53 protein-coding genes and 1 tRNA gene (1 of these 54 running past the window's edge) are annotated in these 57,671 nt (G+C 67.0%); 27 read left to right on the top strand and 27 right to left on the bottom strand.

The window, feature by feature from the left end; all coding sequences use genetic code 11:
• Positions 1–532 carry the 5' portion of a class I SAM-dependent methyltransferase gene (locus tag BHE97_RS04865; protein WP_087622901.1) on the bottom strand. The gene continues 566 nt to the left of window position 1, outside the view, so 532 of the gene's 1,098 nt are visible here — the first part of the coding sequence; the start codon lies at positions 530–532; the stop codon falls past the left edge of the window.
• Between the two features lie 49 nt (positions 533–581).
• Here BHE97_RS04865 and BHE97_RS04860 point away from each other — a divergent pair, with 49 nt between their 5' ends.
• The 8 genes from BHE97_RS04860 (at position 582) to BHE97_RS04825 (ending at position 8,221) form a co-directional block, all read left to right on the top strand.
• Positions 582–1,244 carry a 4'-phosphopantetheinyl transferase superfamily protein gene (locus BHE97_RS04860; RefSeq protein WP_170931276.1) on the top strand — a complete coding sequence of 221 codons (663 nt, stop codon included), beginning with the start codon at positions 582–584 and terminating at the stop codon, positions 1,242–1,244.
• Between the two features lie 56 nt (positions 1,245–1,300).
• A complete protein-coding gene (locus BHE97_RS04855; protein ID WP_170931275.1) occupies positions 1,301–2,005 on the top strand; it encodes a TetR family transcriptional regulator in 705 nt (234 codons plus the stop codon).
• Complete coding sequence (locus BHE97_RS04850) at positions 2,002–3,273, top strand: MFS transporter (RefSeq protein ID WP_087622899.1); 1,272 nt, start codon at positions 2,002–2,004, stop codon at positions 3,271–3,273. The genes BHE97_RS04855 and BHE97_RS04850 overlap by 4 nt, the downstream gene beginning before the upstream one ends.
• Before the next feature lie 318 nt (positions 3,274–3,591).
• Positions 3,592–4,494: a phosphate/phosphite/phosphonate ABC transporter substrate-binding protein gene (locus BHE97_RS04845; RefSeq protein WP_170931274.1), complete on the top strand. Its 903-nt coding sequence runs from the start codon at positions 3,592–3,594 to the stop codon at positions 4,492–4,494.
• On the top strand, positions 4,491–5,255 hold the full coding sequence (gene phnC, locus BHE97_RS04840) for a phosphonate ABC transporter ATP-binding protein (RefSeq protein ID WP_170931273.1): 765 nt from the start codon (positions 4,491–4,493) through the stop codon (positions 5,253–5,255). The genes BHE97_RS04845 and phnC overlap by 4 nt, the downstream gene beginning before the upstream one ends.
• 2 nt (positions 5,256–5,257) lie before the next feature.
• Entirely contained in the window at positions 5,258–6,085 is an 828-nt protein-coding gene (gene phnE / locus BHE97_RS04835; protein WP_087622896.1) for a phosphonate ABC transporter, permease protein PhnE, read from the top strand.
• A 4-nt stretch (positions 6,086–6,089) separates the two neighbouring features.
• On the top strand, positions 6,090–6,989 hold the full coding sequence (locus tag BHE97_RS04830) for a LysR family transcriptional regulator (protein ID WP_087622895.1): 900 nt from the start codon (positions 6,090–6,092) through the stop codon (positions 6,987–6,989).
• Entirely contained in the window at positions 6,986–8,221 is a 1,236-nt protein-coding gene (locus BHE97_RS04825) for an alkaline phosphatase family protein (protein WP_170931272.1), read from the top strand. Before BHE97_RS04830 ends, BHE97_RS04825 begins: the two co-directional genes overlap by 4 nt.
• Before the next feature lie 78 nt (positions 8,222–8,299).
• On the opposite strand, the gene BHE97_RS04820 is transcribed toward BHE97_RS04825, so the two are convergent.
• The 9 genes from BHE97_RS04820 to BHE97_RS04780 all read right to left on the bottom strand — a co-directional run bounded on the left by BHE97_RS04820 (position 8,300) and on the right by BHE97_RS04780 (position 19,458).
• Positions 8,300–10,630 carry a molybdopterin-dependent oxidoreductase gene (locus BHE97_RS04820; protein WP_087622893.1) on the bottom strand — a complete coding sequence of 777 codons (2,331 nt, stop codon included), beginning with the start codon at positions 10,628–10,630 and terminating at the stop codon, positions 8,300–8,302.
• A gap of 34 nt (positions 10,631–10,664) precedes the next feature.
• Positions 10,665–11,480, bottom strand: coding sequence for an SDR family oxidoreductase (locus tag BHE97_RS04815; protein WP_236757524.1), 816 nt, complete (start codon positions 11,478–11,480; stop codon positions 10,665–10,667).
• Position 11,481: 1 nt separating this feature from the next.
• Positions 11,482–12,528 carry an extracellular solute-binding protein gene (locus BHE97_RS04810; protein WP_170931271.1) on the bottom strand — a complete coding sequence of 349 codons (1,047 nt, stop codon included), beginning with the start codon at positions 12,526–12,528 and terminating at the stop codon, positions 11,482–11,484.
• Between the two features lie 91 nt (positions 12,529–12,619).
• Positions 12,620–13,507, bottom strand: coding sequence for an NAD(P)-binding domain-containing protein (locus BHE97_RS04805; RefSeq protein ID WP_170931270.1), 888 nt, complete (start codon positions 13,505–13,507; stop codon positions 12,620–12,622).
• Between the two features lie 155 nt (positions 13,508–13,662).
• Complete coding sequence (locus BHE97_RS04800) at positions 13,663–15,240, bottom strand: AMP-binding protein (RefSeq protein ID WP_087622890.1); 1,578 nt, start codon at positions 15,238–15,240, stop codon at positions 13,663–13,665.
• Between the two features lie 138 nt (positions 15,241–15,378).
• Positions 15,379–16,458, bottom strand: a complete 1,080-nt coding sequence (locus BHE97_RS04795) for an extracellular solute-binding protein (protein ID WP_087622889.1) — start codon at positions 16,456–16,458, stop codon at positions 15,379–15,381.
• A 188-nt stretch (positions 16,459–16,646) separates the two neighbouring features.
• On the bottom strand, positions 16,647–17,735 hold the full coding sequence (locus tag BHE97_RS04790; protein ID WP_087622888.1) for an ABC transporter ATP-binding protein: 1,089 nt from the start codon (positions 17,733–17,735) through the stop codon (positions 16,647–16,649).
• Between the two features lie 5 nt (positions 17,736–17,740).
• Positions 17,741–18,538: an ABC transporter permease gene (locus BHE97_RS04785; RefSeq protein ID WP_201791313.1), complete on the bottom strand. Its 798-nt coding sequence runs from the start codon at positions 18,536–18,538 to the stop codon at positions 17,741–17,743.
• Positions 18,535–19,458: an ABC transporter permease gene (locus BHE97_RS04780; protein ID WP_087622887.1), complete on the bottom strand. Its 924-nt coding sequence runs from the start codon at positions 19,456–19,458 to the stop codon at positions 18,535–18,537. Before BHE97_RS04780 ends, BHE97_RS04785 begins: the two co-directional genes overlap by 4 nt.
• Before the next feature lie 223 nt (positions 19,459–19,681).
• On the opposite strand from BHE97_RS04780, the gene BHE97_RS04775 reads away from it, so the two are divergent.
• Positions 19,682–20,302 (top strand): TetR/AcrR family transcriptional regulator, encoded by a 621-nt coding sequence (locus tag BHE97_RS04775; RefSeq protein ID WP_087622886.1) that lies wholly within the window; start codon positions 19,682–19,684, stop codon positions 20,300–20,302.
• Positions 20,303–20,471: 169 nt separating this feature from the next.
• The gene (locus tag BHE97_RS04770; protein WP_087622885.1) at positions 20,472–21,623 is read left to right on the top strand and encodes a saccharopine dehydrogenase NADP-binding domain-containing protein; all 1,152 of its coding nucleotides are present in this window, start codon (positions 20,472–20,474) and stop codon (positions 21,621–21,623) included.
• A gap of 86 nt (positions 21,624–21,709) precedes the next feature.
• On the opposite strand, the gene BHE97_RS04765 is transcribed toward BHE97_RS04770, so the two are convergent.
• The 3 genes from BHE97_RS04765 to BHE97_RS04755 form a co-directional block, all read right to left on the bottom strand.
• Positions 21,710–22,642, bottom strand: a complete 933-nt coding sequence (locus BHE97_RS04765) for a DMT family transporter (protein ID WP_087622884.1) — start codon at positions 22,640–22,642, stop codon at positions 21,710–21,712.
• Between the two features lie 132 nt (positions 22,643–22,774).
• The gene (locus tag BHE97_RS04760; protein ID WP_087622883.1) at positions 22,775–24,064 is read right to left on the bottom strand and encodes an NAD(P)/FAD-dependent oxidoreductase; all 1,290 of its coding nucleotides are present in this window, start codon (positions 24,062–24,064) and stop codon (positions 22,775–22,777) included.
• A complete protein-coding gene (locus tag BHE97_RS04755) occupies positions 24,061–25,437 on the bottom strand; it encodes an NAD(P)/FAD-dependent oxidoreductase (RefSeq protein ID WP_087622882.1) in 1,377 nt (458 codons plus the stop codon). The genes BHE97_RS04760 and BHE97_RS04755 overlap by 4 nt, the downstream gene beginning before the upstream one ends.
• 225 nt (positions 25,438–25,662) lie before the next feature.
• Between BHE97_RS04755 and BHE97_RS04750 the strand changes: the two genes are divergently transcribed.
• The 5 genes from BHE97_RS04750 (at position 25,663) to BHE97_RS04730 (ending at position 29,286) form a co-directional block, all read left to right on the top strand.
• The gene (locus BHE97_RS04750) at positions 25,663–26,445 is read left to right on the top strand and encodes an SDR family oxidoreductase (protein ID WP_087622881.1); all 783 of its coding nucleotides are present in this window, start codon (positions 25,663–25,665) and stop codon (positions 26,443–26,445) included.
• Between the two features lie 26 nt (positions 26,446–26,471).
• A complete protein-coding gene (locus BHE97_RS04745) occupies positions 26,472–26,876 on the top strand; it encodes a RidA family protein (RefSeq protein WP_087622880.1) in 405 nt (134 codons plus the stop codon).
• Between the two features lie 102 nt (positions 26,877–26,978).
• Positions 26,979–27,473 (top strand): pyridoxamine 5'-phosphate oxidase family protein, encoded by a 495-nt coding sequence (locus BHE97_RS04740; protein WP_170931268.1) that lies wholly within the window; start codon positions 26,979–26,981, stop codon positions 27,471–27,473.
• 53 nt (positions 27,474–27,526) lie between these two features.
• Positions 27,527–27,976: an acyl-CoA thioesterase gene (locus tag BHE97_RS04735; protein ID WP_087622878.1), complete on the top strand. Its 450-nt coding sequence runs from the start codon at positions 27,527–27,529 to the stop codon at positions 27,974–27,976.
• A 149-nt stretch (positions 27,977–28,125) separates the two neighbouring features.
• A complete protein-coding gene (locus tag BHE97_RS04730; protein ID WP_087622877.1) occupies positions 28,126–29,286 on the top strand; it encodes a saccharopine dehydrogenase NADP-binding domain-containing protein in 1,161 nt (386 codons plus the stop codon).
• Positions 29,287–29,356: 70 nt separating this feature from the next.
• Here BHE97_RS04730 and BHE97_RS04725 read toward each other — a convergent pair whose 3' ends face one another.
• A complete protein-coding gene (locus tag BHE97_RS04725) occupies positions 29,357–29,791 on the bottom strand; it encodes a VOC family protein (protein WP_087622876.1) in 435 nt (144 codons plus the stop codon).
• Positions 29,792–29,983: 192 nt separating this feature from the next.
• Between BHE97_RS04725 and BHE97_RS20015 the strand changes: the two genes are divergently transcribed.
• On the top strand, positions 29,984–30,424 hold the full coding sequence (locus BHE97_RS20015; protein ID WP_170931267.1) for a thioesterase family protein: 441 nt from the start codon (positions 29,984–29,986) through the stop codon (positions 30,422–30,424).
• A gap of 118 nt (positions 30,425–30,542) precedes the next feature.
• Positions 30,543–31,145, top strand: coding sequence for a TetR/AcrR family transcriptional regulator (locus tag BHE97_RS04715; RefSeq protein ID WP_087622875.1), 603 nt, complete (start codon positions 30,543–30,545; stop codon positions 31,143–31,145).
• Between the two features lie 12 nt (positions 31,146–31,157).
• On the opposite strand, the gene BHE97_RS04710 is transcribed toward BHE97_RS04715, so the two are convergent.
• The 5 genes from BHE97_RS04710 to BHE97_RS04690 form a co-directional block, all read right to left on the bottom strand.
• A complete protein-coding gene (locus tag BHE97_RS04710; protein ID WP_170931266.1) occupies positions 31,158–31,850 on the bottom strand; it encodes a response regulator transcription factor in 693 nt (230 codons plus the stop codon).
• Between the two features lie 219 nt (positions 31,851–32,069).
• The gene (locus BHE97_RS04705) at positions 32,070–33,044 is read right to left on the bottom strand and encodes a hypothetical protein (RefSeq protein WP_087622873.1); all 975 of its coding nucleotides are present in this window, start codon (positions 33,042–33,044) and stop codon (positions 32,070–32,072) included.
• A complete protein-coding gene (locus BHE97_RS04700) occupies positions 33,041–34,321 on the bottom strand; it encodes an NAD(P)/FAD-dependent oxidoreductase (protein ID WP_087622872.1) in 1,281 nt (426 codons plus the stop codon). The genes BHE97_RS04705 and BHE97_RS04700 overlap by 4 nt, the downstream gene beginning before the upstream one ends.
• Positions 34,318–35,643 (bottom strand): NAD(P)/FAD-dependent oxidoreductase, encoded by a 1,326-nt coding sequence (locus BHE97_RS04695; protein ID WP_087622871.1) that lies wholly within the window; start codon positions 35,641–35,643, stop codon positions 34,318–34,320. Before BHE97_RS04695 ends, BHE97_RS04700 begins: the two co-directional genes overlap by 4 nt.
• Positions 35,644–35,835: 192 nt before the next feature.
• On the bottom strand, positions 35,836–36,450 hold the full coding sequence (locus BHE97_RS04690; RefSeq protein WP_170931265.1) for a hypothetical protein: 615 nt from the start codon (positions 36,448–36,450) through the stop codon (positions 35,836–35,838).
• Positions 36,451–36,756: 306 nt separating this feature from the next.
• Here BHE97_RS04690 and BHE97_RS04685 point away from each other — a divergent pair, with 306 nt between their 5' ends.
• Positions 36,757–38,421 (top strand): class I adenylate-forming enzyme family protein, encoded by a 1,665-nt coding sequence (locus BHE97_RS04685; RefSeq protein WP_140399964.1) that lies wholly within the window; start codon positions 36,757–36,759, stop codon positions 38,419–38,421.
• A gap of 141 nt (positions 38,422–38,562) precedes the next feature.
• Positions 38,563–39,654 carry an extracellular solute-binding protein gene (locus BHE97_RS04680; RefSeq protein WP_087622868.1) on the top strand — a complete coding sequence of 364 codons (1,092 nt, stop codon included), beginning with the start codon at positions 38,563–38,565 and terminating at the stop codon, positions 39,652–39,654.
• Between the two features lie 89 nt (positions 39,655–39,743).
• Here the strand turns inward: BHE97_RS04680 and BHE97_RS04675 are convergent, their stop codons facing one another.
• Positions 39,744–41,303, bottom strand: a complete 1,560-nt coding sequence (locus BHE97_RS04675; protein ID WP_170931264.1) for an AMP-binding protein — start codon at positions 41,301–41,303, stop codon at positions 39,744–39,746.
• A 249-nt stretch (positions 41,304–41,552) separates the two neighbouring features.
• Between BHE97_RS04675 and BHE97_RS04670 the strand changes: the two genes are divergently transcribed.
• Positions 41,553–42,179, top strand: a complete 627-nt coding sequence (locus BHE97_RS04670) for a TetR/AcrR family transcriptional regulator (protein ID WP_170931263.1) — start codon at positions 41,553–41,555, stop codon at positions 42,177–42,179.
• A gap of 418 nt (positions 42,180–42,597) precedes the next feature.
• On the opposite strand, the gene BHE97_RS19705 is transcribed toward BHE97_RS04670, so the two are convergent.
• Complete coding sequence (locus tag BHE97_RS19705; RefSeq protein WP_170931262.1) at positions 42,598–44,142, bottom strand: helix-turn-helix domain-containing protein; 1,545 nt, start codon at positions 44,140–44,142, stop codon at positions 42,598–42,600.
• 213 nt (positions 44,143–44,355) lie between these two features.
• Here BHE97_RS19705 and BHE97_RS04655 point away from each other — a divergent pair, with 213 nt between their 5' ends.
• The 5 genes from BHE97_RS04655 (at position 44,356) to BHE97_RS04635 (ending at position 50,242) form a co-directional block, all read left to right on the top strand.
• The gene (locus BHE97_RS04655; RefSeq protein WP_236757523.1) at positions 44,356–46,227 is read left to right on the top strand and encodes a siderophore-interacting protein; all 1,872 of its coding nucleotides are present in this window, start codon (positions 44,356–44,358) and stop codon (positions 46,225–46,227) included.
• Between the two features lie 52 nt (positions 46,228–46,279).
• Positions 46,280–47,260 carry an ABC transporter substrate-binding protein gene (locus BHE97_RS04650; RefSeq protein ID WP_170931261.1) on the top strand — a complete coding sequence of 327 codons (981 nt, stop codon included), beginning with the start codon at positions 46,280–46,282 and terminating at the stop codon, positions 47,258–47,260.
• Positions 47,261–47,328: 68 nt separating this feature from the next.
• Positions 47,329–48,321 carry an iron chelate uptake ABC transporter family permease subunit gene (locus BHE97_RS04645; RefSeq protein ID WP_236757522.1) on the top strand — a complete coding sequence of 331 codons (993 nt, stop codon included), beginning with the start codon at positions 47,329–47,331 and terminating at the stop codon, positions 48,319–48,321.
• Positions 48,318–49,376 carry an iron chelate uptake ABC transporter family permease subunit gene (locus BHE97_RS04640; protein WP_236757521.1) on the top strand — a complete coding sequence of 353 codons (1,059 nt, stop codon included), beginning with the start codon at positions 48,318–48,320 and terminating at the stop codon, positions 49,374–49,376. Before BHE97_RS04645 ends, BHE97_RS04640 begins: the two co-directional genes overlap by 4 nt.
• A gap of 14 nt (positions 49,377–49,390) precedes the next feature.
• Entirely contained in the window at positions 49,391–50,242 is an 852-nt protein-coding gene (locus tag BHE97_RS04635) for an ABC transporter ATP-binding protein (protein WP_087622862.1), read from the top strand.
• A gap of 892 nt (positions 50,243–51,134) precedes the next feature.
• Here BHE97_RS04635 and BHE97_RS04630 read toward each other — a convergent pair.
• The 5 genes from BHE97_RS04630 to BHE97_RS04610 all read right to left on the bottom strand — a co-directional run bounded on the left by BHE97_RS04630 (position 51,135) and on the right by BHE97_RS04610 (position 53,628).
• Complete coding sequence (locus BHE97_RS04630; RefSeq protein ID WP_201791312.1) at positions 51,135–51,890, bottom strand: plasmid pRiA4b ORF-3 family protein; 756 nt, start codon at positions 51,888–51,890, stop codon at positions 51,135–51,137.
• Positions 51,891–51,946: 56 nt separating this feature from the next.
• A complete protein-coding gene (locus tag BHE97_RS04625; protein WP_087622860.1) occupies positions 51,947–52,810 on the bottom strand; it encodes a zeta toxin family protein in 864 nt (287 codons plus the stop codon).
• Positions 52,807–53,088, bottom strand: a complete 282-nt coding sequence (locus BHE97_RS04620; protein ID WP_087622859.1) for a hypothetical protein — start codon at positions 53,086–53,088, stop codon at positions 52,807–52,809. Before BHE97_RS04620 ends, BHE97_RS04625 begins: the two co-directional genes overlap by 4 nt.
• A gap of 87 nt (positions 53,089–53,175) precedes the next feature.
• On the bottom strand, positions 53,176–53,379 hold the full coding sequence (locus tag BHE97_RS04615; protein WP_087622858.1) for a helix-turn-helix domain-containing protein: 204 nt from the start codon (positions 53,377–53,379) through the stop codon (positions 53,176–53,178).
• A 175-nt stretch (positions 53,380–53,554) separates the two neighbouring features.
• Positions 53,555–53,628, bottom strand: a tRNA-Met gene (locus BHE97_RS04610).
• A gap of 86 nt (positions 53,629–53,714) precedes the next feature.
• On the opposite strand from BHE97_RS04610, the gene BHE97_RS04605 reads away from it, so the two are divergent.
• Entirely contained in the window at positions 53,715–54,176 is a 462-nt protein-coding gene (locus tag BHE97_RS04605; protein WP_087622857.1) for a YbaK/EbsC family protein, read from the top strand.
• Here BHE97_RS04605 and BHE97_RS04600 read toward each other — a convergent pair.
• Complete coding sequence (locus tag BHE97_RS04600; protein WP_087622856.1) at positions 54,146–57,196, bottom strand: efflux RND transporter permease subunit; 3,051 nt, start codon at positions 57,194–57,196, stop codon at positions 54,146–54,148. The genes BHE97_RS04605 and BHE97_RS04600 overlap by 31 nt on opposite strands.
• Before the next feature lie 49 nt (positions 57,197–57,245).
• On the opposite strand from BHE97_RS04600, the gene BHE97_RS04595 reads away from it, so the two are divergent.
• Positions 57,246–57,671, top strand: a 426-nt coding sequence (locus BHE97_RS04595) for a MarR family transcriptional regulator (RefSeq protein WP_087622855.1), incomplete at its 3' end; no start/stop codon positions are given.

Genomic DNA, 57,671 nt, shown 5'->3' with positions numbered 1-57,671 from the left:
CCAGAACCCGTCCCCGCTCGGGCGCGAGCTCCGCGACCCGGTCGGCGGTGAGGGCGTTGACGAGGGCGCTGGCCGCATTGCCCGCGTAGATCTCGTCCGTCGTCCGGGGATCGGCGAAGAGCAGACTCTGCACGGTCAGCTCGTCGCGCAACAGCGCCGGCAACTGGTCGGCGCACGCACGGTAGAAGTCGCGCAGGGCGGGACCGCAGCAGTGGCGCACCGCGGCGGTGTCCTCGAAGGCCCGCCCCACCTCGGAGGCCTCCGGCACCCGCACGGCGTGGAGACGGTGGGCATGCGGGTCGAATGCGCTCAGTCCGGAACCAGCGAGCACCCGTGCCCACCGGTCAATGATCCGGCGGTGCCGATCGGCCACGCCGAGCGCATCGCCGATCTCCCTTGTGGTGAGCGAACGTCCCGCGGTCAGGCCGGCCTCAACCGCGAGGAACCGGGCCAGCGTCAGTTCCGCCCAGCGGTCCAGCCGGTCCATCTCATCGAGCACGACCGGCGCCTCTGGGGATGCGGTGACGTTCATCGGGGCTCCTCCCAACGGGATCTACATAGATATGAATATCATTCCCATTATGAGTCTCACCCACCTCCCCCTTCCCGAAGGAGTCAGCTGGGAGGAGACAGCGCCGATACGGGCGGCAGTGCATCCCACCGAGGCACCAGCCGTGGCCCGCGCCGTGCCGTCGCGGCGCGCCGAATTCGCCTCCGCCCGCGCGTGCGCACGGAAGGCTCTCCGGCGGTTGCGGACCGAGTGGGGGTCGATCGAGATCCCCCGTCGGGATGACGGCGCGCCAGACTGGCCCGACGGGGTCGTCGGCGCCATCTCGCACTGCGACGGATTGCATGCCGCAGCGGTCGCCTTCACGGAGACGACCGTGGCCCTCGGCCTCGACGTGGAGCCGGCGCTGGCGCTCCCCACATCGGTGACCGGGCTGGTACTGAACGATGCCGAACGGCGCTCACTGCTCGCGGCCGGTGCGATCGACACCGTCGGGTTCAGCTTGAAGGAGGCGCTGTTCAAGGCATGGTGGCCGCGCACCGGCGTCTGGCTGGACTTCACCGATGCCGAGGTGGAGGCGTTCCCCGATGGAACGGCGCACATGCGAGTCCGGCGTTCCCACCCGCACTGGCCTCACGATGGGGCGCGACTGCGCTGGCATGTCGACCACCGGCACATCCGCACCATCGCCTGGCTGCCGGGGACGATGACATCTCACTGGACATCCGGACCATGACCCATTTATGTTATGCGCATAACAGAATCTGTCGACATGTCGGGAGAGGGCCGGCCGTGACACCACCGCGGAAGGGGCGACCGCCCAAGGTGACCGAGACCCGGATCGTGGAGGCGGTGCTGGCCGAGGGTTTCGCGGGACTCACCGTCCCGGCGGTGGCCGCGCGCCTCGATGTGAGCACCATGACGCTGTACCGCCACGTGCCCACGCGCGCCCGGCTGCTGGCGATGGCCTGGGATCACGTCCTGGACGCCCACACCTGGCCAGACCGGGATCTGCCGTGGCGCGGACTCCTGCGGACCTACGCCGTCACACTCTGGGACCTGCTCGCCCGACACCCCGGCGTGGTCACCGAGATGTCGACGGCGATCCTCCCGGCGCGCATGGCGGACCTCTTCGACGATCTCGCCGTCGCCCTCGTCCACCAAGGCTTCACGGCCGACAAAGCCCTGCTTGCGGTCGACACCGTCATCGACCTGACCCTGGATCACCGCCGCGGCGTCGAAACCCTCGCCCAGCCTGTCGAGGGCACCACGGGAAGCCTGCGCGACCAGGTCAGCACGCTCTGGCAGCCGGGCGATCAGACCGCCGGGTCCCAGGTGCCCGCCCGGCAAGCGGTGCGACGGGCGATGAGCGAGGCGATCGCCGCCGATCCGAGGATCTGGTTCGGCCACAAACTCGATCTCGTCCTCGACGGCATCGCCGCCGGCCGACCGGCCGACGAGGACACCACTGACACCGGAGAGAGACCTGCACCATGACCACTACCCCCACACCGGCTCCCGCTCCGCAGATCAGGCTCGTGCTGATGGCGACGTTCCTGGCCTTCCTGGCGCAGATGACGCTGAACCCGATCATCGCGCCTCTCTCACGCGAGATCGATATGCCAGAGTGGCAGGTCGGGGTCACCATCAGCACGGCTGCCGTGATGGTCGTGCTCACTGCCCAACAGTGGGGGCGTCGCTCTCAGTCGCTGGGCCGCAAGCGGGTGCTGGTGGCGGCATTGGCCCTCGGAACGCTCACGACGACGGCCTTCGCCCTCGTCTCCCGGCTCGGCATGACCGGCGCGGTGAGCGGCGCGACGCTGTTCATCCTGTTCATCCTCCTGCGCGGGATCGGCTTCGGCACCGCGATCGCCGCCGTCCAGCCGACGGCCCAGGCCTATATCGCCGACGTGACCGATGACGAGAGGACGCGCGTCAAGGGCATGGCGGGGGTCGGAGCGGTTCAGGGCATCGCCATGGTCGCCGGCTCCGTCGTCGGCGGCCTGCTCGCCGCCTTCGGCCTGCTGACCCCGCTCATCGCGGTCCCGGTCCTCCTCGGCCTCGGCCTGGTCCTGATCGCTTCTCGCCTGGAGCCCGAGCCCCGCACCACGCTGATCGAGAGACCGGCGCTCGTGCGGCCGACCGACCCACGGGTATGGCCCTTCCTGATCGCCGGATTCGGCATGTTCACCGCGCTGGGGTTCATCCAGATCATCACCGGGTTCATCGTCCAGGACCGTCTCGACCTCGACGCCCAGACCGCGGGAGTCCTCACCGGAGCCGCGCTGCTCGCGGCCGGGGTGGGCATGATCCTCGCCCAGGCGGTCGTCGTGCCGAGATCCGGCTGGGGACCGGCGACGCTCCTGCGCGTCGGCGGGGCCGTCGCACTGCTCGGCTTCGTCGTCCTGATCCCCGATGCCGGCCCGGTGGCCCTGTTCGGATCGCTCGCGCTCATCGGGCTGGGGCTGGGCACCGCGATGCCCGGCTACACCGCCGGCCCCACCCTGCTGGTCTCCCGTGAGGAGCAGGGTGGTCTGGCCGGCCTGATCGCGGCGAACATGGGTCTGACCTTCGTCATCGCGCCCACCGCGGGCACGGTCCTCTACGGCGTCTGGGCACCCCTTCCGGTCATCGTCGGGGCCGCCGTCATGGCCGTCGTCACGGGCTTCGTCCTGTCCCATCCCCGATTCCGGCGCATCCCTGCTGCCCCGGCAGAGCGACCATCGGCGGGTGGCTCTCCCGCCGATCAGGAGTCACCATCATGAAGACCCTCCTCCTCGGCGCGCAAGGTGCTGTCGGCACCGTGATCGCCCGTCCGGCGGGAGGGAGCTCAGCGAACCCGATCTCGGCTTGACGAGCACGGACGGCGACCTCACCATCTGGCCGAGGCCCTCTCCGCCTGGCCCCCCGCCGTCGTCCATCGGGAGATCCGATGGGGCTCATAGCCCGTACTCCCGGCGTTCATGTCGGCTTCACCCGCGGAGACGTCACGGGTCATCCTCCCGTGTTCGCTGCTTCCTACCGTGTCGGACGTACACGGTTCATGACGTGCGTGGCGCATGCACGAGAAGGAGAGCATCTCCATGATGAAGTCGAAGCGCGGTCTGATCACTGCCGCAGCCGGTGTCCTGTTGACGTTGTCGGCCGCGGGCTGCGGCGCTCAGGCATCCGACGACGACACCGGGGACTCGACGGACACGATCCGGCTGGGTCTGGCCCCCGCGGAGGACTCCGCGACGGTGCTCACGAAGTTCACCCCCTTCATCGACTACCTGAGCGAGACGACGGGGCTGGAGATCGAACCCTACGTGGGCGCCGACTACACGGCGGTGATCGAGGCCCTCAACTCCGGGCACCTGGACGTCGCCTGGTTCGGTCCCTCGGAGTACACGCTGGCGACCGATACGGTCGACGGGGGTGTCGAGGCCTTCGCCTCGGCGGTCCAGGCCGAGGGCACCGAGACCTACCGGACCAGCTTCCTGGTGCGGGCCGACTCGGGCATCGAGGACGTGGAGGACTTCGAGGGACGGACGGTGGCGTTCACCGATCCCGCGTCGACCTCCGGACATATCTTCGGGCGCTACGCACTGGAGGAGGAGGGTCACGACCCCGAGGAGCTGTTCTCCCAGATCATCTACTCCGGCAGCCACGACGCCTCACTGCTCTCCTTGGTCAACGGCCAGGTCGATGTCGCCGCGATCTCCAGCCGGCTGCTGCCCGAGTTCATCGAGAGCGGCATGGCCGAGGAGGACGATATCGAGATCGTCTTCGAATCCGAGGAGATCCCGGCCGACCCCATCACCTACCGCGAGGATCTGCCACAGGACGTGAAGGACGCGCTGTCCTCGGCATTGCTGAGCGGCGACCCCGAGATCGCCGATAGCCTCGACGGCACCGGCTTCGGAGGATTCGCCGAGGCGGACGACAGCGCCTACGACATCGTCCGACGGGCCTACGAGGCCGCCGGCATGGAGCCCGAGCTGTGACCGCCGCGATCACCTTCGAGGATGTGCACCAGAGCTATCGCGGGCCCGACCAGGCCGTGCTGCGCGGCGTGGATCTGACCATCGAGGAAGGCGACTTCTGCATCATCCTCGGTCGCAGCGGCATGGGGAAGTCGACGCTGCTGCGCTGCGTCAACGGACTGGTCCAGCCCTATCAGGGCACGGTCACGGTGGCCGGACGGCAGGTGTCGCGACACAAGTCGACGTTGCGCGGGATCCGTCGTCGGACCGGGGTCATCTTCCAGGGCTATAACCTGGTGAATCGGCTCACGGCCCTGCAGAACGTGCTGTGCGGCATGCTCCCCGATCTTCCCGGCTATCGGGCGCTGCTGGGCGCCTTCACCGCCGCGGAGATCGAGCGTGGACTGGCACTGCTCCGCGATGTCGGTCTCGAGAACCGAGCCGATCAGCGCGTCGACCAGCTCAGCGGCGGACAGAAGCAGCGTGTCGGGATCGCCCGGGTGCTGGCCCAGGAGCCCACCATCATCCTGGCCGACGAACCGGTCGCGAGCCTCGACCCGGTGACCTCCGAGGACATCCTCTCGCGGCTCAGGTCGATCAGCCGGGAGAAGGGCATCACGGTCGTCATCAGCCTGCACCAGATCGAGTACGCCCGTTCCTACGGCGAGCGGATCATCGCCCTCCTCGACGGGAGGCTCGCCATCGACACCCGCGGGAGCGAGCTCTCGCCCGAGCACATCGACCGCATCTACGGCCTCAGCCCGGAGAGAGCACGAGGATGACCATGACACATGAGCCGACCACGGCGGAGCGACCCGGCGGGGTCCGCGGCATCGACCGGGGCCGCCGCAGGGCGACCTGGACGCGGGACATCACCATCGCGATCGCCGTGCTGGCGATCCTCGGCTGGGCCGCGAACGATCTCTCCCTGAGCCCGGACAGGTTCGTCCAGGGCATTCCGAGCCTGATCGACTTCCTGGCCAAGATGTTCCCGCCGGACTTCTCGGTGATCCCCGGTCTGCTGAGCGCCATCGTGACCACCCTCTCGGTTGCGCTGTGGGGAACCACCCTCGCCGTGGTCATCAGCCTGTTCCTGGCCCTCGGCGCGGCCCGGAACCTGTTCGGCAGCAACCGGCTGATCTACGGCTTCTCCCGGTTCATCCTCAGCGTGCTCCGATCGCTGCCGGACCTGGTGTGGGCGCTGATCTTCGTGGCCGCGGTCGGCCTGGGCCCGTTCCCTGGCGTGCTGGCGCTGACGGTCTACTCCTGCGGCGAGCTCGGCAAGCTCCATGCCGAGGCCATCGAGAATATCGACCCCGGTCCGACGGAGGCGCTGGAGTCGACCGGCGCGGGAGCCTTCACGACGATCCGCTGGGCAATCGTGCCGCAGGTGATGCCCGAGGTCGTCACGTACAGCCTCTATCGGCTCGAGTCGAATGTCCGGCACGCCTTCATCCTCGGCATGGTCGGGGCAGGCGGGCTGGGCTTCGAACTGCAGGTCGCGATGAAGCTGTTCAAGTATCAGGAGGTCTCGGCGATCATCATCCTGATCATCCTCACGGTGGCGACGATCGACTTCATCTCATCGCGGATCCGCGCCCGCATCATCTGACCCCATGGCCGGCGTATTCAGTCTGAACCGGGTGCGGGCATTCCTCGCGATCGTCGATCACGGCAGCCTGTCGGCGGCCGCGCGTGCACTCGGGGTCTCCCAGTCCACCGTGTCGTCCCATCTGCAGCGGCTGGAGGGCGAGGTCGGAGCAGTGCTCGTCGACCGAAGCGCCCGGACCTCGCAGCTGACCGAGGCCGGTGAGACCTTCCGCGGCTATGCGCGTCGACTGCTGGACCTGGCCGACGAGGCGATCGACCAGGTCGCCCGGGTGCGCCTGGCACCCGTCGCCGGAACGCTCTGCGTCGGCGGCACGACCACGGTCACCGAGCGTCTGCTCCCGGCCCTGCTCGCCTCCTTCGTCGACCGGTACCCCGGTGTCGACGTCGACCTCCAGGTGGACAACTCGGCGGCCGTCATCCAACGGGTGTCCGAGGGATCGCTGCCCCTCGCGGTGGTCGCCGCCGAGTGCACCCGACCGCATCTGTCGGTGACGCGGATCGGCTGCGAGCCGCAGGTGGTCATCGTCGCCGGCAACCATCCGCTCGCCGGCCAGCAGGTGGAGCCGCGGCTATTGCGCGGCAGCCGGTTCCTGGTCCGCGAGGAAGGATCGACGACCCGGGGGTACCAACTCGAGCTGGTACGCCACTGGCGGGTCCCGGACGCACAGCAGAGCACGGTCGCGAGCACCGTGGCCATCATCGGCGCCGTCGCCCAGGGCATGGGCATCTCCTGTCTGCCGCGGGCCGCGGCGGAGGATGCGCTGGCGCTGGGGCGGGTGGCGGAGATCCGCTTCGATCCCCCTCCGCCGGAACGACCGATCCATCTCATCCGCTTGGCGGACCGGCCGCTGACATTGCTGGAAGAACTGTTCATCGAACGTCTGAAAGAGGAAGGAACCCCGTGAACGCCATCATCGTGAACGATCGCTCCTATGCCGTCCCCGACCACCCGGTCGTCGTGATCACGGTCGACGGAGGAGACCCGCGCTACTTCCGCGACGCCCTCGAACGCGGGATCATGCCGCGTCTGCGGAAACTGCTGGACGACGAGGGGAGCTTCGGGGTCGGCATGTCGGAGATCCCGAGCCTCACGAATCCCAACAATCTCTCCATCGTCACCGGTGTGGCCCCGGCGCTGCATGGCATCCCAGGGAACTACTGCCGGCTGCCCGACGGATCCCTCGAACTGCTCAACGATCCGAAGTACCTGCGGGCACCGAGCATCCACGCCGCCTTCCAGAGCGCGGGCATCCCGACGCTGACCGTCACGGCCAAGGACAAGCTCCGGCTGCTGCTCGCCCACGGCGGTGTCCCGAGTGTCAGCGTCGAGCGGGCCGCCGGGGCAGGTATCCCCCAGTACGGCATCGACGATGTCGAGACACTCATCGGCAGCCCGGCGCCCGGCGTCTACGACCCGCTGGCCAGCCACTACGCGATGCGGATCGGCCTGGCGGCGCTGCGGGCGCACCCCGAGCTGCGACTGATCTACGTGTCGCTCACCGATCGCGTCCAGCACGCCGCCGCGCCCGGCGACGAGCTCTCCGATCTGTTCTTCAGCGAGTTCGACGCCCTCCTCGGGGAGTACCTGGAGGAGGGCTGCACCGTGGCGATCACCGCCGACCACGGCATGAACGCCAAGCACGATGACCGGGGAGAGCCGCGGGTCCACTATCTGCTGGACATCCTCGCCGAGCGCGGAGTGCCGGTGCACGAGGTCGTCCTCCCGATCACCGACCCTTATGTCAAGCATCACGGAGCGCTGGGCGGTTTCGCCTGGCTCCACCTGGACCCGGAGCAGGCCGTCAGGGCCAAGGAGGTGCTCGGCGGGCTGTCCGGGATCGAGGAGATCTGGGACCGGGAGGAGGCGGCGACCGTCTACGAGCTGCCGGTCGACCGCATCGGCGATCTGGCGGTGACGGCTGCTGCCGATACCGCTCTCGGACGTAGCCGCGAGGACCACGACCTGAGTCAGCTCCACGGAAATCTGCGCTCACACGGTGGTCGCCACGAGCAGCTGGTCCCGTTGATCCTGAGCCACCCGGTCGTCGGCCCGCTGGCCACCCGCTTCGAGGCCGGAACGCTGCGCAATCGCGACATCCACGATCTGGCCCTCAACCGTGCGTCCGGAGAAGGCTGAGACCCGAGGACTACTGTGCCGGGACGGCAGGACTCCCGAGCCCACATGCGTCGCCTCGGGAGTCCTGCTCGATCGTCGTCATGGTCCCTGGTCGAACTCGTCTCTGCGGATGGTCGCGGGAGGCAGGTGCGCCCGGGTCGGCGCCGGGTCCGCCTCCCGGCGGACGCTCACCATGCAGGTCTGCGCCGAGGACCCCTGAGCCAATCGCGACGTCCCGATATCGGAGGTGAGCACATTGGGATTGCCCTGGAGGCAGGTCGACCCCGGCTCCCCCGGACGCTCGGGATCCCACCATCCTCCCGTGGCCATCAACGCGACCCGTCGGTGCAGGCCGTCGACGAGTCGCGCGACGGCCAGACAGGAACCGCGCACATTCGAGATCCGAACGGTGTCCCCGTCGGCGATGCCGAGCCCAGCGGCGGTCTGCGGATGCAGTCGGATGATCTCTCGCCCATCGGCCTTGTGGCGCATGCTGGCCGCGGCGAAATCCAGTTGGCTGTGGATCTTGCCCTTCGGCTGATGTGAGAGCAGGTGCAGCATCGAGTCATCGAGATCCGCCCTTCCGATCCACTCCTGCGGCTCCTGCCAGGAGGCGTAGCCGGGACACTCCTCGTATCCGAACGACGCCACCGTCTCGGAGTAGATCTCGATCCGGCCCGAAGGCGTGCTCAGCGGGTGCCGAGCCGGGTCGGCGCGCAGGTCGGCGATGGCATCGGCCTCGGGCGGGACGGACAGCGGAACCTGCACGCCCTCGGACTCCCAGAACTCTTCGAAAGGCGGCAGCTCCACGCCCCGCCTCGCCACTCGGCGTGTGGTCTCGTCGTAGAGACGCTCGATCCACTGCCTCTCGGTGAGTCCCTCGTCGAAGTCCTGCCGGCGGCCGCGACGCTCCGCCACTTGGGAGAAGGCCTCGAAGTCGGTCGGCAGCCCGTCCGGCGGATCGACCACGCGGTGGAGCGGCAGAAGCATCGTGTCCCGGCCCCCGGCGATGATGTCGTCTCTCTCCAGGGTCGTCGCCACCGGTATGACGATGTCGGCGTGCCGGGCGACCGGCGTCCACCAGGAGTCATGGACGACGACGGTCTCGGGGACATTCCATGCCCTCAGGAGCTTGTTCAGGTCCTGGTGGTGGTGGAACGGGTTGCCTCCCGCCCAGTACACCAGCCGCACATCCGGATAGGTCAGGCGCTGCCCGTTGAACTCCAGCGTCCCCCCGGGCGACAGCAGCATGTCCGAGATCCGGGCGACGGGGATGAAGCTGTCCACGCGATTGCGGACCTGCGGGAAGCTGGCGGCCCCCATCGATCCGCGATGGAGCCCGATCCCGTGCGTGGCGCTGAGACCGGCGGCGAAACCACCACCGGGGCGGCCCATCGACCCCGTCATCGCCGCCAGGGTCACCGCCGCCCAATAGACCTGCTCGCCGTGCTGGGCCCGCTGCATCGACCACGTCACCGAGACGACCGAGCGGACCGCCGACGCGTCATCGGCCAGCCCGGTGATCACCCCGCTCGGTACCCCGCAGATCTCCTCAGCCCATCCCGGTGTCTTCTCGACTCCGTCCAGCTCGCCGAGCACATAGTCGCGGAAGTTCTCGTAGCCCACGCAGCACCTGGCCAAAAAGTCGGCGTCCTCACGCCCGCTGGTCATCAGCCGATGCGCCATGCCCAGCATCAAGGCGGTGTCGGTTCCGGGCCTGATGGGGATCCACTCCGCCCGCAGCGACTCGTCGAGGTCGTCCTCGACCGGGCTGATGCAGACGAAGCGCACACCGGCCTCCGCGCAGGCTCGCTGCGCGTCCCTCGCCCGATGGTGCTTCAATCCCCCTTGGTTCACCAAGGTGTTCTTCAACGGCGATCCCCCGAAGGCGATGACAAGCTCGGCGTGCTCGGCGATCGCGGACCACTGCGGATTCCCGTCGAACATCGCCATACCTGAACCGCCGATGACATGCGGGAGCACGACCTCCTGGGCGCCGACGCTGTAGCTGTGGCGAGAAGCCGTGTACCCGCCGTCGACGGCCAGGAAGCGATGGATCTGGCTCTGCGCGTGGTGGAACCGTCCAGCACTGGACCAGCCATAGGAGCCGCCGAAGACCGCAGCATCCCCGTGCTGCTCGCGGACGCGCGTCAGCTCGGCGGCGATCGCGTCATAGGCCTCCTCCCAGGAGACTTCGACGAAGGCTTCGCCGCCGCGCCTCGGCGTGCTTCCCGTCGGGCCGTGCCGGAGCCACCCCTCACGGATATGCGGACGCGTGATCCGCAGCTCATGGTCGATCACCTCGTGCAGGCCGGCGGACGCCGCTGCACCGTCGGGATCATCGGGCAGGTTCCGCGTCTCCACCGGGCGGCCGTCCTCGAGCACCACCTCGAAGGTCCCCAGGTGGGTACTCGTTCGTCTCGTTTCCATGGGTCTCACCCGATCCCGGTTGCAGGAACCTGGCTCACAATTCGCTCGTCAGCAGGATGCCGCCGTCGACCGCCACGGACTGGCCGGTGACCCAGTCGGCATCGCGGGACAGCAGATGGACGACGGAGGCCGCGATATCCCGCGGATCTCCGATACGGCCCATCGGGTAGGTGGCGACGATCTCGGACTCTCGCCCCTTGAAACGTGGCGAGGCCATCTGAGTGCGGACCAATGCCGGCGCGACCGCGTTGACCCGGATCCGGGGAGCGAGCTCGATCGCCAGCTGACGCGTGAGGTGTTCGAGCATCGCCTTAGTGGCCGAGTAGGCCCCGATGCGCTGGGATGATGTCGTCCGTCCCAGACCCGAGGTGATGTTGACGACCGCCCCGCCCTCGGACATGGCCCTCGTGGCGACCTCGGCGATCCACCCGAGCGGTCCGAAGCAGTTCGTCCGGACGATGGCCTGGAACTCATCCTCGGCGATCTCTGTCAGCGGTCCCCGGGACCCGATCGCACCGACATTGTTCACCAGCAGATCGATGCGCCCGAAGCGATCCAGCGCCAGGCTCACGGTCTGAGCGCGAGCGACGGGGTCCTCGGTGTTTCCGCCGACCGCCAGGACCCGCTCCACGCCGAGCTGAACCTCGGCCTCCTCCAGCGCTTGAGGATCGCGGCCGGTGATCACCACGCGGCTGCCCTCATCTACGAGCCGCCGCGCGATGGCGAGCCCGATGCCGCGGGAACCACCGGTGACGATGGCGACCAGGCCGTCGAAGCGACCGAGCCGTCCAGCGACCGGTCCGGAAGGCGCGGTCACCGGACGGCCGGCCTTGAGATCGACGTGGCTCACGTCAGCCCGCCGTCATGTCGTTCCAGCGTTGCACGACGAGGTCCTGGTTCTCCTTCATGTAGTCCACATCGGTCACCGCCTCGTTACCCTTCACCGCCTCCTCATTAGCCGACGAGACGAATCGACGGTACTTCTCGGGAACCTCCGGTCCAGAGTCCTTCGCCGCGGACCGGTAGGCCATGTGCTGATAGAAGGGCGCCTGCGTCTCGGGATCGGCCAACCATGCCAAGAACTCCTGCTGCGACTCCGGGCTCTGGCTGTGCTTCACCGCGACCACATTCGTCCAGGTCTGATAGATCCCGTCCCAGACGATCTCGAGATTCGGATTCTGCCGCGCACCGGTCTCCACGCGTCCGGTGAAGCACAGGCACATCGCGAAGTCGCCATTGGCCAGCCGCTCCGTCTCCTGGGCGAGATCGGAGTGGAGCTCGAGATCAGCCCCCAGCCGATCAATGGCGCTCTCGGCGCGATCGAAGTCGAGTGGGAAGATCTCGTCCTTGTCGACTCCGTCGGCGAGCAGCAGTGCCGGGAGGGTAGTGATGTAGTCATAGGCGATCCGCTTGCCGGGGAACCGCTCGGTATCCATGAAATCGGCGATCGAGGTCGGGACGTCATCGCCGGTGAACATTTCGGAGTTGTACGTCAACACCACCGACTGGGGGTACACCGGAACGCCGCACTCGTCATTCACGAACTTCGGGTCCATGCCCGCCATGTCGATATCGGGATCGCGCTCCTCGAACAACGTGCCGCACTCCTTGGCGCTGGTCCCCGGATCCACGGTCACGAGATCCCAGGTCGTCTTGCCCGCATCGACCATCGCCTTGACCTTGGCCGCCTCGAAGGGCGAGTCCACCCGGTACTCCACCCCCGTGGCCTCCGAGAAGGGTTTCAACCAGCCCTCCTCGGCGGCGTTCACCGCCTCGCCCCCGTAGTTGACGAAGACCAGGCTCTGAGCATCCTCGGACGTATCTGAGGACGCGCCGCTGCCGCATGCCGTCGCCAGGGTGACGGAGGCCAGCGCGAGGACGATCCCGATTCGTTTCATCAGATTCTCCTTGTGTTCGGGTGCGCTCATTCTGGTGAGAGTGGCCGCCCTCCGACGGGCCAGCGCCAAGCTGATAGACGCGTGGGGGATGTCACACGCCGGTGCCCGGTGTCGGTCCGCCGGTTGCGTCGAGCACCAGGGAAGCCGTGCCGACCGCCGCCGAACCATGTCCGCGGCTCACCGCCAACTCCAGCACTCGCTCGGCCTCAGCCAGCATCGACGGGTCGAGGCCGCACTGGCGAGTCAGCGCCACGAGATCGGCGACACCGTCCGCGAGTCTCTCAAGGGTCAGTCGCTCACTGGAGGACTCGGTCGGCCCGGCATCCGTCAGCGACTCCCTGACTCCCTCCTGCACGATGGGATGCAGCAGATCGATCTCGGCGAAGGCCGTGGCCAGCGGGACTCCATGTCGTCTCGCGACCTCCATCGCCAGAACCGTCGTCACCGATGTGGCAACATAGTAGGTCCGGATCGCCGCGGCCAGCCCGCTTACCGAGCCGATATCGCTGCCGAGCGGCGCCGCACCGCCGAGTGCCTCGGTCGCGGCCCGGGCGTCGCACATCGCCTGCTCGCTCCCCGCGTAGAAGATCCGACTGTGTGGAGTCCCGACCGCATCGGGATAGGTGCCGATCTGCCCCTCGACGAACTGCGCGCCCCGATCGCGCAGGTGATCGGCCAGCCGACGCGACTCGTCGGCAGAGCCGGCGGTCAGCATGACGACCGTACGACCCTGAAGGTCCGCTCCGTCGAGCAGTTCGTAGACGAGCACATGATCGGCGACGCACACGACGACGATCTCGGACTCCTCCACGGCACTCGCTGGCGATACGGCGCACCACGCACCCTCAGCCTCAAGCACGCGGCTCTTGGCCTCGCTCCTGTTCCACACCGTCACCCGCAGGTCAGCGGCAAGAAGCGCTCGCGCAAGCGCGGTGCCCATGTTCCCCAGGCCGATGACCGCGACATTCCTCTTCGACATTCCTTTACCGCCTTCCGTCGTGACCGACATAATCCTTCGCCGCCCGGTTCCGGGCGGGGCCGGACCGATCTCGATGCGTAGCGGTTGCTAGGGCAACCGCAGTGCATCGTTAACCGTCTCGGAAGCGGGACTCTCACGGGCGCGAGGGAGCTTCGCTACGCCGACCGGCTCGCCGCCTCGAGGTCGATCGCCGCCGAGGTCAGTCCACGTTCGCGCACGGCGCCCTTGGCGATGCGCTCCGACGGCGTCTTCGGGAGCTCGTCCACGATCTCCACATAGCGCGGCAGCGCGAACCGCGGCAGGTCTGCCGCCATGTACTCCCGCAATCGTGCGGGATCGAGTGGCTCAGCGCCGGACGGGACGACCAGCAGCGCCACATCCTCCTCCCCGAGGTCAGAGGGCACTCCGATCGCCGCGGCCTCGAGCACCGCAGCATGTCGCGCCGCGGTCTCCTCGACCTCCCAGGCGGAGACGTTCTCGCCTCGACGGCGGATCGAGTCCTTGTTCCTCCCCACGTACTCCAACGCCCCCGTCGGCAACTCGCGGATGAGGTCACCGGTGTGGAACCACAGACCCCTCCAGGCACGGACGGTCTCCTGATCCTTGCGCCAGTAACCGAGCATGTGCAGATTCGGGCCGTCGGGGCGGACGATGAGCTCCCCCACGGCACCCGGCTCGACCGGCACATCCTGGTCGTCGACGATCCTGACGTCGACCCAGGGAAGCGGTCTGCCCACGGTCCCCGGTTCCCTCGATGCCGGCGATTGCCCGGCGATCAGTGCGAACTCGGTCAACCCATATCCCTCGAGGGCGACGACATTGAAACGATCCTCGAACTCGTGGTGAAGCGTGGGCGGGGTAGCCGATCCGACCCCGATACGCCGCTTCGGCGGCCGATCGGCCCGCTCGGGCTGTTTCATCAGCAGATGGACCATGGTCCCGACGTAGAAGAACACATCGGCATCGTGTCGGAGGACCTCGTCCCAGAACCGGCTCGCGCTGAACCGTTCGCCCATCACGCTCTCACCGCGTAGCCGCAGGGCATCGACCAGAGAGGACCGGGCGTCGATATGGCAGAGGGGCTGTGCGCAATAGAAGCGTTGCCCCGTGCTCAACTCGAAACCCTCGATATGGGCTTCGGCCAGCGACGAGCAATAGCCCTGCGCCAGCATGACCCCCTTCGACGGACCCGTGGTCCCTGAGGAGTACATGATCGTGCCCAGAACCCCGGCATCCGGCAGGACGATGTCGTCAGAATCATCTGCCGCCTGCTCGGCCAGCTCGTCGAAGCGCACCGAGCTCTTCCCCACCCCGGAATCGTCTCCCTCGCCGATGATCACGGCGAGAGGGACCGGTGCGGCGATGGCCGCGCCGACGATCGCCAACGTCTCCCCCGTCCCGACGACGACCGTCGGCTCCAGGTCCTCGACTAGATACCGCAGGAAGGCCCCGGCCGCCTCAACCGACACGGGGGCGTCGACGGCGCCCAACGCGTGGACGGCGAACCACATGACCACAGACTCGATGCGATTGGGGGCGATGATCACGACCCGATCCCCCGCGGCGACACCGTGGGAGCGCAAACCCCTCGCGGTCATCTCGACGTGCTCGTAGACCTCGGCATAGGTGTAGGTCCTCGAACCGACGGTCAAGAACCGCCGGTCAGGCATCTCTCGGCTCGCATCGCGCAGATCGCGCACCGGCGTCAGGCTCGGATCAAACTGCATCACCATGGGTCACACCATCCTCGGTGAGCCCGGCCTGCCGGGACCGATTCGGCCGCTTCACGCCCGATCAGGGGATTACCCGCCCCGCCAGGAAACAGATGTGCGCCCCGAGACGATGTCTCGGGGCGCACATGGATGGCGACCTCAGCCGGAGGTGATGCGGTTCCACTCCTCGAGCATCGCGTCCATATTGTCCGACCAGTAGGCGAAGTCATAGGGATAACGGACATTGATCTTGTCCTCGTTGAAGTCCGGCAGCCACCGCTCGAACTCCTCGGAGACGTCGACTCCGCCGCCTTCCAGGCTGTCCTTCGTAGTGGGGCTGTACGCCAGGTGCTTCGAGAATCCGGCTTGCCCCTTCTTTGTAGCCAGGAACTGAAGGAACTCGAAGGCAGCATCCTTGTTTTTCGACCCCTTGACCACATAGGCGCCGTCCCAGGCGAGATAGGTCTTGTCCCAGACAATACCCAGCTTCTCCTGCACCTCCTCCGGAGCCGAGGCGAAGCGGCCCAGATAGCACAAGCACATGGAGAAGTCGCCCGACTCGACAGTGTCGGAGACCTGTGCCAGCGTCTCCTTGAGATCGAGATCACCGCCGAGGCCGTTGAGAATCCCCTCGACCCGCGCCCAGTCCACCGGGAAGATCTCCTCCGGACCCGCACCGTCGGCGGCGAGCAGCGGCTCGACCGTTCCCGTCGGATAGTTCCAGAGGACCCGCTTGCCCGGGTAGTTCTTAGTGTCGAGGAAGTCCGCCGTCTCGGTCGGGGGATTGTCGCCGTACGTGTCCTTGTTGTAGATCAGCCCGACGGCCTGCACGATGATCGGCACCGAACAGTCGTCGGTGATGTACTGCGGATCGATCTCCCCCATGTCGAAGTCCTCGGGCAGCTCCTCGAACAACGTGCCGCAGTTGCTCATGCCGACGCCGATGTCGTTGTCCACCACATCCCAGGTGACCTGACCGCTCTCGACCATCGCCCTGATCTTCGCGTTGTCGGTCGGACTGTCGGTCACGAAGGAAGCGCCGGTCTCCTCGGCGAATGGTTCCAGCCAGCCCTTGGTCGCGGCCTCCGTCGCCTGCCCACCCCAGTTGACGAAGACGAACTTGTCACCGTCGAGCTGCTGATCATCCGATCCACCCCCCGCCCCGCCGCCGCAGGCGGCCGTCGCCAGTCCGAGACAGGTCGCGGCGATCACTACGCGGATCGCGCTCTTTCGTTTCATAGGGGCTCCAATCGAGAGGGCGCGTGTCGTGCGGGTGGGGATCGCGCCGGTGAGGTGCTACGAAACTACGGCGATCGACATCGTCCATCCGCCTCTCGAAGCTGTTGCCACCCGCCTGGGGGAGGTCCCACCGAAACGCAGCCGGCCTCCGCGTCATCGCGGAGGCCGGCTGCCGGTGAGTTCGGCCGTCAATCCGTCGACACCAGCCGAGCCTGTCCCATCGACCAGGTGACGACGACGGAGTCGCCGGGCTTGTGATCGTGCACACTGGACATCTCATCGGCGATGAACTCCTGGCCGAGAGCCGAGAGCACGATCCGGCGACGCCCGCCGAGGTAGATGACCTCGGTGACCTCGGCGGGGGTCGTCTTGCCGTCGTGGTCCACGGGAGACTCGCGATCGACGGGACGGACGACCAGATCCTCGGGGCGGATCATGATCGCCGCCTCGGATCCCGGCGCGGCACCGCGAGGATCCATCACCTCGAAGGCCCGGTCGCCGACCCGCAGGGCGTGACGATCCCCGCGGCTCTCGAGTGTTCCGTGGATGACATTGGAGTCCCCCAGGAACTGTGCGGCGAAGAGCGTCTCCGGATGCTCGTAGAGCTCCTGCGAGGTGGCCACCTGTTCGAGATGCCCCTCGTTGAAGACCGCGATCCGGTCCGACATCACCAATGCCTCGTCCTGGTCGTGGGTGACGAACACGAAGGTCACGCCGACCTCGCGGTGGATGCGCTTGATCTCGAGCTGCAATCCCTCCCGCAGCCTCTTGTCGAGCGCACCGAGGGGCTCATCGAGCAGCAGCAGCTTAGGCCCGAAGACCAGCGCCCGCGCCAGGGCCACACGCTGCTGCTGACCCCCGGAGAGCTGCCTCGGATAGCGATCGGCCAGGTGAGACAGGCCGACGATCTCGAGCACCTCGTCCACCTTCTTGGCCATCTCCCGCTTCGGCACGCGACGCTGCCTGAGCGGGAAGGCCACATTCGAGGAGACCTTCATGTGCGGGAAGAGGGAGTAGTTCTGGAAGACCACCCCGATATCCCGCTTCCACGGTGGTACCCCGGTGATCGATCGGCCATCGAGATCGATCGTGCCCTCATCGGGCTCGATGAAGCCGGCGATCGCATTGAGGGTCGTGGTCTTCCCAGAGCCGCTGGGACCGAGGAAGGTGATGAACTCGCCCGGAGCGACCGAGAGGTCGACACCGGCCAATGCCGTGACATCGCCATAGCGCTTGGTCAGACCCGAGATCTCGAGCGCGACACCGTGTTGGGACATGTCGACTACCGCCTGTTCCTTGAAACCGTGATGACACCGAGCACCACCATGAAGAACCCGGTCGTGGCCAGAAGCATCGTCGATGCGGCCGCGATCGTCGGGTCGATATCGGCAGTGACGCTCTGGAAGATCTGAATGGGAAGAGTGCGCGCGAAGGGTCCCGATAGGAAGAGCGACACGATCGCCTCGTCGAAGGACGTCAAGAAGGCGAACAGTGCTCCTGTGAGAATGCCTGGCGCGATGAGGGGCAGCGTGATCTGCCGGAAGGCGGCCCACCGATTCGCGCCCAGACTCCACGCCGCGGTCACCAGTGCCTTGTCGAGGCCGTTGAGCGAAGCCGATACGGCCACCACCACGAAGGGCAATGCGAGCACGGTGTGGGCGAGCACGAAGCCCCAGAACCCCTGGGTCAGGCCGAAGTTCAAGAACACATAGTAGATACCGACCGCGGTGATCACGCCAGGCACGATCATCGGCGCGAGCATGAAGCCGTTCGCGGGTCCGCGCCACGCGCCACGACCAGTCGACAGTGCCACCGCCGCCGCGGTCCCCAGCACCGTCGCCAGGACGGCCACGGCGAGCCCCACGCGGACGGAGAGCAGTGCCGACTCGTACCAATTGGGGTCAGTGAAGAAGTTCTCGTACCACTGGGTCGACCATCCCTCCGGAGGGAACCGGAAGCTCTTCTCGGAGGTGAAACTCAGCGGCACGACAATGAGGGTCGGGCCCATCAACAGCACGCCGACGAGTCCGCAGAAGCCGACCAGGAGGACGCGCGACGAGCTCCATTTGAAGGTGTTCACAGATCCAACCCCGTCTCGAAGGAACGCCGATACCGTCGGGTCACCAGCCCCACCAGTCCGAGGACGACGAAGGTGATGATCAAGACGACGAAGGCGATGGCGCTCCCCCGTCCGAAGGCGAGCAGTTCGCTGACCTGGGTCACGATCTGCTGGGCCACCAGGCTGTTGCGCGGGCTGCCGAGCAGCGCCGGGGTGAAGTAGAACCCGAGGGTCAGGATGAACACGATCGAGGTGCCGGCGAGGATCCCTGGCACCGCGAGCGGCAGATACACCTTGACGAACGCGACAGCTGGCCGGGCACCGAGACTGTGAGCGGCGGTGAGAAGACTCCGGTCGATCCCCGAGAGAGCTGCATACAACGGCAGGATCAGAAAGGGCAGGAGGACCTGCGTGGCTCCGATGGTGACGCCCACCGTATTGCCCAGGAGACGCAGATCGTCGATACCGATGGCGTGGAGCAGGCTCTGAACCGGTCCGGAGTCGCGGAGCAGGATCACCCAGGCGAAGGTCCGGACCACCAGATTCGACCAGAAGGGCAGAAGCACCACCCCGACCATCAGCAGACGCATACGCGGACCGACGATGGTCATGAGATAGGCATAGGGGAATCCGAGGATCAAGCACATCAGCGTGACCCATCCCGCGACCGCGAAGGTCCGCCTCAGGATCGTCATCTGGGTGTCGGTGCCAAGGAACCACAGATAGTTACCGAAGACTCCCGAGGTCGATCCCACGAAATCGGTGAAGCTCAGCCGGAACATCTGCAGCAGCGGATACGCGAAGCAGACCGCCAGCAGCAGCAGCGGCAACCAGATCAGCAGTGTCGTCGGGCGGCGTGACAGCCGTCGGACGATGGAGGGCCGACCGCGCGCGGTCTGTGCATCTGGCGACTCATCCGTCGCGGTCACTGAGACTGACATAGCACGCTCCTCGACTCCCTCCGCTGCAACCATTCGGACCGAGCGGCACACCTCGTCGGCGGTCCTGCCGGTGCACGTCAATCTAGGGAGAAGGCGAGGGAGCTCATAGCCCGATCCGAGGACAGGACCCACCTGGGGGATGGCCCGGACCGGCGCCCTCAGGTCCTGAACTATACCCGGGTGGGGGACGCTGCCGACTACGTTTTTTCACTAGGCTCGCCGAATGGTCAGCACTCCCCGAGCCGTCGGATCGGCCGCTCTCATCGATGAGGAAAGCCCCGCGCGGGAACGGATCCTGGCCGCGGCCACACGTTTCTTCCGGCAGTTCGGTTATGAGGGCACATCGATCACGAAGATCGCCAAGGAAGCGGGCATGACGCCAGCCAATATCTACTGGCACTTCCCCTCGAAGCTCGACCTCCTCCGCGAGGTCCTCCACGCGGTCTATCTGAACTCCTATGCCGACCTCGCCGCCGCGGTCGGCGACGGCACCGCCGAGGAACGTCTGGCCGACTATGTACAGGCCTATGCGGCCATGCAGCTGACCTCGCCCGACGCCCGGAGCAATTTCGGTTACGCGAGCCTCGCCTCCTCGCTGAGCCTTGAGGACCAGCGAGAGCTGATCCAGACCGGCAAGCCTTATGTCAATCTGCTGAGAGAGATCCTTCAGCAGGGAGTCGACGAGGGTTCCTTCGTGATCGAGAATCTGGCGGTCACCTCCTTCGCCATTTCGAATATGTGCGAATACGTTTTCACCTGGTTCCGCGACCACGGGCGCCTCGACGCGGAACAGGTGGGCGCGTACTACGCCGAGCTCGCGCTGCGCATGACCACCGAGAGATGACTCTGCCGGGCTCGGCTCGCGGGGGAGCCGAACGCACTCCCCCGATCGGGCTCGATCCCCGCCGGAATCCCTGATCTCGCCTCTCTCTGCGATGTGCTGACGTCATCCCCGACCGGCGGCCGATGGTCGCATCACTGCGCGGGGCACCGCACACCGAAGGAGAGCACCCATGAAGATCATCGTCGTCGGCGGCGCCGGGGACATGGGACAGGTGGCCTGCGAGACCGTGGCCATCGACCCCGTCGTCACCCAGCTCATCATCGCCGATCGAGATATCGATCGCGCCCAGACACTGGCCGACAAGATCGGCTCGAAGGCCTCCGCCGTCTCGCTCGACATCACCGACAAGGACTCTCTGCTGGACGCGGTCTCGAAGGCCGATATCGTCCTCAACACCGTGGGCCCGTTCTATCTCTACGGCCCCCCGGTACTCGAGGCCGCGATCGCGGCCGGGAAGCACTATGCCGATATCGCCGATGATTGGGAGCCCACCCTGGCGATGCTCGACCTCGACGAGGCCGCACGTGATGCTGGCATCACGGCGGTCATCGGCATCGGCGCTTCCCCGGGTATCTCGAATCTGCTCGCCTCGGCTGCCCATGCCGAGCTGGACGCGGTCGAGAGCCTCCATACCGTCTGGCGAGGCGGCTCCGGCGTTCCCCCGGTGCCGGCGACTCCGGAGGAGGCGCAGCCGAGTGCCGCGATCGACCACTGGATCCACAACCTCGCCGAGCCGATCCGTCTGTGGCGCGATGGCCGCTATGAGATGGCGGAGGCCTTGGAGACCTTCGAGATCGTCTATCCCGGGATCGGACCGGGCCAGGTGTGGACGTGCGGGCACCCCGAGCCGATCACGCTCCCCCGTGCCTTCCCCGACATCACCAACTCCTACAACATCATGTTCGCCCGGCCCGGTCTGATCGAGGCGGCTCGGGCCGTGCGCGATCGCGTACGCGATGGCGAGATCGATGTCGCACAGGGCAGCAAGGAGTTCCTCCTGTCCCCAGGTCGCCGCTGGCCGGAGGCCGGTGAGATCCCGGCGTTCCCCGGTGTCTTCGCCTATGCCGAGGGCACCAAGGACGGCGCTGCGACGCGAGTCGCGGTGACGACCAATGTCCTTCCCGAGGGAGAAATGGGCGAGATCACCTGCGTTCCTCTCGCAATCGCGGCCGGCATGCTCGCGCGCGGCGAGGCTCTGAACACGGGCGTGCATGCTCCCGAAGGGGCACTCGATCCGAACATCTTCTTCGAGCGGCTGGAGCCCTTCGCGGCCGACCTGGACGGCAAGCCCCGGCTCGAGGTGTCCATCGAGGCGATGTGAGGCGGGACGTCGCCTGCTGATGCCGCGACGCCGATGCCCCGTGCAGGCCGGTCCCTTCGTGGACTCCTGCACGGGGCACTGTCGTGTCAGGGCGGGTCGGCGAAGGGCATGGCCAGACGACGATGGGCGAGCGCCGTGGTAAGCGCCACCGACAGCGTGACCAGGGCCAGACCGATGAACTGCAGCGCCACCAGCTGCTCGGCCAGGAGCCACGATCCGACCACCACGGCGAAGAGCGGTTGAGCGCAGTCGATGAGCGAGGTCGTGCTGGCGCCGAGGCGGACCAAGCCGAGGTAGTAGGTCGCCACGGCCGCTGTGAGCATCCCGGCCTGGACCAGCAGCATCAGCCACGCCGACGCGGCCGTCGGAAGACCCAGGGTTCCGCTGAGCATCCCGTACCCCGCCGTCGCGAGGCCCACGCCGACCGACACCTGACCGCCCACCCGCAGCGGCGGCAGGTCGGCGACGAGATCCCCCGCGACCACCACGTACAGCGCATAGAAGACCGCCGCCACGAAGACCAGGACGATGCCGATCCCATCGACCATCGCGCCCGAGACCGGATTCGTGAGGGCGACGATGCCGGCAAGCGCCATGAACGCGAGCCCGAGCTCCCGTGGCGAGGGCAGCCGTCCTCCGCGGATGGCGACCAGAAACAGGACGATCGTCGGGTAGATGTAGCCTAGGGCGACCGCCAGGGAGGTCTCGATGTAGTCGAAGGCCGTGTAGAAGAGCATCAGCTGAGGGGCATAGAGCAGCACGCCGACGATGAGTCCGGCGTTGCGACGACGCCACCGGTAGCTGCGCAGGACGGGTCGAGCCCGTCCGCGTCGCACGCGGTCGACGAGCATCGACAGCGCGAAGAGCATCGCTCCGGCAAGCAGCCCCCGATACGTCAGCACATCGACCAAGGGCATGTCGTCACGGAGGAAGGTGACGACGGCGGGGATGGAGCCGAAGATCGCCGTCGAGATCATCACGAGGGCGACCCCCGTCCAGGTGTCCCGCGCCCCGCTCATGGCCTACGACCGCATTCCGGGCACCGAACCACATCCCGCGTACTCGCTGACGGAGGATGTGCATCCGTGGTCGCCACGACTACCACAGACACATATCCCACGTCGGTGACGGCGGAGCGTACGGTCCTCGGCTCAGCGGCGGACCGGCGCGCCACGCGCCGCACCGGCACGCGCCCAACGCTTCTGCAGGATCTCGTCGGCCGCACGCTCCCCGGAGCGAGCCGCACCTTCCATCGCGGTCGCCCATCGCGCACCGGTCGCCTCCCCCGCGAAATGGATGCCGCCGACCGGCGCCGCCATCACGACCCGGCGTGCGACACCTCCCGCCTGGGAGCTCACGACTCCTCCGAAGAACTCTTCCCGCGTCCAGTTCTGCACGATGCCGCCGATGCGTACCGGGATCAGACCGGCGGCCGCCTCGACCTGCCGGTCGAGCAGCGAGAGCGCAGCCTCATGATCGTCGAGGAGACCGTCGCCGGTGTCCGGCATCGTGCCCAGCACCGTCACCGTGTCCTCGCCGGTGCGCTTGAGCCAGAACATCGCCGCGGTGGTGTCGGTCAGCACCGACGGCCCTGCTGCGTCCCAGATCCGCTGACCGTCTCGATACTGGCCGACGATCTTCCCCCCTTGGGTCATCGGCGATTGCAGGAGCGCTTCGCGCTTCCACTCCGGGAGGACCGGTTCGAAGCCGATCCTCCGAGTCGCCTGGACGGAGGCGGTCACGACGACGTCGTCGGCCGTGAACTCCCCGTGATCGGTCGTGAGCCGGTATCCGCCTCTGACCCGTGAGATCAGCCGAACGGGCTCCGAGTAACGGATGTCGAGCCCCTCGGCGGCACGGTGCGCGATGACATCCGTGCTGCCGTCGAGCAGCCAGCACAGCCGGCCGATGTCGCCGGGGTGCACGTGCCAGGACGAGGTGACAGCCGGCCGCTGTACCGGATTGAAACCCGTCTGCATCGTGTACGCCGCGAATGCGGCCGGGGAGAGTCCGACGCGCCGCCCCCAGGCGACGACCGTCTCCGCTGATCCGGGTGGGGACACCGTCAGCGCTTCAGCGACCTCAGCCGCCAGCGTCTCGCGTTCCGCCTCGCCCACCGCTTTGCCGTCCACCACGACATTGCCGAGCAGGATCGATGCACCGCTGTAGCGCCCGCCGGGCCCCTTCGGGTACATCGAGACCTCGGCGGACAGCTTGATGTCGTTCTCGAGGCAGAAGGCCAGGAGCCGGTCCTGCCCACGGTCCAACCAGGAGGCGCCGAGATCGGCGACGGCACCGTAGCGCAATGACTCACGGTCGCCTCGCGTACGGCCTCCGAGATACTCGGTCGCTTCGAGCAGGAAGACATCCTCTCCGGCGGCCGCGAGCCGACGGGCCGCGAAGAGGCCGGCGATGCCCGCTCCGATGATGGCTGTGGTCATGACAGCGAAAGCCTTTCGGTCACATGATCGGTGTGGAAGACCCCGGCAGTGCGCACCACCTCATCGGCGGCGCGGAGTCCGGATCTGACGGCCCCTTCGAGCGTCCCGGCCATCGGGCCGTCGGTGTAGTCGCCCGCGAAGTGGAGCCCGGGTTCCTCACCGCCGAGGATCGCTGCCACGGTGGCTCGTGTTCCCTCTGCAGGGGCGACGGTCACACCGAGGGCGAGTGGATCGGCCCACCAGTTCTTGATCTCGCCGCGGAGCCGGGTGACCGGACCGCCGACGATGCGCTCCACAAGTTCGTCTAGGACGGCGTAGGCGACCTCCGGATCGGTCATGAGCCCTCGCTCCGCCCCGGCGAAGAAGGACGTGACGATCGCGGGCGAGCCGGGCTGATAGGCGACGCTCACCCACGCGGCGTCGATCACCCCATCGGTGCAGACCAAAGATCCGAATCCCTCGCGGACGGCGTCCCCCTCGGCATACTGGGCGATCACCTTGCCAGCCATCGCGGGAAGCAGGGAGGTGACGGTGGTGATCCGCTCATCGGAGAGCGGCGGATCGAAGCCAATGGTCGAGACCGCGTAGGGGCCGACCGCGCAGATGACCTCCCGCGCCGGGAACCACGCACCGGAGGCCGTGGTGACACGCGCGGTGCGCCCGCGCTCGACCCGGACGACGGGGTCGCCGAGCCGGATGTCCAGCTCCAGGGCGAGGGCGTGGAGGAGTGAATTCGTCCCCCCGCGGACACGCTGGAAGGTGCCTCCGTGTGCGCCGACGATAAAATGGACATCGCAATCCCACGGATCGAGCTGGGCGAAGAACCTGGCCAGCGCGCGGGAGACCGAGGCGGCGTCATCGGATAACCGTGCACGCCGGATCCACTGCTCGACGATCTCACCGGGGTGTGGCACGTAGGTCTGCGCGGCGGTGCGCAGCTCCGCACCGATCTCATCGCATTCCTCTCGGCTGAGCACCCGTTCTCCCACGACGAAGCGGGCGACCCGCAGGTACGCCTCCATCAGCGTCGCGTCGCCCTCCTGCGGCGAGCCGTAGACCTGCGGCTCGCCCAGTTCGACACCGACCTGCGAGCACAGGGCCCGGAGGGCGTGATAGCTGGTATCGATGAGCTCGCCGCCGAGGTCGGCATATTGTCCGCCCTCCCACTCCTGGACGGATTGGATGGCGCGTCCGCCGAGCCGTTCGGAGGCCTCGAGAACGATCACCTCTCGCCCCTCCTGTCGCAGTCTCCACGCCGCGGTCAGGCCCGCGAGTCCAGCTCCGATCACGATCACGGGCGTCTCCTCGAGGAACTGCACCGCGCCACCTCCGTTGTCGAGTAGTGAGTGAGGGACGAGCCCTCCCACGGTCATTCAAGACCCTCCACCGCCGGGTCCCCGCCACCTCGCGGCGGACGAGACCCGGATGGGGGATTCGAGTCGCACGCCGCGCCATGCGCCGCTCCGACGGAGACCACCGCCCAGGTGGGTGCATCTTCGCCACGAGAGTCGTGTTCCGGTCCGCTCTCGATCGAGACTCGCGGTGAGCGCCGTTCAGGCGTCTCCAACGGAGTGAACCTCGGAAGGACCACATCGGCCATGACTACAGGCACCACCCCTACTGACGACGAATTCGATCTCTCCGGACGCCGAGCACTCGTGACCGGTGCGAGCCGGGGAATCGGACGGGCCATCGCCACCGCCTTCGCCCGTCGCGGAGCCGCGGTGCTCGGTGTGGCGCGCAACGCCGACAGCCTCGCCGAGACCAAAGCCTCCGCCGACGGTCTCCCGGGCAGCATCGACGTGCTCGTTGCCGACCTGCGTTCGCCCGATTCGATCAGCCAGGCCGTCGAGGAGGCCAATACCCGCCTGGGCGGTCTCGACATCCTCGTCAACAATGCGGCCGACGACCACGAGTCGCGGATCGAGGACACCGACCTGTCCACCTGGCAGCGCGTACTCGAGCTCAACCTGCAGTCCTGCTTCCTACTGACCCAGGCCGCCTCGCCCTACCTCAAGGCCGACGGAGGCGGGAAGGTCATCAACCTCTCGTCCATGCTCGGCACGGTCGCGGTCCGCGAGGATGTCGCGTACATCAGCGCTAAGCACGGCCTCATCGGCCTGACTCGCGCCACGGCTCTGGAATGGGCCCGCAAGAACGTCCAGGTCAACGCCCTCGCCCCCGGCTTCGTCGAGACCGAGATGCTCGCGCCGTCGCTCGCTGATCCGGACATCGCCGCCTATATGCGGCGGACCACCCCGGCCGGCCGCGTGGCGCAGCCCGAGGAGATCGCCTCCGCCGCTGTCTTCCTGGCGTCGCGAGGCTCGGACTTCATGACCGGCCAGACCCTGGTCGTCGACGGCGGCTACACCGCTCAGTAACCACCACCGCAAAGGACCCATCAGACATGACCATCGAACGCGTCAAGCCCGAGGGCCTCGCCCCGGCGCACGGCTACGCGCACGCCACCATCGCCACCGGCACGAGGCTGGTCCACGTCGGCGGGCAGATCGCCAACGACATCGACGGTGCCATCCCCTCCCCCGGCGATCATCGAGCGCAGGCCGAGCTCGCCCTGCGCAATCTCGTCACCGCGCTCGAGGCGGCAGGTGGCCAGCCCAGCGATCTCGCCAACATCACCGTCTACATCGTCGGCCTCGATCCCCGTACGCAGGAGGAGACCTTCGCCGGCTACGGTGCGGCGGCCGCCGAGCTCAAGGTCCGCTCCACCGGATTCGCCGTCATCGGCGTCGCGGCACTCGGACACCCCGATGCGCTGATCGAGCTCACCGCGACGGCTGTGCTCGACTAGCGAGGAGGTAGGCAGGGGCGTCCATCGTGGGGGCGCCCCCGCCGCTTCATCGGATATCGGGCGCGCCCGCATCCGATGTCCCCCGTATCGAAGGAGACGACCATGGCCGATGCCCACCGTCTGAGCGACGCTCCGTTGCTCTGCGACCTGCTGGACCGGCCGATTCCCGTGCACGTGTCGACCGTCAGCCCGCTCGGACATCCGCAGGCGAGCCTCGTATGGACCGAGCGGAGAGGTGACGAGCTCGCCATGTTCTTCGAGGAGTCGTCGATCAAAGCCCGGAACATCCGGCAGAATCCGCGAGTCTCGGTCATCGTGGTGGACGGCGAGACCCGCATCGGTCCCGGGGTGCCCGTCTATGCACAGCTGTCGGGTCTGGCACGCGTGGTGAGCTCCGAGCCGGATCTCCCCGACCGGATGGCGCGCGCCTACGGATCTCCCGAGGGATACTCCTACGGCAGCGGGCCGTTCATCACGGTTCTCATCGACATCCGGCACATCTCCGGGCTGGGCCCGCTCGGCCGCGGAACGCTGGGTGGGTGGGCCCCGAAGGACCGATGCCCCAAGACTTCCGCGGCGGACCACCCACCCGGGTAGAGCTCCGCCTCGCGAAGGTCCGGGGACCCGCCTCTCGCCCTAGCATTCGTTCCATGACTGCTTCACGGGCACGGGACCGGTTCACCTTCCCCGAGCGGTACGAGTCCTGGTGGTCGACCAGCTACGAGGTTCCACCGTCGAGCATCGACGCGTACGGGCACATGACCGCCGTGCACTATCCGACCGTGTTCGAGCAGGCAGCGACCCTGCTCCTCATCGACATCATCGGTCCGGACCTCCCCGACTATGTGATGGCGGCGCTCGACGTTTCCTATCGCCACGAGGTCCTCCTGGAGAGCTCTCCTCTCCGCCTGTATCTACGCCCGACGATCATCGGAACGACGACCTGCACCCTCGAGATCGTGCTCACCGACTCCAAGGGCACGCCATGTGCCGTGGCGCATATCCGCTACGTGGCCTGGGACCGGACGGCCCGGACGAAGGCACCGCTCAGCGAGTCTGATCGCGCCGCTCTGGAAGGCCTGCGCGAGACCTTCCGCTGAGGCCCGGATCCCACTGCGGATCTCCCGCCACCCATCCGGGTGCAGTTGTCCGCCGAGGAGCACGGCATCAGTCGGTCGGCTCCTACCGTCGATTCGACCGAGTGAGCGGCTGAACACCGCCACATGACGAAGAAAGACGGGAGAACTCGATGTCCGACAAGAAGCTGCGGGTCATCGCAGTCGGTGGCGCCGGATCGATGGGGCGGTGGGCCGTGCGCACGATCGCCACGCTCGGCACCGCCGAGGTGCTGACCATCGCCGACATCGACGTGGAACGAGCCGAGCGGACCGCTCAATCGGTCGGCGGACCGTGCCAGGCGATGGCGCTCGACGCGACGGACGCCGAGGCCCTGCGGAGAGCCTTCGCCGATCACGATGTCGTGGTGAACACGATGGGACCGTTCGCCTCGTTCATGGGTCCGATCCTCGAGGCCGCCATCGACAGCGACTGCCACTATCTCGACATCAACGACGACTGGCAGCCCACCATCACCGCCTTCGATCTGGACGAGCGCGCCCGCGCCAAGGGGCTGCACATCGTCATCGGCCTCGGCGGCAGCCCCGGCGTCACCAATCTGTGCGCCGTCATGGCCGTCGAGCGCCTCGACACCGTCGAGGAACTCTATACCGGATGGAAGGTCAGCGCCGCGACGATCGTCGACGAACCGGATTTCCCCGCGCCGAAAGCATCGGCCGCCGCCGACCACTGGGTCCACCAGTGCAGCGAACCGATCCGTGCATGGGAGGACGGCGGACTCGCCGATGTCCAGCCCGTGCAACCGGTCGAGGTGGACTTCCCCGGTATCGGCCCCGTGGTCGCCTACACCATGGGCCACCCGGAACCCATCACACTGCCCCGCACGTTCCCGCAGCTGAAGCGGTCCCTTAACCTCCAGTCGGGGCCGTCGTGGCTACTCGACGGGCTGCGGGACATCGGCCGCCGCGTGGGAGCGGGTGAGATCTCGCTGCACGAGGGTGTCGAGCAGGTGGGATCACTCCCGAGGCCGAAGGAGAAGGGCCCGCGCGACCCGCTCCCCATCGAGTGGAGCCTCGCCATCGGCACCAAGGGCGGAGAGCGCCGGTCCGTCGCAGTCTTCCCCACCCGCTTCCACCCGGCGCGGATGGGGGGGAACACGGGAGTCCCGGTCGGGATCGGGGTCGAGTTGCTCCGGCGCGGATCGCTCCTCGACACGGGGGTGCATGCGCCCGAGTCCGTCATCCCGGCGCGGGAGTTCTTCGACCTGCTCGCTCCTTTGACCGATGAGAGCCTCCAGGGGATGGACGATCTCATCGCGGTCGTCGAAGCCTGACGAGCCGACACGACGCACACCGGCCCCGCCCTCGGACGTGAGAGCGGGGCCGGTGTGCGTCCGACCTTCGTCACACGGCCTGCATCCAGTGCAGGAGCGCGCGGCCCGTCTGCGACGGATCGAGGAAGAACTCGGCCCATCCGCCGTGATCGTCGTTCTCTCCGACGGTTCGCATCCCCGAGGCGGTGACGAGCTCGCGACACACGCCGATCTCCTCGGTCTCCAGCGAGACGTGGTGAAGTCCACCTCCGGCCTTCGCGAGGAACCTCGTGATGGGGGTGGGCGCCTCCGACCGCGGGGAGACGACTTCGAATCGAAGACCGGGGCCGATCGGAACCCAGGTCGCTAGGACGTCCAAGGGCTCGTCCTCGACCTCGAACTCGACCTCTCCTCCGAGGCCCTCCACCAGGTTCCTGACCAGCCGGACATGGTCGTCCTTAGTCGTCACGATGCCGATGTGATGCAGTGCGGCCACGTCGGCGATCGAGGTTGTCGGGTGTGTCATCGCGGAGACCTCCTCGAGGGATCGTCGATGGTCTCGGACATGATCTGCGGATGTCGTGGGTTCACGTCGCCAGCCTGCTGCCGAGACGATCGGTACTCAATCCCCCATCTGTCCCCTCAACGCCTATGCCCATTCGGGTGCAGATCACTCGGCGCGGCACTGAACCTGCCCAGCCTCTCCTACGGTCGGCGGATGACTGTTCCGTTCATGCCGATCCCCGCCGACCATGCGCGCTGGTGGAGCACGACGATGCCCGTCTGGAGGACATCGGTCGACGTACTCGGCCACATGACCGCGGCTCACTACGCAGCGATCTACGAGGAGGTGTCAATGGAGTTCTTCAGCGCGATCACCGGCCAGGAGGATCCGAGCTATGTCAACGCGCAGACGACCATCGACTACCGCCGCGAGGTCCTCCACCGGCTTTCGCCCATCGAGATCCGGGTGGCGATCACCCGGATGGATGACTCAAGCTTCGAGATGACGATGGTGTTGCTGAACCGCGAACAGAGCGTGTGCAGCATGGCTCGTAACCACTATGTCGCCTGGGATCGCTTCGAGCGGGGCCGGCGGAGTCTCACTGCATCGGAGTATCGGGCGTTGCAGGAGCATCTGGCCATCCAGCAAGAGTGACCCGGCCCGGGGCTGACCTATTCTATTGTGTTGAATGAATGATCATTTAGCCGCTTGCCTTCCTTTGCCCGTCAGCGATGCGGCCGACGACACCCACGACGCCCCCCGAGGAGCACCGATGGCCGCCCGACCCAAGACGCCGCGAGGGATGAGAACCCAGGATCGCCTCCTCGCGGCCGCCATCGAGAGCTTCTCCGCCAAGGGCTTCCACGGAGCATCCACCCGGGACATCGCGCGAGCCGCTGGCATCTCCCCCACGGCTCTGTACGTGCATCACGCGTCCAAAGAGGAGCTGCTGTTCGAGCTCGCCTACGACGGACATCGGGTGGCTCTCGGCGTCGTCGAGCAGGCCCTCGGGACCGGTGGGACGGTCACGGCTCGACTGCACCGCGTGGTCCACGACTTCGCCGTGCACCACGCGGAGTTCCATGAGCTGTCGCGGGTCGTCAACTACGAGCTGGCCGCCCTGGCGGTCCATCACCGCGCCGAGGTCCTCTCCCTGCGCCGGAGAATCTCGGTGCTGCTGCGCGAGCTGATCGACGAAGGCGCGGACTCAGGGGTCTTCACGGTCCTCGACCGGCGGATGAGCGTCGCAGCCATCGAGTCGCTGATCGTGGACATCGGCCGGTGGTACCACGACGACGGGCTTGAGCCGGCATTGATCGCCGCGGCGTATGCCGACATGGCCCTTCGCCTCGTGGGTGCCGAGCAGCACGACTGACAACCGGGCCGGTCAGGCGACGAGACCGAGCGCTTGGGCACGGCTCGCCGCCTGCGCCCGGTTCTTCACACCCAGCTTCCGGTACACGGTGCTGGTGTGCTGCTTGACGGTGTGACGGGATAGATGCAGCCGGGCCGCCACCTCGGGATTGCTGAGCCCCGAGACCAGATGCTGCAGAACGTCCATCTCACGCTTGGAGAGTGCCACGACGTCGTCCAGTTCCGACATCGCTTTCGGGAACACCTTCTCACCCTCCGCGACCCGCTTGACCGCGGTGACGATCGCGGCGGCCGGCATGCCCTTGCGAATGAAGCCGACGGCCCCGTGCGCCTGCGCGAGGGAGGTCGAGACACGGCCCTCGGAGGACATGAGCACCACCCGCACATGCGGCATGCGCGCCAAGAGCTCCCGGCAGAGGTCCAGGCCCGATTGTCCGCGGACGGACATCGACACGAGGATGAGCTGCGGCATCGCCCTCCGCGCCACCTCCACGGCCATCTCGGCCGAACTAGCCCCCAGACACATCGTGACCCAGGACTCCCGCGCCAGGAGCGCACGCAGACCGGCTTGAACGAGTTCGTGGTCATCGACGACCAGGACCCGCTGCGGTCGGCACGCGGTGTCGGGGTGGGACAGTTCGGGTCGCTCCGAGCACGTCGAGATCCTGCTCTCAGCATCGATCGCTGACATCATCGCCGTTGCCATCATGGCACCTCCGGTCTCTTAAATGAGCGTTTAGTTGGGACAGTAACTGAACGCTCATTTAATGACAAGAGTCACACCGACGAATTTTCATTCCTGAAACACGAGAGCTCGTTCCGGTCCGTGGGCAGGACGAGCCGCCCCGTCCCAGGAGGGGCGGGGCGGCCCAGTTCTGCTGGAAAGACAGCGGCGGGGCACTACGGAAGCGCTGAGCCGACAGGGTCACCCAGCGGCGACAGACCTCGACAGCCCGACGTCGATCACTCGGTGCAGCCCCGGCGACAGGTTCTGCGCCGCGGTCATCACGTGCAGCATCCGCTCGACGGTCGCCGGGTAGGGGTCGTCGCTGAACTCACCGTCGAGCTCCAGCTCGAGGATGCTCAACGAGGATCGCTCGACCCGCAGCCGGAAGGGCCGCTCCCCTCGAACCAGGTCGTCGTCCACACTCACCTCCCAGCGCAGTTCGATCTCACGCGAGTCCGTCGTGACGATCCGACAGACCTGGGAGAACCCGGTCGCGACCCCGGCCGACAGGACCTCGTCATGCAGCTCGATGTCACGGGCCGAGGTCGTGGAGACCCGTTGCTCGGTGATCTGCTCGATACCGAGTCCGAGGGCGTCGACGAGCAGATGGGCCGAAACGCGCAGCGGGTACGGCAGATCGCCGTCCAGTGTCTCCGGTGGCTCGCCGATGCTCAACGCATGGCGCGTGTCTTTCGGCCACGAGGACGCATCCGAGGGCTTGGCCGCGGTCGCGCGGTCCCATACCGCCGCGATGGGCAGGACCAGACCGGGAAGCACGTCGAAGAAGAATCCCGGCTGCGCACCGGCGGCGACGATATGCACACCGTGCTTCCGGGCGATCCGGTCCATCTCGCGGCCATGATCGCGCATCTGACCTGCCGGATCGAAGAGGCCCGAACTCGTCACGAAGCTGAGACCGCGACTCGCACACGCGACCGCCGCGGCCACCAGTGCGTCACCCAGTTCGTGATGTGCGTGGACGACCGCCGCGCCCGGATGCGCCTCCGCCACGGCGTCCAGGTCATCGAAAATCGGGACATCGCCGGGCAACGAGAGCCCCGAGGAGCGTGCCCGCCGCGACACGGCTCCGACCAGCTCGATATCGGGGGCCCGGAGGCCCGCCTCCACGGCCTCCCAGCCGAGCTTGCCGAGCCCCCACACCACGGCCTTCATCGGCCACCTCCTCGAGGCCGTGATCGTCCCCGTCGACGCTTCTGCAGGATCTCATCGGCTGCTCTACGCCCCGATCTCACGGCCGCCTCCATCGTGCCCGTCCGCTCCCCTGTCGCCTCACCGGCGAAGTGCAGACCGCCGACCGGTGCCGCGAGAACGGCCCGTCGCTCGAATCCGCCCGTGTCGAGGCTGACCACGCCACCGACGAATTCCTCTGTCGTCCAGTCGTGGACCAGCCCGGCGATCCGGTCGGGTGGCGAACCGGTCAGCGCCTCGATCTGCCGATCCAGGACCTGCAGCGCCGCTGCGTGCTGGGTGAGCATGCCGTCGCCTCCGTCGGTCATCACGCCCATCGCGATCAGGGTGTCCTCGGGCCCGCGCTTGAACCAGAACCTGCCCACCGGACTGTCGGTCATCGCGCCCTGGCCCGCGGCATCGACAAGCCGATCCGCATCGGCATATTGAGCGATGATCTTGCCGCCCTGCGACATCGGCGTCGTCAGGAGAGCTTCCGTCTTCCACTCCGGCAGCACGGGGTCGAAGCCGATGCGGCGCGTCGCCTGCACCGAACTGGTCACTACCACGTACTGAGCCGAGAAGGAGTCGTCGTCGGTGTGGATGGTGTACCCGACGGGCTCCTTGTCGACCCACCGCACCGGCGAGCCGAAGACGAGGTTCAGGCCCCCCGCCGCGGCGCGGGCGATGGAATCGGCACCGTCCGCGAGCATCCAGCGCGCCTGTGCGGCATCGCCCGGATGGACGTGCCAGGACGACACCAGCTCTCGGCGAGCCTGGGGGGCGAGGGATCCCTGCATGGCGTAGGCATCGCGCGCCCGTGGGCTGAGTCCGACTCGACGGCTCCAGGCAAGCAGGGTCTCGACACGCTCCGGCGGGTCCTGTTCGAGCGCCATCTGGACCTCGTCGGCAAGATCCCACCGCTCCGCATCGACGAGGGCCCGCCCTCCGCTGACGATCCTGCCCCGGAGCGCCGAGGCCCCGGTGGAGAAACCGCGGGGATCGCGTGGGAGCAGCCGCACCTGCGGAGTGAGGCGGAGGTCCTGCCGGACGCAGAACTCCAGCAGCGTGTCTTGGCCGATGTCGACGAAGGAGGCGCCGGCATCGGCGATTTGGTCGTGGTGAAGCCGCCCGCGGACCCCGCGCGTGCGCCCACCGAGATGATCCGTGGCCTCGAGCACGATGACCTCCTCGCCGGCGTCGTGGAGCGCACGGGCGGCGAAGAGACCGGCGAGGCCGGCCCCGATCACGATGGTGGTCATCGGGTCGTCAGCCTTTCTTCGATGTCATCGGCGGAGAAGCTCGTCGGCACCCTGAGGATCTCGTCCGCGGCACGGATCCCGGATCGGACGGCACCTTCGAGGGTTCCGAAGAGCTGCTCCGAGGTGTAGTCGCCGGCGATATGGGTGTCGTGCTCGATACCGCTCATCACCGCGGCGATCCGCGGCCGGGAGTGTTCGCTGGGGTTGACCGTGATGCTCATGAACCGCGGGTCGGCCCACCAGTTGTGGACATCGCCGTGCAGCCGCGTGACGGGGTGGCCGACCGCCGTGGCGACAAGGTCGTCCAGGAGTCGCATCGCCTCACCCTCATCAGCCAGGACGTGGCGATGGACGCCGGCGAGGAAGCCGATGACGACGGCCGGCCCTGACGGAGCATCGGGCCAGCACGTCCACGCCGCGCAGATCTCGTCGTCGGTGTAGACGATGGCGTTCAGCGCCTCCCGCACGGCATCGCCCTCGGCATACTGTGCGGCGACCTTGCCGCCCATGGCGGGGAGCAGGGAGAGGACGGTCGACGTCTTCGCCTCCTCGAGCGGCGGGTCGAAGCCGATCCCCGACAGGGCGTAGGGATTGGTGGCCACCACGACCCGTGCACCGTGGAAGATCCTGCCATCGGAGGTCTCCACCTCCGCTCCGTTTCCTCGGCGGATCCGGACGACCTCGTGGCCGAGTCGCACATCGAGATCCATCGCGAGGCGATCGGCCAGGCTTTGGGTGCCTCCGCTGATACGACGGATATCGGTCATCGCCGGTCCAATGAGGTAGTGGACGTCGTGGTCCCAGGTGTCCTGGCAGGTGAGCATCCGGGCAACGCCCCGAAATGCGGTGCGATCGACACCATCCAGCCCAGCGCGGCGCACCCACTGTTCGACGATCTCGTGGGGTGCCGGCGGATGCGCCTCGACCGCCGCGCGGATCCGTGCCGCGGAGGCGATCAGCTCGCGGCGGTCGACCAGCGTGCCCTGATGGATGAAGTTCCCCGCCCGGACCATGCCCTCGACGACGGACAGGTCATCGGGCTCGGGCTCCGCGATCACATTCGGCGGGGAGATCTCGACACCGAGTTCCTCGCATACGGCGCGCAGAGCGTGGAATGCCGGGAAGATAAGCTCTCCGCCGTAGTTGGCGAACTGCCCGTCGACCCATCCGTCTCGGCTGGTCATGGTTCGACCGCCGATCCGGTCCGACCCTTCCAGCACCACGACCGGCATGCCGGTTTCCTGCAGTCGCCATGCGGTCACCAGTCCGGCAAGACCGGCGCCGACGACGATCGTCGCCTCGTCATCGATGGTTCGCAACATCGTCCCTCTCGTTCGCGGCTGTCAACCCCCATGACACCTTCTGGGGAGGCCGGGCTCCAACGGAGCGCGGTCACGCTGCCCGGACGGGGGATGGTCGTTGCCTTCGGCCTGGGAGTCCGGTCGCGTGAGGATCACCGAACCCAGACCCGGTCGACGACGGGTGAGGTCCAGGTGTCAGTGTCTGCTCTAAGGTCAGGCGCAGCATCGCACGTTCGGAGCCGGCAGCTCTATGAAGGCGTGGATCTCGAGGAAGGCGTGGATCTCGAGCAGGCCGACGTCGATGACGACGTTGCGTGAAGCGGGCAGCCGGTCGTCGAGGAATCGCAACGCGGCAGCCAGGTTGACCACGCCCCCGGGTGCGTCGTCCACGGCCACGGCACGGCGTGAGGATAGCCCGGTGTGCTCAGCGATCCGGGCGGCGAAGGAGCTGGGTACATGGCCAGCGTCGGTGAGCATTTCGCGAATGAGGCCCGCTGTGCTCGTCACGTCACCAGTGACAGGTGCCTCCACGGCGAGGTGACGCCCATGGGTACGTCCGTCGAAGTCGACGTGGATGACGGCTTTGTCCGCGAAGAGTCGCCCGCTGTCCGTCGTGTTGGGGTTCAACGAGGCGCCGAAGACCGCGAGGCAGTCGGCTTCGGAGATCGCTTCGGCCCCCAAGGCGGTGAGGCGAGGTTCCCGCACACCCATGTCTGACCGATGCCCTCGGAGGAGATGCGTGCTCTGCAGACTGGTCGCCACCGGTCGCCTGGAGCTGGCCAGGATGCCCATCGCCACATCGAGCTGCGCGGCATCAAGTACCGGCATCTGCGCGACGCTCTCCGTTGGCAGTGTCCTCGGCATGTCGGCAGGCCGAGACCAGACGCTCCGCTGCCGCGTCGGCCGAGGGCACCCACGTCATCGTGAGTCAGTCATCCTCAGTCGCCTATCGTGATATCGAGGTGACGTCCTCCTTCGCGAAGCAACGACATTCTTTACCCGCTCGGGTGGGTGCGATCGGCCCCTCGTCGCGCGGGCCGGTCGTGGTTCCTCTGGCCCAACCCGGTCCCCCACCCGGGTGTGGACACCTGGCGTGGCCTTCCCATCGGGGGCGATACCCATCACACTCGCGAGATGACTTCTCACGCCGAGGCGCTGGCGAGGCTCACAGCACCGGGAGCTCCCTTCGAGATGGTCGACCTGAGGCGCTCCGATGGAACAGTCGAGCAGGTCTTCGTCCAGGCACCTGGGTCGCTGCGTGAGTTCTTCGCCCAGGCACGTACCGCCGGTGACGCGACGGCGCTCGTCTACGGGGACGAGCGCCTGTCATTCCGCGAGCTGTTCGCCGGTGCCGACGCCTTCGCGGTCGCCCTCGTGGAGCGGTACGGCATCCGTCCCGGCGATCGGGTGGCCGTCGCGATGCGGAACTGTCCCGAGTGGGTCATGTCGTTCATCGCGATCACCTCGGTGGGAGGGATCTGCGTCTCGCTGAACAGCTGGTGGACCGGCGGCGAGTTGGCCTACGGGATCGAGGACAGCGCACCGTCGCTGCTCATCGCCGACCAGCCGCGGGCGGAGCTCATCGGCGAGCTGACCGCGACGCGCGGCATCCCGGTCGTGATCGTGCGCGGGTCGGCCGCACAGGAACACTTCTCCACCTGGACCGACGTCCTGCGGCCCGGGCCGCTTCCCGCTGTCGACATCGCGCCCGATGACGACGCGACCTTGCTCTATACGTCCGGCACGACAGGTCGACCCAAGGGCGCCGTGTCGACCCATCGAGCGGTCATCCATGCCGTCTGGGGAGCCGCGGCGATGGAGACCGTGGACGCCCTCATGCTCGGGGACGCCGAGCCGGCGGAACCCCCGGCGGCGCTCCTGGGGATCCCGCTGTTCCACGTCACCGGCTGCGTCTCAGTCATGCTCGGCGCCCTGAACAGCGGGATGAAACTGGTCGTCATGCGACGCTGGGACCCTGAGGAGGCCCTCCGCATGATCGAGTCCGAGCGGCTGAGCGTGTTCATCGGGGTTCCGACTCAGACCTTCGACCTGGTGAACCACCCGCGATTCGACGAGTTCGACACCTCGTCCCTGCGGTGGATCGGTGGCGGCGGAGCCACAACCCCACCCGCGCTGCTCACGCAGATCCGCGAACAATTCGACCGCGCCGCACCCGCCTTCGGCTACGGCATGACCGAGACGAACGCGCTGGGGCCGGCGATCTCCGGCGACGAAGCCCATGCCTTCCCCGAGAGCACCGGCAGGGTCGCGCCGCCGATGCAGGTCGCGATCCACGATCCGACGACCTTGGAGCCCCTCCCGGTAGGCGACCGGGGCGAGATCTGGTTGCGCGGCCCATCGCTCTTCCGCGGCTACTGGAACCGGCCCGATGCGACAGCGGCGACCCTCCACGAGGGCTGGTTGCGCACCGGGGACATCGGCCATCTCGATGCCGACGGTCGCGTGTTCATCGACGATCGCCTGAAGGACATGATCGTGCGCGGCGGAGAGAACGTGTACTCCGCCGAGGTCGAGGCCGCGCTCTACGAGCACCCGGACGTGCTCGAAGCCGCCGTATGCGGCATCCCGCATCGTCGCCTGGGCGAGCAGGTGGCCGCGGTCATCGTCGTCCGTCCGGGGAGCACGCTCGACCAGGATGGTCTCGTTGCCTTCGTGTCGCCGCATCTGGCGGCCTTCAAGATTCCGTCGGTCATCGAGATACGAACCGAAGGGCTCCCCCGCAACCCGTCCGGCAAGTTCATCAAGACCGAACTGCGGGCGCAGCTGCGGTCGACGTGACCGGCGAGCACGAGCATCCCCCAATCGGGCCGGAACTCGCGGCGAGCAGGGAATCATCGGTCTCCATCCCTACGGTGTGATGAACCTCATAGTCCGGAGCTCGGGCGCCGACAGTGCCCGCGCCTCACCCATGGGAGACCCATGAAGCAGAAGAAGTTGATCCAGGCAACTGCCCTAGTCTCGTGTATCGCCCTGCTCACTGCCGCCTGCGGGGGCAGCGACGACGCCGGCGGCGACCAAAGCTCGGGCGGGTCCGATCTGAGCGGAGAGCAGTTCGTCTTCGTCAATTGGGGCGGCTCCTCGATGCAAGCCGCCGAGCAGGGCTGGCTGGAGCCCTTCGCCGAGCAGACCGGCGTGAAGTGGACGACCGACAGCCCGACAGACAATGCCAAGATCAAGGCGATGGTCGAGGGCGGCAAAGTCACGTGGGATGTCGTCGACAATGACGTCGCAGTCGGTGCCTCGAACTGCGGAACCCTGTTCGAGAAGCGACCCGCCGATATCGACATGAGCGACATCGATCCCCAGTACGTCACTGACGACTGCGGTGTCCCGATCATGATCCAGGCCGTCGGCCTGATGTACAACAAGGAGCTCTTCGGTGATGACCCTCCGACGGCCATCACCGACTTCATGGACACCGAGAGGTTCCCCGGCAAACGCGTCCTGTGGAACTATCCGACCAGCACGGCCGAACCACTCCTCGCCGCCGACGGCGTCGCGACGGAGGACATCTATCCGATCGACTGGACGAGAGTCGAGAATGCCATGGGGAGCCTGGGCGGTGACCTCGTTCTGCAAGACACCTTGTCGCAGGTGGGTGAGACCATCCAGACGGGCGACTATGCCATGAGCCTCTTCTACTTCGGCCGAGCCGCCGTCCTACCGGAAGCCGCGCGGGAAAATATCGGCATCGTCTGGGATACGACGTATTTTGCCTGGGACGCCGCGTATATGGTCAAGGATTCGCAGAACACCGAAGCGGCCAGCGAGTTCCTCCGGTTCCTCGCGACGAAGGACGGCCAGGCGGGATTCAGCAAGCACGCCGCCTATGGCCCGGCGACGGTGGGCGGCCTCCAGGAATCGGGGATCGAGGTCCCCGAGGCCTTCGAGCCGTGGATGCCCGACTTCAATGAGGACAAGATCCGAGAACGCATCAACTACGACGTGGACTATTGGACCGAGAATGTCGACGAAGCCCTCCAGGAGTGGACGCGGATCACCTCCGGCTGACCGCCGAGGTGAACGAGCACTGCCGCCGGATCGACACCGGCGGCAGTGCCCACGGCTCCAGCCGACCACCACGCTCGCTCGGGTGGGGATCAGCGACGCTCTGGGGCGAGATCGCTCACTCGGTCGCTCAGACCTCGCTCGCGGAGCAGCGCCTTCGCGACCCGCTCGGACGGGGTCTTGGGCAGGTCGGTCGTCAGCTCCACGAAACGCGGAAGCGCATAGCGCGGCAAGTCCTCGGCCATGAGATCGCGCAGTTCCCGCGGGTCGACGGTCGCGTCCATTCGAGGGATCACGAAGAGCGCCACGTCCTCATCGCCCACGGCGGCGGGTACTCCGATCGCCGCCGCCTCGAGCACATTGGGGTGCTTCAGCGCCGCGCGCTCGACCTCCCATGCCGACACATTCTCGCCACGTCGACGGATGGAGTCCTTCAGCCGGCCGACGTACTGGAAGGTCCCGTCCTCGAGTCGGCGCATCAGGTCCCCCGTGTGGAACCACAGTCCCTGCCAGGCCTCCACGGTGGCCTCCGGACGGCCCCAGTACCCCTGCATGTGGGCGAATGGCAAGCGCGGACGGGCGAGGAGCTGGCCCGTGGTGCCGTCGGGAACCGGCTGGTCGCGCTCGTCGACGACACGGAGTTCGACGGTGGGTAGCTCGCTCCCCACATTGCCGGGGTGGCGCTCCCCCGGACGCTGGCAGGTCATCGCGTACAGCTCGGTCATCCCATAGCCCTCGATGAGTTCGACCTCGAAGCGCTCCGAGAAGGCGGCGTGGATGTCGGTCGGGATCGCCGAACCCAGACCCAGCCGCCGACGGGAGGGGGCGGCTGACGGCGTCTGCTTGAAGATCAGGTGCAGCATCGCCCCGATGAAGATGAACACATCCGCGTCGTGATGCTCGACATCGGCCCAGTACCCGGATGCACTGAATCGCCGTTTCAACACCAGCTTGCCGCGGCGACGCAGGGTGTCAAGGACGATGATGCGGGGATCGATGTGGCACAGCGGCTGCGTGCAATAGAAGATGGGGCGCTCGGGCAGCTGATAGATCTCGTCATAGGCCCGCGTCGTCTGCGCATAGTAGCCGTGGGCATGCATGACGCCCTTCGGCGGCCCGGTCGATCCCGAGGAGAACATGACGGTCGCGGTGGTCGAGAGATCGGGGATCTCCGGCAGGTGTGGTTCGCCCTCGAGCGTGATCATGTCGTCGAACCGGACGATCCGTCGGTCGGCCGAGTCCTCGCTCGATCCGTCGACGATGATCAGCTCGACCGACTCGGCCGGTGCCGCGGCGAGGAGGCGTTCGAGGAGATCGTCGGTCGTCAGCACTGCGCGGGGGGCGACCTCGCTCACCACGTGCGCGAGCGACGCGCCGGTCGACTCCACAGCCACAGGGACATCGATCGCGCCGATCCGCTGGGTCCCGAGCCAGCCGCACACTGCGGCCAGGCCATTGGGCAGGAAGACCAGCACCCGGTCCCCCGCGACGATCCCAGCGTCGAGGAGGTTGGCCGCGAATCGGTCGACGACCGCTCGTACATCGCGGTAGCTGACATCCACGTCGTCGAAGACGAGAAAAACAGCATCGCCCACGTCCGCTGATGCGTCGTAGAGTTCAGTCAGGACGCTCTTCGGCAGTTCGCTCCTCATGGTCTCCATCTTCGTCTCAAAACATTTTCTCGTCCATGAATGTGCACGGAAATCCCCCGGCCGGGGAGGATCGACGCCCGAACGGCAAGGAGCCGGGGAGCATCGAGGCACCAACCGTACGACGTGTCCGAGGCCTCCACCGTCATCTCCGGGTCCGGCTCCCCCGGCCGGGGGATGATGCCCGGACGGCCGCGATCGAAACGGACCCGGCATGGCCGCGATGGCGACGAATCACCGTACGATGACGTCATGACCTCTCCGCGCCCGGATATCGCGGACGCCTCCCGCGATGGCCTCCAAGACGGCTCTGCCCGTGAGCGCATCCTGACGTCAGCGACGCGCCTCTTCCAAGAGTTCGGATACGAGGGAACCTCGATGACGCGCATCGCCCGCGCGGCATCGATGACTCCGGCAGCTATCTATTGGCACTTTCCATCCAAACAGGATGTGCTCGCCGAGGTCCTGAGTTCGCTGTACCGCCGCACCTACGACGTGCTCTCGGGAGCGATCCCGGAAGCCGATGCCGTGACCCGGATGCAGGCGTATATTCGCGCTTATGTCGAGATCCAGCTGACCGAGTTGGGCGATCACTCCAATTTCGGCTACGCCAATCTCGCCTCGTCGCTATCGCCGGAGGGCCAGGCCGCCCTCAACCAGTTCGGCCGCCCCTATCTGACCCTGCTCCGCGACATCCTCGCGCAGGGCGTCGAGGAGAAGACCTTCCGGATCGACGACATCGGTGTGACCTCCTTCGCCATCGCGACGATGTGCGAGTACGTCTTCACCTGGTTCCGCGAGCACGGCCGACTGACGCTCACGCAGGTGGCCGACCACTATGCGGAGCTGGCGCTGCGCATGGCCGGACACCCAGGCTAAGGTCGCCGAACCCCGAACTTCAGCCGTCGTCTGGTCATCACCGCCCCAATCACCCTCGAGCAGTGGATGCCCACCGAGGGGTCCACCGTTCCTGGGTCAACGAACTCACAGCCCACCGCACCACCGGCGCAGGTCACGGCGGGGTAGGTGGAGTACAGCCACGGCTGCCCACTCATCGAGGTCGATGGGATCTCGCTGGCCGCCGAGCTAGCAAACTGCTGCCCGGTGACGCGGTCACTGGGATCGAGGTCGCTGGCACCAGCACCCGCACGGCATCGATGAACGTCAACCGTGGGCCTTCCGCGGCGAGGCGACACCTCAGCAGTTGAACTCCCAAGCCGACCTCATCTGACCGCGAAACACGACAGTCTCTCGCTCGGCTTCGAAGGGGCTTCGGCGCGCTGACCGCCACTCGCGCCTAGGGACGAACCTGGCGCCGGTAATGACTCGGGGTGATGCCGTGCGCCACGGTGAAGGCTCGGGTGAAACCCGAGAATCGCGCGTATCCGACGCGGCGGGCCACGGTGCTCGGGGCATCGCCCGAAGCGAGCAATGCGCGTGCATGAGTCATGCGTAGCTCGGCACGCCACACCGGGAATGTGCTGCCGGTCTCTCGAAAGAACGCTCTTCGCAGCTCCGTCAGGCCGACACCGAGCATGGCGGCCCAGTCGCCTAAGTCTCGCGAGTCGCTCGGGTCGCGAGTGAGGGCGTCGATGACCCGGCGGGCGGGTTGCGAACCATCCCCCGCCGTCGAAGGCACGTGCCGCTGAAAGCTCGAGACGACCGCATGAGGGTCATAGCCGGCCGGACGCAGGCAGGTGAGGTTGGCGACCACATTGGACAGAAGGAAGTCCTCGGCCTCGGCGGGCAGGTGAATCACCTGTGGGGCGCGATCCGGCGGTCGCGAGTAGCCCGGCCGATGCCCCAAGGGAAGCAGGAGCGAACCTTCCGGAGCGGTGACGTGATTGCGCAGACCGGCGGGCAAGAGCATCGCATCGCCTTGCTGAAGGGTCCGCGAGGTATCGGCGATCTCGATGCGCGCCGTCCCTCGGTAGACCCAGACCACGACGTGGAAGTAGTTCACCCGTGGCCAGGTTTCGCTGGCGGGCAAGGGATGTCGGGGAACCGATGGCGGCATAGTCCCCCGGCCGGAGTGGTTCTCCTCCGGTCTGGTGAGGGTATCGACGCCTTCCATGAACCCCTCATCGGCTGAAGCCGTCGTCACATCGCTGTTCGCTGCGGTCGCACGTTGCCTGCGGTACTGACGCGGGCTGAGCCCGGCCTGCTGGCTGAAGGCTCGACTGAAACTGCTGAGCGTGCCGTAACCGCACCGTCGCGCTGTTTCAGCGACGCTGTGGCCGGAGCCGAGCAAGGCGGCCGCCGCTGCGATCCTGAGCCGGTTCCGCCATGCTCGGAAGGTTAGCCCCGTCTCGGACGTGAACTGCCGCTGCAGCGTGCGGGTGCTGATGCCTTCCCGGAGCGCAAACTCACCCAAGCCCAGCGGATGGCCGGGGTCACGCAGAAGCTCACGCGCAACCCCGCACGCGGCGGGGGAACGCGGTGACCTGGGCCATGCGATCACGGCGCTCTCAGCATCTCCCGGCTCGGGCGAGCCGGAGATCAGGTCGAGCAGTCCCGCCGAGTACGAGGTCGTTCCACGCAAGTAGCCCGCCGAACGAGCGAAATGGTAGGTGAGCCATTCGTCCCAGCCCATGGGCAGCGTCGTGGTCTTCACCCTCGCCAGGGCATCGGGCAGCTCGGACACCGGGGCCACGATCGGGATTGCCACGGTGCCCGGATCAGTCCGAACGGTCATCGGCAGGCCCGGTGGCACCCAGATGATGCGGCCCGCAGGAAGCGAGTAGTCGAGTCCCGCGATATCCACCTGCGCGCTGCCAGTACGTGTCCAGAGAAGAACCGCGTCCCCATCGCCGGCGACCGGTTCCGCACGGGCTGCAGGCACCGCCGGCACGACACCACTCGCAAGTAGCGTGTGCCATCCCACATCAGCGGATCCTTCATGGCAAGAATTTGTCATCTCGTGCACACCATAGCCGGTAAGGAGAGGCTAACTTTGTTCGAGGTTCGGGGACGCCATCGGGCGCCACGGACCACGCATGCCGATGCTTCGGCGGCCACCCGATCGTCATCTCGTATCCGCGAAGGAGGGGTACCTGTGCCTGCCCGCAGTCGGCCTACGACCGTCTACCCGATCGCCATCCGTGAGGTCGAGGTCGCCCGGACCGTCGACCTCACCCCTGGCCTTCGTCGGATCACCTTGACCGGCACCCAGTTGCAGTCATTCACCGATGCTCAGCAGCGCACGTGGCCGGCCTTCACGAGTACCGGCTTCGACGACGACATCCGGTTGATCTTCCCCTACCCGGGTGAGCAGGAACCGGTCATGCCGATCTTGCACGACGGTGGAATCAAACTACCTGAAGGCCGCAGGCCCATCTGGCGGGTCTATACCGTACGCCGGTATGACCCGGTCAGCGGCGAACTGGATGTCGAATTCGTCAAGCACGGCGTGGGCATCGCCACCACGTGGGCCTATCGGGCCAAGCAGGGTGATCGGGTGCACATCGCCGGGCCATCGGTCTCGCGGGGGCTGCCGACGGACATGGACCAGCTGCTGCTGGTCGGCGATGAGACAGCGCTGCCGGCGATCGCACGCCTGCTCGAAGAGGCCCCCGAGGGCCTGCGCGCGGATGTTCTCATCGAGATCGCCCGCAGCGAGCATCGCCTTGAGCTGAAGGAGCATCCGGGCGTGAGAACGACGTGGCTCGTCCGCGATGCAGACGCCGAGTCCTGTTCGCTGATCGATGCGGTGCGCCAGGCCACCGAAGCGCCGGGCTGGAGGGGTGAGACGACGACCGCGTGGTTGGCTGGCGAGCAGTCCGTCGTGCGCGAGCTACGGCGACTGCTGCTCGCCGCGGGCGTGGACAAGCGTCAGATCGACTTCACCGGGTACTGGAAACGCGGAGAGGTCGCGACGCTGGAAACCGACCCGGAAGTAACCGACGAAGCACGCAACGAGGACGCCTTCGCGACGTTCCACGATCAGGCCGAGATCCTGCCTTCCCTGGCGATCAGAGTTGCCGCCACCATCGGGCTGGGCGAATTGATCGCCGAGGGCATCGACGATCCGGACCGGCTTGCCAGGCGGACCGCGACCGACGCCCGCGCCTTGGGCAAGCTGCTGCGCTATCTGGCCGCGATCGGCCTGCTCGAAGGTCGTCGAGACAACGGGGGCACGCCGCACTACTCACTGACCCACACCGGTCACTACCTGACCGAAGAACTGGCGCTGGAGGTTCTGCACCGTGACGGCGTCTACGCGCGGCAGGCCTTGGCTCTCTTCGGGCTCGAGCACTCCGTACGCACGGGTCAAGCCGCCTACGCCACCGTCACCGGACGCGAGTACGCCGATCTGCGCGCCGATCCCGACTATGCTTCGCGACTGCTGGAGCAGACCGCGCAGTACGCCGACTATGTCGTCGCGCCCCTGATCGAAGCCAGCGCCTTGCACGACATCAGACACCTCGTCATCCACGCCGACGCCGCCGTACCAGCTGCTGCGGCGATCATCGACCGACACCCCGATACCTCCGTCACCATCATCACGCCACCGTCAGACGCCGCGTGGACAGGGGCCGAGATGAGCCGCCGCATTCCCGACCCGCGCCTGCGGCAACGAGTCGAGATCCTGGTGCAGACGATCGCCGAGCCCGTTCCCGCCGCCGACGCGATCCTCTTCGGCACGGTCCTCGCCGCCTTCCATGATCCCGAGGCGGTCCACATATTGCGCCGATCGGCGCAGTACCTCAGCGACGACGGGCGCATCCTGCTACTCGAAGACACCATCCACGACACCGAACTCGACGAGCATCACGCCGAGGCCGACCTTCTCGACCTCACCCTCCACGGCACGGGCAGGCGCACCGATGCCGAACTGGAAGCCATCATCGTCGCGGCCGGACTGCGCACCGCCACCACGGAAACCATCGGCTGGGGTCATACCCTGCGCACTCTGGCCCCCGCATGACTATCTCTCCCCAGCGGTATCCGGCCGCCATCAACCAACAGCAAAGGACGACATGAGAACCCCCACCCACATCCGATCCCTCGTCGCCTCCGCGCTCACGGGAGCGCTTCTACTCTCTGCGTGCGGAGGTGACGCCGACTCCGACGACGGTTCGGCCTCGGAGCCCGGCTCCTCGGACACGGCCTTCCCCGCGACCGTCGAGGGCATCTACGGCGATGTCACCATCGAGGAACGCCCCGAACGGGTCGTGGCCCTGAACCCGCACCACGCTGAGATGCTCGATGCGCTCGGTGTCCAGCCGGTCGCGGTCGGGGCCGACGAGCAGCAGATCGAGGCCACCACGCCGTGGCTGGTGGACGTGTTCGAGACTGTTGATGGTTCCCTCTTCGAGAACAATGAGACCAATCTGGAGCAGGTGGCCAGCTACGATCCAGACTTGATCGTGGGCTATGGCTCGTACCAGTTGCTGGAGGAGATCTACGGACAGGCTCAGGACATCGCGACCACATTCCCCGGGTTGGCCGAGGGGGCGCCCAACCCGCCATGGCAGGAGACGCTGCGTGCGCTGGCGATGTTGACCGGAACCGATGCCGAGCCGGTGATCGATGAGGTCGACGCGGCCTGCGAAGAAGCACGCGAGGCCATTCCGCAGTGGCAGGGACGCACCTACCAGCTCGTCGGCACGGTCGCAGAGAACATCAAGTGGGGCAACGGCACGGCTCTGGAGTGCTTCGGTCTGGTACCCGCCGGCAACCAGAACAACGACAATGACGGCAGTGGGATCTCCTATGAGAACCTCGACGAATTGGACGCCGACGTCCTCGTGATCTGGGACGCCGTCGATCGTGAGGAACAGATCACCGCCGACCCACGCTATGCCTCCTTGCCGTCCGTGGCCAATGAATCGGTCGTGTGGCTGCCGGCCGCTTCGCCGATCGCCTATGCGACCAACTCCGTCGGCGGACCTCGCACCTTCGAGTTCCTGATCGACGAGCTTCTCCCATCGCTGGAAAGCACGACGCCTGCGTCGTGACGACCTCTCGTCTCGCGCGCCGGCCCACACCCCCGCGCGTCGCACTGCCTGCCTCCGAGGGGCGGGTAGTGCGACGTCGGGTATGGGGCGCGGTGACGTTCACCGGTCTTCTGGCGTGCGCTGCCGTGTTGAGCCTGGCGGTGGGGGCGAAGGCGATCTCGCTACCGGAGTTGTGGGACGTGCTGCGCGGGACGGGAGGTGAGGGAGCCACATATGTCGTCTCGGAGCTGCGTCTACCGCGGACGATCACCGGGCTGGCCGTCGGGGCGGCACTAGGGACTGCAGGGGCGTTGATCCAGGCTTTCAGCCGTAATCCACTCGCGGACCCGGGGATCCTCGGAGTAAACGCCGGGGCGGCGTTCTTCGTGGTTCTCGGCATCGGCTATTTCGGTGCGACCTCGATCGATGGATACCTGTGGTTCGCGCTGGTGGGAGCTCTGGCCACGACATTGGTGGTCTACACGATCGGCACCGCCGGCCGGGGAGGCGCCGATCCGGTACGACTCGTCCTCGGAGGTGTCGCGATCGCGGCCGTACTGACCGGGATCACCACGGCGCTGATGCTCTTGGACCCCTCCACATTCGACGCCATGCGGTCATGGAATGCCGGAAGCTTGACCGGCCGTGGGATGGACGTCATCAGCACGGTCGCACCGTTCTTGGTCGTCGGGGCACTCATGGCGGCACTGGTCGCGAGCCCGCTCAATGCCGTCGCGCTCGGCGACGAGCTCGCGACGGGCTTGGGTGCGAGCGTGCACCGGACCCGGCTGGGGGCGGTGTTCGCGGTGACGCTGCTGGCCGGCAGCGCCACCGCGGTCGCGGGGCCGATCGGTTTCCTCGGGCTGATGGCCCCCCACATCGCCCGATGGATCACCGGGCCCAGTCAGCCGTGGATCATCGTCTACTCCGCGCTCATCGCTCCCGTCATCCTCCTGACATCCGATGTGATCGCGCGGGTGATCCTTCCATCCGGCGAGGTGCCGGTCGGGGTGCTGACTGCATTCGTCGGCGCGCCGGTGCTCATCGCCCTGGTGCGCAGGCCGAAGGCCAGCGGCCTGTGAACAGCCCAGCATCGATGATCGACTTCGGGCGCCGGACCTGGCGTATACGCCGTGGACCAGTCGCGGTCCACGGGGCCCTGCGGACGGTAGTCGTCTGCCTCGGTCTGCTGCTGGTCACTTGCGCGGTAGGTGTGGCCGGAGTCGTGACCGGCGATCTCGACTTCACCATCGCGGAGGTGTGGAGAGCACTGCGCGACCCGGATGCGGGCTTCGACCGCGTCGTCATCCTGGAGTGGCGCGTGCCTCGCGTGACCGCCGCGATCGTCTTCGGTGCCGCGCTCGGCGCCTCCGGTGCCGTCTTCCAGGCCCTGACCCGCAATCCACTGGCGAGTCCCGATGTCATCGGTCTCTCGGCGGGCTCCCACACGGGGGGACTCGTGGCGATCATCCTGCTCGGCGGCACCTACTCCGCCATCGCCGGTGGCGCGCTCATCGGTGGAGTACTCACTGCGGTAGCCATCTATCTGCTCGCCTACCGCCGGGGTGTGCAGGGCTTCCGGCTCATCGTGGTCGGCATCGGTGTATCCGCCATGCTGACCGCCGCGAACACCTATCTGATCTTGCGTGCCGAGCTCGACCTCGCGATGAGTGCAGCAGCCTGGGGAGCCGGGTCGCTCAACGGCACCAATTGGGAACAGGTACTGATCGGTGGCGGCGTTATCGTCGTGCTCCTGACGGTGCTCACCGTATTCGCTCCGGCACTGAGTCAGCTCGGTCTCGGCGACGAGGCGGCAGCGGCCTCGGGGGTCACGGTGGAACGCACGAGGCTGACTCTGGTGGTTCTCGGTGTCGCTCCAGTCGCGGTGGTGACTGCTGCCGCGGGTCCCATCGCATTCGTCGCCCTCGCTGCTCCGCAGATCGCCCGTCGGCTCGCTCGAACCGCAGGGGTGACCATCACCCCGGCCGCGTTCACCGGAGCTTTTCTCCTCCTTGCCGCCGACTACGCAGCCCAGCACCTTCTACCCGTCACCTTGCCGGTCGGGCTGGTCACCGTCGTCATCGGCGGTGGCTACCTGGTCTGGCTGCTCGTTGCCGAGGCACGGCGACGTCTGTGAAAGGAAGACGAAACATGCCCCCTGAGTCGGACCCTCGCCCACCGGGCGCCGCCGGCAGCCCTGCCGTGAATACCGCCGCTCGCCGCGGCCGCCTTTGTGTCGAGGACGCGACCATCGGCTACGACAAGCGCATCATCATCGAGAACCTCTCGGTCCAGATCCCCGATCACTCGTTCACGGTGATCGTGGGACCCAATGCATGCGGCAAATCCACTCTGCTGCGCGGCCTGTCGCGTCTCCTCAAACCCAGCGACGGACAGGTGGTCCTGGACGGAGCGGACATCCACTCCTATAAGGCCAAGGAGGTCGCTCGTCGGATCGGGCTGTTGCCGCAGAACTCGATCGCGCCCGACGGTATCACCGTCGCCGATCTGGTGGCCCGAGGGCGGTTCCCCCACCAGGGACTGCTTCGGCAGTGGACCGAGAAGGACGAACAGGCCGTGGCCGAGGCGATGGAGGCCACGGGCGTCACGGATCTATCGGGGCGTCTCGTCGACGAATTGTCGGGCGGTCAGCGCCAGCGTGTGTGGGTGTCGATGGCATTGGCGCAGCGGACCGACATCCTGCTACTCGATGAGCCGACCACGTTCCTCGACATCACCCACCAGATCGAGCTTCTCGAGCTGTTCACCGATCTCCATCTGGCCGGACGGACCCTCGTGGCGGTCTTGCACGACCTCAACCACGCCGCGCGGTATGGAACACATCTGATCGCGATGAAGAACGGTGCCATCGTTGCACAAGGTCCGCCAGCCGATATCGTGACCGCCGACCTGGTCGAGGAGGTCTTCGACCTCACGTGCGTCGTGGTACCTGACCCCGTTTCGGGCTCGCCATCGGTGGCACCCCTCGGACGGATCCGGTGAGCATGTCCGCGGCGCTATCAGCGATTGATATCGGCGATCCTGGCCGGGTTTCCGGTAGATGATCCGGTGACGAACCCGAGCCGGTTGACCCCTTTGCGCGGCGAGCGTACCTGCCCGGGTGCGTAGGGCCGTCGCGAGTAACCCGAGCCGGTCCACCGGGCGCGTCTTGATCGTGCGCACCGCGCGGCCGTTGATGACCGTGAGCCACTGGCTGAACCGGGTGTTGAAGTCAGCCGGGGACTCGACCTCGCGGCTGAGCACGAAGGATGTCTCGTCGTTACGGCCTTATTCTCCGTTGTCGAAAAACACGCCCGCCAGCAGCGAGACGACTGTCGGCGACGTGCCCGACAGAGAAGATGCGTATCGCTCTGGAATCATCGAGGATTCTCAGGCCACCATCGTCTCCGGCACGTCGGAACGCATGGAGGCACCCGCCCCAGCGAGGCATCGCGGCACCAACGCTCCTCGTCTCGCGCGAGGCAAGCACCGAGATCAGCGCCAGGACAGACAAATCGTTACTCGCGAGCACGCACGTCCAACACCGCAAACTTCAGATGTCGACCCATGCGCACCCCGCTCGACCGCTACCGTCGATGAGCACCCGGACCACACGCCCGAAACAGGAAGGTTCGCGCGAGGGCGCTGAAATCCCCAAAAAAACCGGCCCGGGGAACCTTGATTTCCCGGGCCCTGATTCGTAGCGGGGGCAGGATTTGAACCTGCGACCTCTGGCTCGAACAGGCGTTCGTCCGGTTGCTACTGATCGTCTTCGGTCGGCTTGGGTTGCCACGAGCTACACGGCGACCGGCTGGCAGCCGATGGGTCGAGTCTACCGGTTGCTGGTGGTTGTCTCGGCCTTGATCGGGATCAACGTGGTGGGTTTCCGATGGCCTCAGCCGTCAACGGGCTCGAGCGCGTCTCGGAGTGAGATGCGCGCGGCCTCAAGGTCGAAGACGGCCGGGTGCCAGCCGAGCGGGAGCCATTCCTTTGCGTGCTGGGCGTTCTCGAACTGCTCGGGCAGCAAGGTCTTGTCGTACCCACTCTCGACCCATCGGGCGACGCCGTCGTAGCCCCATGGGCCGCCGACATCCTCGGGCGGGCAAGCCCGGCGGCCGGTGACGAGTTCGATGTCTTCGGGAGGCTCGGGAAGGACGGCTTCGACCTTGACGACGTGCTCCCAACCGTCACCGAAGTCGTAGTCGTACCAGAGCCTGACCCCTTTCGCGGCCACCACCTGGTCGAGGCGGACGTCGTCCTCCAAGACTCCTTCGTCCCCTTCGGACAGGTCGAACTCGGTGATGAAGTGCGGCGAGTAGGGGTCGTTGCCCGTGCGGAACCGGTGCAGGTGGCTGTTGGTCCACCCCATCGCTTCGTTGAGTACGGCGTGCACGCAGTCGAGGGTCAGGTCGCCGGGCAAAATCAGGCGGCGCCAGATCGGTGGCTTCACACCGAGCAGGTCGATCCGGACCTGGAATCCCCGCACTTTGTGCGGTTTGCGCAGCAGGGTCGGCGGCTTGGGCTGGCTCAGCTCGAAGAACATGTCGATGGGGTCTCGACCCAGCAGGCTGTCGAGGAGTTCGCGTTGTTCGGCCGGCGACATGGAAGACACCAGCCGGAGTACGGCGTCCTGGGTCTCGTCAGTGGGCACGACACGAGTCAAGCACAGCGGGGAATCACATGCGACCAGGCTGAGGAGCATTGCTCTCAGCGGGCTGCGTCGAGGATCTCGGCTCGCAGTTGCCGGAGCTCCGCGAGAGGCCCTTCCCTGCCAGCGACAGCGAGTGTCGCTTCGGCCTGATCGAGGGCGGCAAGCACGCCCTCGACATCGACGCCATCAAGCGTGCGTTGCGCGTCCGCTGCGTCGAGCAGCTCATCCGCACCCGCCGAGGTCGGCGACTCGATGCGGGCGATCTCTGCGGCGTTGGCGTCGTACAGGGTGATCGCGGTCAGGACGTCGGCTTCGGCGACGGCTCGCAGGGACGACGGCAGAGCGTTGTAGGCCCGATCGTGAGCCTCACGCAAGGTGTAGCGGCCGTGCCCAGCATCGGCGATCTGCCCAGCATAGCGGCGGAAGATCCGCTGCCGGGAGACGAACTCGTGGACGGCCATGACGTGGAGCTCCGGCGCGTAGCCGTGACCGATGGCATGGCGGGCTGACCCGAGGGTGACATCGGGGTTGCGCAGCGTGCCTTCGAGCACGATGTGGCTGCGGACCGTGATCGCGTGGTCGATCGACATCTCGACCCAGCGGGCGCTGTCCCGGTCGGTGTAGAACGCCGCGTTCTCGTCGTCGGTCTCCAACAGGTCGGCGTACGCCGGGTGATAGCCGCGGAACTCGTCACCGATGATGACCGCGACGCTGTCTGCTCCGCTCTGGAGGAGAAGGGCGTCGATGACCTTCTGCTGGCTGGCGGACTTGCCGGCTCCAGGCTGGCCGCCGAAGAAGTGCACGGTGGGCTGGTCGACGCCGACGAGGTGCGCGAAGCGCCGGCCCGCGATGGCGACGTCGAAGATCCTCCGGCTCACGCCGGGGTCGAGAAGGTGAAACTCGGAATCGCGTTCGGTCACGAGGCCACGGCGCCGGTGGCGTCGTGGGAGTGCATGGCGCGAAGTGCACGGACGAACTTGGCGGCCAGGGCAACACTGTCGGCGTTGTCCGGCCGCAGCACGGAACGAGCGGACTCCAACTCATCGATCACACTGAGGTAGGCCGCTGCGGCCGGGGTGTCGAGCCCGTGCTCGTGGGCGCGGGCGAACTGCCAGGCAATCTCGTTGGTGATGGCCTCGCTGACAACCTCGAAGTCGATACCGACGGCGTACGTCGGCGAGAACTGCAACCGGCTCATGTCCGTCCTTTCCTCACCTCTGATTCTCGCACGCCAGGCCTGAACCGCCCGGAACCTCACCGTGATTCGGCGATCCGCGTGGCCTGCTCACCACGCATCACTCTCACGCTGCGCATCGAGCCAATCGCGGACATCCGACAATGCGAACCGCAGATGCTTGCCGAGCTTGAAGGCTCGCGGCGCCTTGCCGGACAGCCGCCAGTCGTAGATGGTCTGCACGGGGACCCCGAGGTACCCGGCGAGTTCCTCGACCCCGATCAGGGGCTCCAGCCCCAGTTCTGTGGTATTCATGGCAGGCAGGTGCTCAAGCCGTACCGAACAGCCCGGAAGCGACCGGATCGAACGGCGCTGCACCTGCGCGGGGAGCGCGGCGCACCTGCTCAATGTGATGGGTAAACGATGGGATCGCATGTCGCCCCCAAAGCGAAAGTCCAGGGCAACCATGGGCTGACCTGGACTTTCTTCGTAGCGGGGGCAGGATTTGAACCTGCGACCTCTGGGTTATGAGCCCAGCGAGCTACCGAACTGCTCCACCCCGCGTTGCTGAAGACAACTCTACAGGACCGCCTCAACGTCCCAGCGCCGGGGTGGGGCCTTGTCAGACCCTCGTTCAGTAGTCTCGACACATGAGCGAGGAACGCGCGATCACGGCACTGGAGAAGGCCGGAATCGACTACACCGTCACCCGCCACGGGCCAGTCGGATCACTCGCCGAAGCCGCCCGCGCCCGCGGGGTCGAGCCCCGATCGATCATCAAGACCCTCGTGATCCGCCGGTCCGATGACGACTTCCTGTTCGTGCTCGTCCCCGGTGATCGACAGATCAGCTGGCCCAAGCTGCGCTCGCTCCTCGGCGTCTCACGACTCTCGATGCCCGACAAGGACATCGCCCGCGACGCGACCGGCTACGAGCGGGGCACCATCACCCCGTTCGGTTCCATCCGCCCGTGGCCGGTCATCGCGGACGAGCACGTGACCGGCACGGTGTCGATCGGCGCCGGTGCCCACGGGGTCGCTGCCACCGTGGACGCCGGCGCGATGATCGACATGCTCGGCGCTCAGGTCGCCGACGTCACCGAACCGCTCTGACGCCGACGCGCTACCCGGTCGCGCAGTCGCTCGACGAGCAGATACAGCACCGGCACCAGCACCAGCGTCAGCAAGGTCGACGTCACCAAACCACCGATCACCACGATCGCCAACGGCTGGGAGATGAAGGCGCTGCCGCCGGTCAAGCCGAAGGCCATCGGGGTCAGGGCACCGATCGTCGCCAGCGAGGTCATGAGGATCGGACGTAGACGGTGCCGTGCGCCCTCCTCCACCGCCGCCCGCGCGTCGAGTCCACGCTCGCGATACTGATTGACGAGGTCGATCAGCACGATCGCATTCGTCACGACGATGCCGATCAGCATCAGCATCCCGATGAGCGAGGGCACGCCCAAGGGGATGCCGGTCGCCACGAGCAGGCCGATGGACCCGGTCGCCGCGAACGGGATCGAGACGAGCAGGATGAGCGGTTGGACCAGAGAGCGGAACGTGCCCACCATGATCAGATAGACGATCAGAACAGCGAGCAACAGCGCCAGCCCGAGTTGTGCGAAGGCCTCGTCCTGATCGGCTGCCACGCCGCCGATCGTCGCCTCGGCGCCCCCGGGGAGATCCAGCCCGTCGACCGCCGACTGGAGGGCCGAGGTCACCGAGCCGAGATCATCGCTTTCCGGCGTCGTCGACACGGTGATCGAGCGATCCCCGTTCAGGCGCGTCACCGTCGTCGGGACCAGCACCTCCTCGACGATCGCGATCTGCCCGAGCGTGACACCGTCCGCCAGCGGAGTTTGACGCAGCGCATCGATCCCCTGGGGCGCCTCCCCCAAGGCGAGCACGGCATCGCGGCGCTCACCGTCGAGGACCACCGTGCCGAGCGGCACAGGCTGCAGCGCGCTCGCCACGATGCCGGCCAGCGCCGACTCGTCGAGCCCTGCCTGCGCGGCGGCGGCCTGATCGAGGGTCACCGACACGATCGGCTGCTCCCCCGATGCATTCGACGTGACATCCTGGGCGCCGTCGATGTCCTGGACGGCCTCCAGCACCTGGTTGCCCGCTTCTTCGAGTGCCTCCGGGTCATCGGCCGTGACCACGACGTCCAGACTCGACCCGAAGCCACCACTGGTATCGAGGTTCACCCGGCCGACATCCTCGAGGCCGTCGATCGCATCACGGATCCGGCCCTGCACCGCCTCCTGATCGGCGTCCTCATCCGTGGTCACCGAGAACGAGGCATCGCTCGATCCGGCGATCGCCATGATGCCCTCGCCGCTGCCGACAGTCGTCTGCACCGTCTCCACCCCGTCGACCCCGGCCAACGCCTCCTCGACCTTGGTCGCCGCCTCATCCTGTCGCGCCAACGAGGCACCGGAGTCGAGCTCCTGCGTGATCGCGACCGTGTTCTCGCCCGTATCTCCGAGGAAGTTCGTCTTCATCAACGGGCTCAGCGCCACAGTGCCCGCGAGGATCGCCAGAGCGACGACGAGGGTGATAACCGGATGCGCATTCGTGCGGTGCAGCACCGGGAGGTAGAGCCGCTGCAGGAATCCGTCGCGCTCCTCATCCTCGATCTCCTCCATCGTCTTCGGCTGCTCGACCGGCTTGAGGAACCAACCCGCGATGACCGGCACGATCGTCAGCGCGACCACGAGCGAGGCGAGCAGGGCGAGCGAGACGGTCAACGCGAAGGGCCGGAACAACTCGCCCACCTGACCGCCCACCACGGCGATCGGCAGGAACACGGCCGCCGTGGCGAGGGTGGCCGACGTGATCGCCCCGGCCACCTCCTTCACTCCGGTCACGATCGCCTCGGCCTTCGCCGTGCCATAGGACAGGTGACGTTTGATGTTCTCGATGACGACGATCGAGTCGTCCACCACACGGCCGATCGCCACGGTCAGCGCGCCGAGGGTGAGGATATTGAGCGAGTAGCCGCCGACATACAGCCCGATGAAGGCCAACAGCAGCGACAACGGGATCGAGACCGCCGTGACGAGGGTCGAGCGCAGCGACAACAGGAAGATCAAGATGACCACGATCGCGAACACCAGGCCGAGCGCGCCCTCGACCGTGAGATCCTCGACGGATTTCTCGATGAACGGCGCCTGATCGAAGACCACGTCGATACTCGCCCCGTTGCCCACGGCGCTCTCGAGATCACCGAAGACGTCCTGCACCTGGTGCGAGATGTCGACCGTATTGCCGTCCGGGGTCTTGGTGATGCCGATCGAGATGCTCGGGCGGCCGTCGGTGCGCGAGATCGAGGAGGCCGCGGCATCGTCGATCAACACGTCCGCGACCTGTCCAAGGGCGGTCGGCTGCTGCGCACCCACCATCGGCAGTGCCGTGAGGTCCTCGACGCCGCCGAACTGGGTGCCGACCTGCACCGTCAGCGTCGAGTCACCCTCGGTGAGCGTGCCGGCCGGCACCAGTCCCCCGTTGTTCTCCAATGTGGTCCCGATCGACTGCGTGTCCAACCCCGCCGCCGCGAGCGCCGCCTGATCCGGGACGATCCGCACCTGCTGTGTCGGAGCTCCCGAAACCGTCACCTCCCGCACGCCGTCCAGATCGGACAGGACGGGCACGACCTCGTCCTGGACACTGGCCGACAGCGTCGCCAGATCATCATCGCTCGCGACGGACAGCTGGATCACCGGGAAATCGTCGACGCTCCCAGCGAAGACCTCGGGTGTCACGTCGTCGGGGAGACCGGCCGCCGGGCCGTTCAGGCGGTTGGTGAGGTCCTGACGCGCCTGTCCGAGATCCGTGCCGTAGTCGAGCTCGACCAGCACGGTCGAGACACCACTGCTGGACGTGGCATTGGTACCGGCCACGCCGCTGATCGCGCGGACGGCCGTCTCCACCGGCTCGGTGATCTGCTGGTCGACCACCTCGGGAGAGGAACCCGGATCGGTCGTCACGACCGCCATCACCGGGAGCTCCAAGGACGGGATAAGCTCCAACTTGAGGCTCGTGAGCGATACGAAACCGAAGATCGCTACGATGACGGTCGACAGGCCCACGAAGGCGCGATTGCGCAGACTGAACCGAGCGAGAGAAGACACGGAACTCCTAAACTAGTTAGCGTTAGGCTAACTATAACAGGAGCGATCAATGACTGAGCGCGACGACCTGGTAAGTACGCTGGCCGCCGACCAGTTCGCGGTCGCGATGTTCCTGCTTCGTCGCGAGGACACCGACCGCGGCATCCCGAGCCAACAGCTCAACACCCTCTTCGTGATCCGGGCCCTTGGGAGCCCCACCGCCCAGGACATCGCCGTCAGACTCGGTGTCAGTGCCGCGACCGTCTCGGGCCTGCTGCGTCGGCTGTCCGATCGCGGCTACATCGAACGACGCGTCTCCCCCGCCGACGGACGCGCGCGGATCCTCGTGGTGACGGACGAGGGTGAGCGTCTCCTGCAGGAGACGCTCACCCTCGCGCACGATGCCAATCGCGACCTGTTCGATCGACTCGACCTCGACGACCTTCGGGCGCTCGTGCGTGGCACCGGCGCGCTACGCCGCGTCGCCGATGAGCTC

The organism is Aeromicrobium sp. PE09-221, from assembly GCF_002174305.1.
Classification (GTDB): domain Bacteria; phylum Actinomycetota; class Actinomycetes; order Propionibacteriales; family Nocardioidaceae; genus Aeromicrobium.
This window is presented reverse-complemented; position numbering and strand designations above follow the sequence as displayed.

Bases quoted from the DNA above. Each gene is read 5' to 3' on its own strand.
- BHE97_RS04860 (WP_170931276.1), top strand. From the start codon at position 582: ATGAGTCTCACCCACCTCCCCCTTCCCGAAGGAGTCAGCTGGGAGGAG.
- BHE97_RS04850 (WP_087622899.1), top strand. From the start codon at position 2,002: ATGACCACTACCCCCACACCGGCTCCCGCTCCGCAGATCAGGCTCGTG.
- BHE97_RS04845 (WP_170931274.1), top strand. From the start codon at position 3,592: ATGATGAAGTCGAAGCGCGGTCTGATCACTGCCGCAGCCGGTGTCCTG.
- phnE (WP_087622896.1), top strand. From the start codon at position 5,258: ATGACACATGAGCCGACCACGGCGGAGCGACCCGGCGGGGTCCGCGGC.
- BHE97_RS04830 (WP_087622895.1), top strand. From the start codon at position 6,090: ATGGCCGGCGTATTCAGTCTGAACCGGGTGCGGGCATTCCTCGCGATC.
- BHE97_RS04820 (WP_087622893.1), bottom strand. From the start codon at position 10,630: ATGGAAACGAGACGAACGAGTACCCACCTGGGGACCTTCGAGGTGGTG.
- BHE97_RS04810 (WP_170931271.1), bottom strand. From the start codon at position 12,528: ATGAAACGAATCGGGATCGTCCTCGCGCTGGCCTCCGTCACCCTGGCG.
- BHE97_RS04805 (WP_170931270.1), bottom strand. From the start codon at position 13,507: ATGTCGAAGAGGAATGTCGCGGTCATCGGCCTGGGGAACATGGGCACC.
- BHE97_RS04800 (WP_087622890.1), bottom strand. From the start codon at position 15,240: ATGGTGATGCAGTTTGATCCGAGCCTGACGCCGGTGCGCGATCTGCGC.
- BHE97_RS04795 (WP_087622889.1), bottom strand. From the start codon at position 16,458: ATGAAACGAAAGAGCGCGATCCGCGTAGTGATCGCCGCGACCTGTCTC.
- BHE97_RS04790 (WP_087622888.1), bottom strand. From the start codon at position 17,735: ATGTCCCAACACGGTGTCGCGCTCGAGATCTCGGGTCTGACCAAGCGC.
- BHE97_RS04780 (WP_087622887.1), bottom strand. From the start codon at position 19,458: ATGTCAGTCTCAGTGACCGCGACGGATGAGTCGCCAGATGCACAGACC.
- BHE97_RS04775 (WP_087622886.1), top strand. From the start codon at position 19,682: ATGGTCAGCACTCCCCGAGCCGTCGGATCGGCCGCTCTCATCGATGAG.
- BHE97_RS04770 (WP_087622885.1), top strand. From the start codon at position 20,472: ATGAAGATCATCGTCGTCGGCGGCGCCGGGGACATGGGACAGGTGGCC.
- BHE97_RS04765 (WP_087622884.1), bottom strand. From the start codon at position 22,642: ATGAGCGGGGCGCGGGACACCTGGACGGGGGTCGCCCTCGTGATGATC.
- BHE97_RS04760 (WP_087622883.1), bottom strand. From the start codon at position 24,064: ATGACCACAGCCATCATCGGAGCGGGCATCGCCGGCCTCTTCGCGGCC.
- BHE97_RS04755 (WP_087622882.1), bottom strand. From the start codon at position 25,437: ATGACCGTGGGAGGGCTCGTCCCTCACTCACTACTCGACAACGGAGGT.
- BHE97_RS04750 (WP_087622881.1), top strand. From the start codon at position 25,663: ATGACTACAGGCACCACCCCTACTGACGACGAATTCGATCTCTCCGGA.
- BHE97_RS04745 (WP_087622880.1), top strand. From the start codon at position 26,472: ATGACCATCGAACGCGTCAAGCCCGAGGGCCTCGCCCCGGCGCACGGC.
- BHE97_RS04740 (WP_170931268.1), top strand. From the start codon at position 26,979: ATGGCCGATGCCCACCGTCTGAGCGACGCTCCGTTGCTCTGCGACCTG.
- BHE97_RS04735 (WP_087622878.1), top strand. From the start codon at position 27,527: ATGACTGCTTCACGGGCACGGGACCGGTTCACCTTCCCCGAGCGGTAC.
- BHE97_RS04730 (WP_087622877.1), top strand. From the start codon at position 28,126: ATGTCCGACAAGAAGCTGCGGGTCATCGCAGTCGGTGGCGCCGGATCG.
- BHE97_RS04725 (WP_087622876.1), bottom strand. From the start codon at position 29,791: ATGACACACCCGACAACCTCGATCGCCGACGTGGCCGCACTGCATCAC.
- BHE97_RS20015 (WP_170931267.1), top strand. From the start codon at position 29,984: ATGACTGTTCCGTTCATGCCGATCCCCGCCGACCATGCGCGCTGGTGG.
- BHE97_RS04715 (WP_087622875.1), top strand. From the start codon at position 30,543: ATGGCCGCCCGACCCAAGACGCCGCGAGGGATGAGAACCCAGGATCGC.
- BHE97_RS04710 (WP_170931266.1), bottom strand. From the start codon at position 31,850: ATGGCAACGGCGATGATGTCAGCGATCGATGCTGAGAGCAGGATCTCG.
- BHE97_RS04705 (WP_087622873.1), bottom strand. From the start codon at position 33,044: ATGAAGGCCGTGGTGTGGGGGCTCGGCAAGCTCGGCTGGGAGGCCGTG.
- BHE97_RS04700 (WP_087622872.1), bottom strand. From the start codon at position 34,321: ATGACCACCATCGTGATCGGGGCCGGCCTCGCCGGTCTCTTCGCCGCC.
- BHE97_RS04695 (WP_087622871.1), bottom strand. From the start codon at position 35,643: ATGTTGCGAACCATCGATGACGAGGCGACGATCGTCGTCGGCGCCGGT.
- BHE97_RS04690 (WP_170931265.1), bottom strand. From the start codon at position 36,450: ATGCCGGTACTTGATGCCGCGCAGCTCGATGTGGCGATGGGCATCCTG.
- BHE97_RS04685 (WP_140399964.1), top strand. From the start codon at position 36,757: ATGACTTCTCACGCCGAGGCGCTGGCGAGGCTCACAGCACCGGGAGCT.
- BHE97_RS04680 (WP_087622868.1), top strand. From the start codon at position 38,563: ATGAAGCAGAAGAAGTTGATCCAGGCAACTGCCCTAGTCTCGTGTATC.
- BHE97_RS04675 (WP_170931264.1), bottom strand. From the start codon at position 41,303: ATGAGGAGCGAACTGCCGAAGAGCGTCCTGACTGAACTCTACGACGCA.
- BHE97_RS04670 (WP_170931263.1), top strand. From the start codon at position 41,553: ATGACCTCTCCGCGCCCGGATATCGCGGACGCCTCCCGCGATGGCCTC.
- BHE97_RS04650 (WP_170931261.1), top strand. From the start codon at position 46,280: ATGAGAACCCCCACCCACATCCGATCCCTCGTCGCCTCCGCGCTCACG.
- BHE97_RS04635 (WP_087622862.1), top strand. From the start codon at position 49,391: ATGCCCCCTGAGTCGGACCCTCGCCCACCGGGCGCCGCCGGCAGCCCT.
- BHE97_RS04620 (WP_087622859.1), bottom strand. From the start codon at position 53,088: ATGAGCCGGTTGCAGTTCTCGCCGACGTACGCCGTCGGTATCGACTTC.
- BHE97_RS04615 (WP_087622858.1), bottom strand. From the start codon at position 53,379: ATGAATACCACAGAACTGGGGCTGGAGCCCCTGATCGGGGTCGAGGAA.
- BHE97_RS04605 (WP_087622857.1), top strand. From the start codon at position 53,715: ATGAGCGAGGAACGCGCGATCACGGCACTGGAGAAGGCCGGAATCGAC.